50 protein-coding genes (1 of these 50 running past the window's edge) are annotated in these 57,671 nt (G+C 34.6%); 4 read left to right on the forward strand and 46 right to left on the reverse strand.

The window, feature by feature from the left end; all coding sequences use genetic code 11:
• Together OEV82_RS00890 and OEV82_RS00895 are read left to right on the forward strand one after the other, a co-directional pair.
• Positions 1-216, forward strand: a 216-nt coding sequence (locus tag OEV82_RS00890) for a hypothetical protein (protein ID WP_263060712.1), incomplete at its 5' end; no start/stop codon positions are given.
• 96 nt (positions 217-312) lie between these two features.
• The gene (locus tag OEV82_RS00895) at positions 313-1,077 is read left to right on the forward strand and encodes an acyl-[acyl-carrier-protein] thioesterase (RefSeq protein ID WP_173661508.1); all 765 of its coding nucleotides are present in this window, start codon (positions 313-315) and stop codon (positions 1,075-1,077) included.
• A 41-nt stretch (positions 1,078-1,118) separates the two neighbouring features.
• Here the strand turns inward: OEV82_RS00895 and OEV82_RS00900 are convergent, their stop codons facing one another.
• From OEV82_RS00900 to glgB, 8 genes are all read right to left on the reverse strand, one after another.
• The gene (locus OEV82_RS00900) at positions 1,119-1,394 is read right to left on the reverse strand and encodes a YqhV family protein (protein ID WP_173661506.1); all 276 of its coding nucleotides are present in this window, start codon (positions 1,392-1,394) and stop codon (positions 1,119-1,121) included.
• A gap of 99 nt (positions 1,395-1,493) precedes the next feature.
• Complete coding sequence (splB, locus tag OEV82_RS00905; RefSeq protein ID WP_263060713.1) at positions 1,494-2,522, reverse strand: spore photoproduct lyase; 1,029 nt, start codon at positions 2,520-2,522, stop codon at positions 1,494-1,496.
• A gap of 29 nt (positions 2,523-2,551) precedes the next feature.
• Positions 2,552-2,851: a transcriptional regulator SplA domain-containing protein gene (locus OEV82_RS00910; RefSeq protein ID WP_377701692.1), complete on the reverse strand. Its 300-nt coding sequence runs from the start codon at positions 2,849-2,851 to the stop codon at positions 2,552-2,554.
• A 148-nt stretch (positions 2,852-2,999) separates the two neighbouring features.
• A complete protein-coding gene (locus OEV82_RS00915; RefSeq protein WP_263060714.1) occupies positions 3,000-5,432 on the reverse strand; it encodes a glycogen/starch/alpha-glucan phosphorylase in 2,433 nt (810 codons plus the stop codon).
• A 12-nt stretch (positions 5,433-5,444) separates the two neighbouring features.
• The gene (gene glgA, locus OEV82_RS00920) at positions 5,445-6,875 is read right to left on the reverse strand and encodes a glycogen synthase GlgA (RefSeq protein ID WP_173661499.1); all 1,431 of its coding nucleotides are present in this window, start codon (positions 6,873-6,875) and stop codon (positions 5,445-5,447) included.
• Between the two features lie 38 nt (positions 6,876-6,913).
• Positions 6,914-8,020 (reverse strand): glucose-1-phosphate adenylyltransferase subunit GlgD, encoded by a 1,107-nt coding sequence (gene glgD, locus OEV82_RS00925; protein WP_263060715.1) that lies wholly within the window; start codon positions 8,018-8,020, stop codon positions 6,914-6,916.
• Positions 8,017-9,177 (reverse strand): glucose-1-phosphate adenylyltransferase, encoded by a 1,161-nt coding sequence (locus OEV82_RS00930; protein WP_263060716.1) that lies wholly within the window; start codon positions 9,175-9,177, stop codon positions 8,017-8,019. Before OEV82_RS00930 ends, glgD begins: the two co-directional genes overlap by 4 nt.
• Positions 9,174-11,084 carry a 1,4-alpha-glucan branching protein GlgB gene (gene glgB, locus OEV82_RS00935; protein ID WP_263060717.1) on the reverse strand — a complete coding sequence of 637 codons (1,911 nt, stop codon included), beginning with the start codon at positions 11,082-11,084 and terminating at the stop codon, positions 9,174-9,176. Before glgB ends, OEV82_RS00930 begins: the two co-directional genes overlap by 4 nt.
• 255 nt (positions 11,085-11,339) lie before the next feature.
• On the opposite strand from glgB, the gene pulA reads away from it, so the two are divergent.
• Complete coding sequence (gene pulA / locus OEV82_RS00940) at positions 11,340-13,457, forward strand: type I pullulanase (protein ID WP_263060718.1); 2,118 nt, start codon at positions 11,340-11,342, stop codon at positions 13,455-13,457.
• Between the two features lie 160 nt (positions 13,458-13,617).
• Positions 13,618-14,478, forward strand: coding sequence for a CAP domain-containing protein (locus OEV82_RS00945; RefSeq protein ID WP_407672713.1), 861 nt, complete (start codon positions 13,618-13,620; stop codon positions 14,476-14,478).
• Positions 14,479-14,527: 49 nt separating this feature from the next.
• Here the strand turns inward: OEV82_RS00945 and OEV82_RS00950 are convergent, their stop codons facing one another.
• The 38 genes from OEV82_RS00950 to OEV82_RS01135 form a co-directional block, all read right to left on the reverse strand.
• The gene (locus OEV82_RS00950; protein ID WP_173661489.1) at positions 14,528-14,989 is read right to left on the reverse strand and encodes a YaiI/YqxD family protein; all 462 of its coding nucleotides are present in this window, start codon (positions 14,987-14,989) and stop codon (positions 14,528-14,530) included.
• 39 nt (positions 14,990-15,028) lie between these two features.
• Entirely contained in the window at positions 15,029-17,593 is a 2,565-nt protein-coding gene (locus tag OEV82_RS00955; RefSeq protein WP_263060719.1) for a helicase-related protein, read from the reverse strand.
• 130 nt (positions 17,594-17,723) lie between these two features.
• Complete coding sequence (locus tag OEV82_RS00960; RefSeq protein ID WP_263060721.1) at positions 17,724-18,977, reverse strand: competence/damage-inducible protein A; 1,254 nt, start codon at positions 18,975-18,977, stop codon at positions 17,724-17,726.
• 29 nt (positions 18,978-19,006) lie between these two features.
• Complete coding sequence (pgsA, locus tag OEV82_RS00965; protein ID WP_173661484.1) at positions 19,007-19,585, reverse strand: CDP-diacylglycerol--glycerol-3-phosphate 3-phosphatidyltransferase; 579 nt, start codon at positions 19,583-19,585, stop codon at positions 19,007-19,009.
• A 119-nt stretch (positions 19,586-19,704) separates the two neighbouring features.
• Positions 19,705-20,619, reverse strand: coding sequence for a helix-turn-helix domain-containing protein (locus OEV82_RS00970; RefSeq protein ID WP_263060722.1), 915 nt, complete (start codon positions 20,617-20,619; stop codon positions 19,705-19,707).
• Between the two features lie 18 nt (positions 20,620-20,637).
• The gene (locus OEV82_RS00975) at positions 20,638-21,417 is read right to left on the reverse strand and encodes a YmfK family protein (protein WP_377701698.1); all 780 of its coding nucleotides are present in this window, start codon (positions 21,415-21,417) and stop codon (positions 20,638-20,640) included.
• A gap of 158 nt (positions 21,418-21,575) precedes the next feature.
• The gene (locus OEV82_RS00980) at positions 21,576-21,833 is read right to left on the reverse strand and encodes a DUF3243 domain-containing protein (RefSeq protein WP_161919299.1); all 258 of its coding nucleotides are present in this window, start codon (positions 21,831-21,833) and stop codon (positions 21,576-21,578) included.
• A gap of 99 nt (positions 21,834-21,932) precedes the next feature.
• Positions 21,933-22,664, reverse strand: coding sequence for an elongation factor P 5-aminopentanone reductase (gene ymfI, locus OEV82_RS00985; protein WP_173661478.1), 732 nt, complete (start codon positions 22,662-22,664; stop codon positions 21,933-21,935).
• A 134-nt stretch (positions 22,665-22,798) separates the two neighbouring features.
• Complete coding sequence (yfmH, locus tag OEV82_RS00990) at positions 22,799-24,091, reverse strand: EF-P 5-aminopentanol modification-associated protein YfmH (protein ID WP_263060723.1); 1,293 nt, start codon at positions 24,089-24,091, stop codon at positions 22,799-22,801.
• 2 nt (positions 24,092-24,093) lie between these two features.
• Complete coding sequence (gene yfmF / locus OEV82_RS00995) at positions 24,094-25,359, reverse strand: EF-P 5-aminopentanol modification-associated protein YfmF (protein WP_263060724.1); 1,266 nt, start codon at positions 25,357-25,359, stop codon at positions 24,094-24,096.
• A 299-nt stretch (positions 25,360-25,658) separates the two neighbouring features.
• A complete protein-coding gene (locus OEV82_RS01000) occupies positions 25,659-26,630 on the reverse strand; it encodes an ABC transporter permease (RefSeq protein WP_263060725.1) in 972 nt (323 codons plus the stop codon).
• A gap of 1 nt (position 26,631) precedes the next feature.
• Positions 26,632-27,681, reverse strand: a complete 1,050-nt coding sequence (locus OEV82_RS01005) for an ABC transporter permease (RefSeq protein ID WP_317630468.1) — start codon at positions 27,679-27,681, stop codon at positions 26,632-26,634.
• Positions 27,674-29,251: an ABC transporter ATP-binding protein gene (locus OEV82_RS01010; protein ID WP_263060726.1), complete on the reverse strand. Its 1,578-nt coding sequence runs from the start codon at positions 29,249-29,251 to the stop codon at positions 27,674-27,676. The genes OEV82_RS01005 and OEV82_RS01010 overlap by 8 nt, the downstream gene beginning before the upstream one ends.
• 210 nt (positions 29,252-29,461) lie before the next feature.
• Entirely contained in the window at positions 29,462-30,550 is a 1,089-nt protein-coding gene (locus OEV82_RS01015) for a BMP family lipoprotein (RefSeq protein WP_317630469.1), read from the reverse strand.
• 452 nt (positions 30,551-31,002) lie between these two features.
• The gene (locus tag OEV82_RS01020) at positions 31,003-33,309 is read right to left on the reverse strand and encodes an FtsK/SpoIIIE family DNA translocase (protein WP_263060727.1); all 2,307 of its coding nucleotides are present in this window, start codon (positions 33,307-33,309) and stop codon (positions 31,003-31,005) included.
• 141 nt (positions 33,310-33,450) lie between these two features.
• Positions 33,451-33,663, reverse strand: a complete 213-nt coding sequence (locus OEV82_RS01025) for a YlzJ-like family protein (protein WP_173661465.1) — start codon at positions 33,661-33,663, stop codon at positions 33,451-33,453.
• Complete coding sequence (locus OEV82_RS01030) at positions 33,660-34,370, reverse strand: ClpP family protease (protein WP_263060795.1); 711 nt, start codon at positions 34,368-34,370, stop codon at positions 33,660-33,662. The genes OEV82_RS01025 and OEV82_RS01030 overlap by 4 nt, the downstream gene beginning before the upstream one ends.
• A gap of 111 nt (positions 34,371-34,481) precedes the next feature.
• Complete coding sequence (locus OEV82_RS01035; RefSeq protein WP_173661461.1) at positions 34,482-36,155, reverse strand: ribonuclease J; 1,674 nt, start codon at positions 36,153-36,155, stop codon at positions 34,482-34,484.
• Between the two features lie 362 nt (positions 36,156-36,517).
• On the reverse strand, positions 36,518-37,393 hold the full coding sequence (dapA, locus tag OEV82_RS01040) for a 4-hydroxy-tetrahydrodipicolinate synthase (protein ID WP_263060728.1): 876 nt from the start codon (positions 37,391-37,393) through the stop codon (positions 36,518-36,520).
• 12 nt (positions 37,394-37,405) lie between these two features.
• A complete protein-coding gene (dapG, locus tag OEV82_RS01045; protein WP_173662311.1) occupies positions 37,406-38,674 on the reverse strand; it encodes an aspartate kinase in 1,269 nt (422 codons plus the stop codon).
• Positions 38,675-38,728: 54 nt separating this feature from the next.
• Positions 38,729-39,778, reverse strand: coding sequence for an aspartate-semialdehyde dehydrogenase (asd, locus tag OEV82_RS01050; protein WP_263060729.1), 1,050 nt, complete (start codon positions 39,776-39,778; stop codon positions 38,729-38,731).
• Between the two features lie 190 nt (positions 39,779-39,968).
• Positions 39,969-40,562 carry a dipicolinate synthase subunit B gene (dpaB, locus tag OEV82_RS01055; RefSeq protein WP_173662313.1) on the reverse strand — a complete coding sequence of 198 codons (594 nt, stop codon included), beginning with the start codon at positions 40,560-40,562 and terminating at the stop codon, positions 39,969-39,971.
• A gap of 3 nt (positions 40,563-40,565) precedes the next feature.
• On the reverse strand, positions 40,566-41,465 hold the full coding sequence (gene dpaA / locus OEV82_RS01060) for a dipicolinic acid synthetase subunit A (protein WP_173662316.1): 900 nt from the start codon (positions 41,463-41,465) through the stop codon (positions 40,566-40,568).
• A gap of 199 nt (positions 41,466-41,664) precedes the next feature.
• The gene (locus tag OEV82_RS01065; RefSeq protein ID WP_173662314.1) at positions 41,665-41,916 is read right to left on the reverse strand and encodes a YlmC/YmxH family sporulation protein; all 252 of its coding nucleotides are present in this window, start codon (positions 41,914-41,916) and stop codon (positions 41,665-41,667) included.
• Positions 41,917-42,033: 117 nt separating this feature from the next.
• On the reverse strand, positions 42,034-43,272 hold the full coding sequence (locus tag OEV82_RS01070) for a M16 family metallopeptidase (RefSeq protein ID WP_263060730.1): 1,239 nt from the start codon (positions 43,270-43,272) through the stop codon (positions 42,034-42,036).
• A gap of 42 nt (positions 43,273-43,314) precedes the next feature.
• Positions 43,315-44,277, reverse strand: coding sequence for a polysaccharide deacetylase family protein (locus OEV82_RS01075; protein ID WP_173658231.1), 963 nt, complete (start codon positions 44,275-44,277; stop codon positions 43,315-43,317).
• 211 nt (positions 44,278-44,488) lie between these two features.
• Positions 44,489-46,597 carry a polyribonucleotide nucleotidyltransferase gene (gene pnp, locus OEV82_RS01080; RefSeq protein ID WP_173658230.1) on the reverse strand — a complete coding sequence of 703 codons (2,109 nt, stop codon included), beginning with the start codon at positions 46,595-46,597 and terminating at the stop codon, positions 44,489-44,491.
• Between the two features lie 195 nt (positions 46,598-46,792).
• Positions 46,793-47,062: a 30S ribosomal protein S15 gene (gene rpsO, locus OEV82_RS01085; RefSeq protein WP_173658229.1), complete on the reverse strand. Its 270-nt coding sequence runs from the start codon at positions 47,060-47,062 to the stop codon at positions 46,793-46,795.
• A gap of 184 nt (positions 47,063-47,246) precedes the next feature.
• A complete protein-coding gene (locus tag OEV82_RS01090) occupies positions 47,247-48,194 on the reverse strand; it encodes a bifunctional riboflavin kinase/FAD synthetase (RefSeq protein ID WP_263060731.1) in 948 nt (315 codons plus the stop codon).
• 18 nt (positions 48,195-48,212) lie between these two features.
• Positions 48,213-49,142 (reverse strand): tRNA pseudouridine(55) synthase TruB, encoded by a 930-nt coding sequence (truB, locus tag OEV82_RS01095; RefSeq protein WP_173658234.1) that lies wholly within the window; start codon positions 49,140-49,142, stop codon positions 48,213-48,215.
• A gap of 60 nt (positions 49,143-49,202) precedes the next feature.
• On the reverse strand, positions 49,203-49,568 hold the full coding sequence (gene rbfA / locus OEV82_RS01100; protein WP_377701707.1) for a 30S ribosome-binding factor RbfA: 366 nt from the start codon (positions 49,566-49,568) through the stop codon (positions 49,203-49,205).
• Between the two features lie 10 nt (positions 49,569-49,578).
• Positions 49,579-49,857 (reverse strand): DUF503 domain-containing protein, encoded by a 279-nt coding sequence (locus tag OEV82_RS01105; RefSeq protein ID WP_263060732.1) that lies wholly within the window; start codon positions 49,855-49,857, stop codon positions 49,579-49,581.
• Positions 49,854-52,166: a translation initiation factor IF-2 gene (gene infB / locus OEV82_RS01110; RefSeq protein WP_263060733.1), complete on the reverse strand. Its 2,313-nt coding sequence runs from the start codon at positions 52,164-52,166 to the stop codon at positions 49,854-49,856. The genes OEV82_RS01105 and infB overlap by 4 nt, the downstream gene beginning before the upstream one ends.
• Before the next feature lie 19 nt (positions 52,167-52,185).
• The gene (locus OEV82_RS01115; RefSeq protein WP_173658224.1) at positions 52,186-52,488 is read right to left on the reverse strand and encodes a YlxQ family RNA-binding protein; all 303 of its coding nucleotides are present in this window, start codon (positions 52,486-52,488) and stop codon (positions 52,186-52,188) included.
• Positions 52,488-52,769: an RNase P modulator RnpM gene (gene rnpM, locus OEV82_RS01120; protein WP_173658223.1), complete on the reverse strand. Its 282-nt coding sequence runs from the start codon at positions 52,767-52,769 to the stop codon at positions 52,488-52,490. Before rnpM ends, OEV82_RS01115 begins: the two co-directional genes overlap by 1 nt.
• Before the next feature lie 13 nt (positions 52,770-52,782).
• The gene (nusA, locus tag OEV82_RS01125) at positions 52,783-53,949 is read right to left on the reverse strand and encodes a transcription termination factor NusA (RefSeq protein ID WP_263060734.1); all 1,167 of its coding nucleotides are present in this window, start codon (positions 53,947-53,949) and stop codon (positions 52,783-52,785) included.
• A gap of 52 nt (positions 53,950-54,001) precedes the next feature.
• On the reverse strand, positions 54,002-54,472 hold the full coding sequence (gene rimP, locus OEV82_RS01130; protein ID WP_263060736.1) for a ribosome maturation factor RimP: 471 nt from the start codon (positions 54,470-54,472) through the stop codon (positions 54,002-54,004).
• Positions 54,473-54,762: 290 nt separating this feature from the next.
• A protein-coding gene (locus OEV82_RS01135; RefSeq protein ID WP_263060737.1) for a PolC-type DNA polymerase III crosses the window boundary here: on the reverse strand, positions 54,763-57,671 show its 3' portion. It continues 1,414 nt past the right edge of the window; only the last 2,909 of its 4,323 coding nucleotides appear in the window; its start codon lies off the right edge, out of view; the stop codon is at positions 54,763-54,765.

Below are 57,671 nucleotides of genomic sequence, written 5' to 3' on the forward strand. Positions count from 1 at the left end.
AAACTGGACATGGAAAAGACCATGTCCAGCCTAAATAAGATAAGAATCTTAGAAAATGATGAGCAAAAAAAGACAAATCCCAACTCAAATGAAGCATTTGAGTTGGGGTTTGTCGACAGTCTGAAACGCCTTAATATAAGGCGTTTTTTATATTTTCTTACATTTATCTTAAAAAAATTACTGCTTCTTCTGTGGAAAGACTTCATTAAACTTTAGATGACAAACGAAAGAAGAAAATAGAAAATGAGTTCTATTTCTGATAGATTATTGTTAAAGTATAAATTTCTAAGTGCATTAGAGAGGAAGTAGACAATGAGTACAGTAAAAGAAAGTATTTTCCGTACAAAAAGTCATGTTGATTTAAGAGATGTAGATTTTACTAGGCATTTGAAACTTAGTTCACTATTCAGTTATTTTCAAGATGTGGCTAGTCTTGCGGCAGATCATTTAGGTTATGGGATTGAACGATTAGCGAAGGAGTTCGGAGTAGCATGGATTCTTTTGAGAATTCGCGTTGATATTGAACGAATGCCAAAATGGGATGAAGAAATGACCATCGAAACATGGCCAATTGAACCAAATCGAGTTGAGTTCCAAAGAGATTTTCTTGTTAGGGATAAAAATGGCAATATTATAATCCGTGCTGTATCTGTATGGGTTATTATGGATCTTAAAGAAAGACGGTTAAAACGAGCAGAAACAATCGGCTTACAATATCCAGAAAAGATCAAAGAACGTGCTATTGATGTGAGACTTGGTAAATTAAAGGGGTTTGGACAGTTAAAAGAAGTCTATAAAAAAGTGATAGGGTATAGTGATATTGATTTTAATGGCCATTTAAATAATTCAAAATATGTAGATTTCATTATGGATTGTTTTTCAATCGACGAACATAAACAAAATCAAATTCAATCAATAGAAATGCATTTTATTAATGAAGCATTACCAGGGGATACCATTACAATTTATAAAGAACACTCCAATAGCAACACTGGTTTGTTCTTCATAGAAGGAATGAATGAGATGGATAATAAAACGGTTTTTAAAGCACTTGTCCATCTATCAAGAAAATCGTAATATTAGAGATTGTATTCCAGATGTTAAATGAAAGGTTTTACCTATTTACTATTGACTCCATAGAGAATAAAGCAAATGCCAATAACAATCCAAAAGATTTTAGTAAGGGATATTTTGTCCGCAAGTCCAATTAAACCAATAGATGTTGTTAAAATTAAAATGATTGGTCCTACAATAGCTAACATACTATTGATCATTAATGCTTTTTCAACATGATTTAATTTTAATATGACCAACGCAACAATAATTTCAATCGTTCCTGATAATAAACGTAAAATTGACATGCCTAAAATGGCTTTGTCAAACAAATGAAACATCGCTTGTCCTCCCCCTCAAATTCTAATATATGACAGAAGAGGGGAAAGAAGGACAAGATTTTAATTAAAAAGAGAACAGATTTCGTTGACATAATAAAATTATGTGAAATATTCTAATTTTGCATGAGGGAAAAATTTATGCATATATTCTTGTAAATGGGATTTGATATCCTCTTGTTGCTCAGTACGATAAACATACTTCCCTATACCGTATCTCCCCCATTTATATTTTCTTTTTTCTTCATCTAGTTCTAATTTTGTCATTGGATAGTTTTTTTGTATCACTCGTTTCGCTGGTTTTGTAAATCGATGTTGTATAAATTCAAATGTGATATCTTTTCTAGCTTCTTGAGGAAGTTCCGCATCTAATTTTTCAAACATTTGATAATATCCTTCTTCCCAACCTTCATGTAAGTAGATTGGTGCAACAATAAAACCTAAAGGGTACCCTGCCTTAGCAACTTTTGCAGCTGCTTCAATTCTTTTATCAAGCCGTGATGTTCCTGGTTCAAAATAGCGTATTACATAATCAGCATTAATACTGAAACGGAATCTTGTTTTCCCATTATGTTTTGCATCAAGTAAATGGTCGACATGTTCAAATTTAGTAACAAACCTAAGCTGACCAAGATCTGACTGTCCGAAATGTTCAATGGCCCTCTTTAATGTATGGGTTAAATGATCAATGCCGACAATATCTGAAGTACATGCTGCCTCAAATCTTGTAATTTCTGGGGCACGTTCTTCCATATATTTATCAGCCTGCTCTAAAATTTCCTCAACATTAACATATGTCCGTATATATGGTTTTGAGCCCATGGTTGTTTGTAAGTAACAATAATGACAATGTCCCATACAGCCCGTAGCAAGCGGTATGGCATATTCTGCAGACGGTTTGGAAGTATCGAACTTTAAAGTCTTTCTAATGCCGACAACTAATGTCGATTTGGCAACACGATATTTTTGGAAATCATTTTCACCTGGTAAATTCCGGATTTGATTATGTGATGTAGTATATCGAATTTCAATATTCATGTTTTTAAATTTTTCAAATAATTGCTGCCCTAATGGATAGTCCAGTGCTTTTGGCTCAAAATATACTAATTTTGGAATAAATGGTTTAACCATACACATCCCTTTCCTTTTATTGAAATAAATTATCCGAAAAACGATTCTTGTTCTTCATCACCAAAATAGTATTCATAGGCTGCTTGCGCTTCCGTTTCCGTTTTAAAAACAGCAATTTCATCTGTAAGTGGATAATAGGTTTCATATAAAAAAAGTGCTAATTCATTTTCGTTTTCTGGGTGGCGTACAACCGCCGCTTCTTGTATATTGGCAACGTTTTGTGTATGTGGATTTCTATAAATGACATAGACAATATCTCCAGGCATATAATGATCATTTGATTGAAACAGCACCATTTTTTCACCTACCTTATTTTGATGATCAATCATAATTTACCTTTAACTACATTCTGTCTAGTAACATAAAGTTTATGATTGTTTGTTTATGGAATTTTTATAAAAATAAAGGTATAGTAAGCAATCCGTTTCCAAGCCTAAATAGGCTTGCGACAGATTGTTACTATACCCTTATAATCTTTTAAAGTTTTTTAATTTTCCAAATATCATTCACATATTCTTGGATCGTTTGATCGCTGGAAAATTTCCCTGAATGGGCAATATTCACAGCACTTTTATGGGTCCAAGTGTACTTATCGCGATATGTTTGATCAATTAATTCATGGGCTTCCAAATAAGATTCAAAATCTTTAAGGACAAAGTAAGGATCATTATGATACAAAATATGATAATAAATATCCTTAAATTCAATACTTTGCTTACCGAATTCCCCGTCATTTAATAAATCCATTATACGTCGAATTCGGTCATCGGTATTATAAATATCCCTTGCATCATAGCCCCCTTGTTCATAAAAAGCGATCACTTCTTCAGCTTTAAGACCAAAAATAAACATGTTTTCTTTACCAACGAGTTCACAAATTTCTACATTTGCACCATCCAACGTTCCAATGGTTAATGCACCATTCATCATTAACTTCATATTCCCGGTCCCAGATGCTTCTTTACTAGCTGTCGAAATTTGCTCACTCACATCAGCAGCAGGTATAATTTTCTCAGCTAGACTAACATTATAATTTTCTAAAAAGATAACTTTTAGTTTGTCCTTTACATCTGGATCATTATTTACTTTTGTTGCCACACTATTAATTAATTTAATGATTTCTTTTGCAATATGATAACCTGGTGCTGCTTTTGCTCCAAAGATAAATGTCCGAGGCGTAATATCTAAATTCGGATTATCCTTCAATTCATGATATAAATAAATGATATGAAAAACATTTAACAATTGACGTTTATATTCATGGAGTCGTTTAATATGTACATCAAAAATCGAACTTGTATCCACTTTTATGCCTGTTTGTTCATAAATATAATTGGCTAATGTTTGTTTATTTTTGTTTTTAACCCTATCGAATTTTTCAAGGATTGTCCTATCCTTGGAATACTTTAATAAATGGATCATCTGTTTTGGTCGGAGAATCCATTGCGGTCCGATTAATTCCGTTATTAAATTACCAAGCTTCGGATTAATTTGTAATAGCCAGCGTCTATGCGTAATTCCATTCGTTTTATTGTTAAATTTATGCGGTTCAATAGTGTAAAAATCATTCATGACTTTTTCTTTTAAAATTTTGGTATGAAGTTTGGCGACACCATTGACTGAAAAGCTGCCGACCATAGCAAGTCGGGCCATGTGGATTTTTCCATATGCGATGATCGCCATATTCGGGATTCTTTCACGCATTTCCGGATAATCAAACCAAAGTCTTTTACAAAATCGTTCATTGATTTCATGAACAATCATATATATTCTTGGTAAGAGATTTTTAAACAAATCAATTGGCCAAGTTTCCAATGCTTCTTCCATAATTGTATGATTCGTGTATGCAAAAACGTTCGTGGTAATTTCCCAGGCTTCGTCCCATCCGAATCTCTCCTCATCCATTAATATTCTCATTAATTCTGGTATGGCAAGGGTTGGATGAGTATCATTAATTTGAATAACAACTTTTTCATGTAGCCTTGTTAAAGGGAGTCTGTAATTGTTTTTAAATTGTTTAATAATATGTTGGATTGTTGCCGAAGTTAGAAAGTATTGTTGCTTTAATCGTAATTCTTTTCCTTCTAAACTAGAATCATCAGGGTAAAGAAATCCAGAAATTTGTTCGATCGAATGTTGATGGTTTAAATCCCTGAAAAACATATCGTCCAAACTATCGACCTTATCGTAATAAATTGGTTCTGCACTCCAAAGCCGTAATGTATTTACCGTATCATTTTGATAACCAACTATAGGTACATCATACGGTATCGCCAAAACTTTATCTGTATTTTCATATTTAAATTCTAACGAACCGTCATTTCGCTTAAACATGTGGACATTGCCATGAAATTGGACAATAATGGCCTCATCTTCTTTCCTCGTTTCCCAAGGATATGGTTCTGTAAGCCAATTATCCGGCAATTCTACTTGATTACCATGTATAATTCTTTGTTCAAATAAACCATATCGATAGCGGATCCCAAATCCGTGACCAGGATATTTTAATGAAGCAAGAGAATCAAGAAAACAGGCAGCTAGTCTACCCAATCCCCCATTCCCTAACCCTGCATCTTCCTCTTCTTCTAATATAGCGTCTAATTGAAATCCTAATTCTTCCATCACTTTTTCAGTAACTTGCAATAACCCACAATTTAATAAGTTATTTCTTAATAACCGACCAATTAAAAACTCCATTGATAAATAATAAAGCTGCTTATGACCATTCTCGTTATATTTTTTATTCGTATTTTGCCACTTTTCGCGAATTTCACTGTTTACAACATTAGCTAGGGCGAAATACATATCTTTTTTTGAAGCTTCTTTAACTGATTTTCCAAATTGTTTTGAAATCACTTCGATAACACGTTTCTTTAGCCATTCCGTAGTGTATACTGATCCTGTACTCAACCAAGTACCTCCTTAAATGGTGATCGTTGTCGGTAATAGAGTTTTATATAAATGAGCATATTCCTTTGCAGAATCTTTCCAGCTAAATTGACTTTTATTCACATTTTTTAACAATTGTTGAAAATGCTCAGGTCGGTAGTAAATATCTAAAGAATAACGTAAAACATGTAGAAAATCATGGGCATTATAGTTTGAAAAACTAAACCCATTCCCTTCTCCTGTTATTTCATTATACGGTTGTATCGTATCTCTTAAACCACCTGTTTCTCTTACAATTGGTACTGTTTTATATTGCAAGGCAATTAGTTGAGATAGTCCACAAGGTTCAAATTTAGATGGCATGAGAAAGAAGTCTGCAGCCGCATACATTTTCCTTGCATAGGATTCACTAAAGGTAATTAAGGACCGAACTTTATCAGGATACTGATCATTGACATATTTAAAAAAGTTTTCAAACTGTGCTTCTCCTGTACCAAGAACAATAAACTGAACATCACTTTGGATAAATTCATCAAAAATATGCATTAACAAATGAATACCTTTTTGTTCGACTAATCGAGAAATTAAAATATAAAGTGGTTTTTCACGATCAATCGGCAATCCTAATTCTTCTTGCAGATACACTTTATTGTCTTTCTTTTTACTACGAGCAGAACGATAATTTACCGGGATAAAAGGGTCTGTTAAAGGGTTATACACTTTCGTATCGATCCCATTTATAATACCTTGCAAACTTTGGGCTTTTTGTTTCAAGATTGGATGGAGCCCTTCACTATAATATGGATATTGAATTTCTTCTGCATACGATGGACTAACGGTTGTCACTTTATCAGCATGAAATATGCCCGCTTTTAAACAATTTAACATGCTGTTCCATTCCATCCCACTTACATGTTCCCTTGGTAATAAGAAAAAGTCATCAAACATGTCCAATGGCATAATGCCTTGATATTTTATATTATGAATTGTTAAGACAGTTTTTAAATTTGGAGTCGGCTGCAATATTTTTGCTAATGCAACAGCGATTCCTGCTTGCCAGTCGTGACCGTGTAAAATATCTGGTTGGAAATCCAAGACTTTAAGGCTTTCGATAACGGCATGGGAGAAAAAGACAAATCTTTCGCCATCATCATAATAGCCATATATACCTTTCCTCGTAAAATAATAGTCGTTGGCAATGAAATAATAAATAATGTGATTGTATTTCAACCAATATATGGTAGCTTCTTGATTGCGCCAACCTAGTTTTACATTCAATGTTGTCAAATACTCAACTTTCCTTTTCCATTCTTCACTCATTTCATCATAAAATGGTAAAATGACACGAACATCGATATTTTCATGTTCTTTTAAACTTTGAGGAAGAGAGCCAACAACATCCCCTAAGCCCCCAGTTTTTATAAATGGTGCACATTCCGATGCTACAAAAAGTACTTTTTCCAATTTTTCTCTCTCCTCCCTACTAAAATAATTTATATAATCTAAATGACTTGTCGTTTCGCAACAACAAAAGGTTTATCTGGAGAACCAATTAATCGTTGGCCTTTCGTAATTTGAACATCTTTATCAAGAATGACATTTTCTAAATAAACATCTTCTTCAATTGTGCATCGTTGCATGATAATTGAATTTTTTATTGAAGAACCTTTATGAACTTCGACTCCTCTAAATAATATGCTTCCTTCAATTTTCCCATTGATGACACATCCATTTGCCAATATAGAACGATTTACTTGCGCATGCTTTTTATATTGTACAGATGGATTATTCGAAATTTTCGTCCGCACTAAATGTTTCTGATAAAATAATTTCTCGTAGTCTTCTAAGCATAATAATTTCATATTTTGTCGATAATAACTTTCTATAGAATTGATAAATGCACTATAACCACGGTACCGATAATTTTGAATTTTAAGTTGATTGATTTTTTCCGCAACACCGTGTACAAAAAAGTGATCTTTATGATAAGCAATACATTCATCAACGAGTTTCATTAACAGTTCCTTGTTTATGATATAAATACCGGTAAAAATTAATGGATTATGTTTATCATTCGTTATGTTTTTAACCCATCCCAAATCGTCTGCCTCTACTTTGAAAAAACGTTCGTGTTCGGGTAGAAGCTTTTCCACTTGTGTCGAAATTAAGGTTACATCAGCACCACGATCTAAATGAAATTGAAAGGCTTCTTTATAATCAGTGTTGGTAATAAACTGACTTCCACTGATTAAAACATACTCGGCATTACTACGATGAAAATAATCACGATTATTATGGAAAAATTGTAAATCTCCCTTTGATTTATCGGAAGGATCATGCCAGTCCGGAGGTAGGATAAATAAACCACCGTTTCTTCGGTTCAAATCCCAATTTTCTCCTGTGCCTAGATGATCAAGTAATGATCGATATTTGTTCCGAACAAAGATGGCTACTTCTTCTATTCCAGTATTCACGATATTTGACAATGTAAAATCGATTAGTCTGTATCTTCCGGCAAAAGGAATTGATGCACTATTGCGAAAGTACGTTAATTCATTAAATAAATGATGTTCATGATCTAAATTAATAAGTCCCATTAATCGTTTCATCGATTTTCACCGCCAATGACATATGTTTTTTGTTCCAATATTTCTTGATTGATAACCACTGGATCATCACTAGATGCTGCAACAATATGTGTACCATCTGGTATAATTGTGTTTTCCATAACGATTACTTTCTCTAATACGCACTTTCTTCCTACTTTTACACCAGAATGTAGAATCGATTGGGTGACAACCGCATCTTTTTGAATTTCTACATCACGAAATAGAATCGACTTCTCAATGCCCCCACCTAAAATTTTACATCCATCATTGACAATTGAATTTTTTACCGTTGCACTTCCACAAATAAATTGAGGAGGGAAATGTGAATTATTTGTATAAATACGCCATTTTTTATTGTCTAAATCTAACTCACTATCTTCTTTTAACAAATCCATATTTGCTTCCCAATAACTTTGGATTGTTCCAACATCTTTCCAATATCCTTGGAATTTAAAAGCGTATAATTTTAATCCGTCATGTAGCATTGCCGGAATGATATCTTTACCAAAATCATGGCTTGAAGTGCTTAACTGTGCATCTTTAATTAAATATCTTTTTAAAACTTCCCATGTAAACACATATATTCCCATTGATGCCAAATTATTTTTCGGCTGTTTTGGTTTCTCTTCAAATTCATAGATTTTTAACTTTTCATTTGTATTTAAAATGCCAAAGCGAGATGCTTCTTCCCATGGAACTTCAATCACTGAAATTGTTGCATCTGCCTTCATTTCTTTATGCTGTTTTAATAGTTGTTGGTAATCCATTTGATAAATATGATCACCAGACATAACAAGGACATATTTTGGATTATATTGTTCGATAAAATGGATATTTTGGTAAATGGCATCGGCAGTACCAGAATACCAGTCTCCACCATGTTTTGCTGTATAAGGAGATAAAACCGTAATCCCACCGTCACTGCGATTCATTTCCCACGGCTGACCATTGCCAATATGTTTTGTAAGTTCTAAAGGTGAATATTGTGTAAGTACACCGACCGTAAAGATGCTAGAATTTGTACAATTACTTAAAGTAAAATCAATAATACGATATTTACCTCCAAAGGGTACTGCAGGTTTTGCTAAATCATGGGTTAACAATCCAAGTCTTTTCCCTTCCCCACCAGCCAATAACATTCCGACACATTCTTTCAAGAGATCTCCTCCTCTTTTTCTTCTTTTATTTTTTTATATATTGCAATTGCCAATGGTGGAATTTTTACTTTGATATGTTGACCAAAACCATGCCATTTTTTAGGTATACTAAAATGTTCACTTTCACTGGTCTGACCAGATCCACCATATTGAACTGCATCTGAATTAAAAATTTCAACATAAGTTCCTGGTTGTGGAACTCCGATTTTATAATCGTAGTACACAACAGGTGTAAAATTACAAATGACAATTAATTCTTCATTTGCTTTATTGCGACGAATAAAGGCGATTATGCTTTGTTCGATATTATGCGGATCAATCCACTCAAACCCTTGTGAATCGTGGTCTAATTCATAAAGTTCTGAATGTTTTCGATAAAAATGGTTTAAAGTTTTAAAATAATGGTACATTTGATTATGTAACGGATACTCAAATAAATGCCAATCTAATTGCTCTTTATCTTTCCATTCTGCATATTGACCAAACTCTCCTCCCATAAACAATAATTTCTTTCCTGGGTGAGTAAACATATACCCATAGAGCAAACGGAGATTGGCAAATTGTTGCCATTGGTCACCCGGCATTTTATCAAGAAGTGATTTTTTCCCATGGACAACCTCATCATGTGATAAGGGTAGCAAAAAATTTTCAGAAAAAGCATACATATAAGAAAATGTAATTAACTGATGATGCCATTTACGATAGACTGGATCCTTTTTCATATATTTCAACATATCGTTCATCCAGCCCATATTCCATTTATAATTAAAGCCTAATCCACCTAGATAGGTTGGAGCAGTAACTAATGGGTAATCAGAACTATCTTCCGCCATCATTAAAAAGTTTGGTTCCTTTTCAAAAACAACCTTATTCAACTTCCGAATAAACGCTAATGCTTCTAAATTTATTTCATCACCAAAGGAGTTATATATTTTTTCCTCCCATTCGGGTCGATCAAAATTCAGATACATCATACTCGCAACCGCATCAACACGTAAACCGTCAATGTGAAACTCTTCAATCCAATAGATCGCATTAGATATTAAAAAACTTTGTACTTCAGGTCTTCCAAAATCAAAAGCAAGTGTCCCCCATCCATGTTTTTCAGCTTTTTTTGGATCTTGATATTCGTATAAAGGCTGACCATCAAACTTTCTTAATCCATGTGCATCTTTACAAAAATGTCCAGGCACCCAATCCATGATGACACCTATATTATGATTATGACACTCATTAACGAAATATTTAAATTCCTCTGGGGTTCCATAACGTGAAGTTACAGAATAATAACCGGTAATTTGATATCCCCATGATAAATCAAAGGGATGTTCTGACAATGGAAGTAATTCAATATGTGTAAAACCTAATTTTTTCACATATGGTATTAGCTCATGCGCTAGTTCTCGATATGTATAAAATTTACCCTCTTTTTTCTTCCACGTTCCCAGATGAACTTCATAGATAGAAATAGGAGAAGAATAGGGATTGAACTTTTTTCTTTGTTGCCTCCACTTCTTATCTGTCCAATGGAAACGTGATGCTTTTGTTGTAATCGATGCTGTATTGGGCCGTAATTCAGAATAAAAAGCATATGGATCAGCTTTTAGAATTTCCTGACCATCTGCAGTAATAATCGCATATTTATAATTTACTGCTTCCGGAACATCGGTAAAAAAACCGATCCAGAGCCCTTCATTATTAACTTTATGTAATTGGTGACGATTTGGATTCCAGTTGTTAAAATCACCAACAACGGAAACCTTTTTTGCATGGGGTGCCCATGTTGAAAAGCGAAACCCTAGTTGACCTTTCCATAATATATGATGGCAACCTAACATTTTATAAGAATAATAATTTGTACCTTGATGAAATAGATAGATATCTGTTTCCGAAATATTATAGTACAAATTATCCCTCCTTTCTTAAAGAAAAAAAATTCGTTCTTTTATTTTTATAATTAATGCTAATTATATATATTTTCTTTATTATTTCAATAGTTATCATTCGACAAATTATTCAAAAATAAAAATCTTTGTGAAAGGTTTCATTTATTTTTCTTTCTGTTAAAATTATATAAATTGGGTTTGAAGTGAATATAAATGGTTTGTTAATTTATCTTAAGATAACAAAGTGTGAAAACGTATACAAATGAGGTGCTAATAGTGGAACAACCTATCGCATGGATTGATGATATTCATATGCTTACAGTCAATTTTGATGCGTGCGCCTTAAATGTTCATGAAATGAACTTGCCTGTAGTGTATTGGAAAGATAAAGATCAATCTATACCAATCACTGGAAAACAGCTTGTCAATGACCAAACCGTGCATTTCTTTTATGAAAAAGAACTTCCTTTAGGTGAAACGTTATTTTTACAATGGAAGGAATTGGAAATCCCTATTTATGCAGGAAAAATAGTCCGTACGCCATGGTTCGAAAAACATTATACTGCTCCAGATGCACAACTAGGTGCCATTTGTTCCAAGCACTCGACAACGTTTACTGTTTGGGCACCAACTGCAACTAAAGTGCAAGTGATTATCAATACGACAAAATACCCAATGAATCGAAAGGAAAAAGGCATATGGACCATTACAATTCCAGGTGATTGGCATGGGTATATGTATGAATTTGAAGTAGCTGTAAATGGGAAGGTCCATCAGGTCATTGATCCGTATGCGAAATCAAGTTTAGCAAACACGAAAAGTGGAGTCATTGTTGATTTTTCACGTACTTTTAGAAAAATAGAAAATCGACCTTTTAAAGGGAATTTACAAGATGCTATCATTTATGAACTTTCTGTCAGAGATGCCACAATAAACAATGACAGTGGGATATCAAATAAAGGAAAATTTCTCGGTTTAACAGAAAAAAATACAAAAACAAAAAACGGCTATTCCACAGGCTTAGATTATTTGATTGAATTAGGAGTTACCCATGTTGAACTACTGCCAATTAATGATTTTGCAAGGGTTGATGAACTAAATCCGAAAATGAATTACAATTGGGGATATGATCCACTTCTTTATCAAGTTCCTGAAGGAAGTTACGCAACTTGTACAAATGACCCGATTAAACGTATCGATGAATGTAAAAGGATGATCCATGCATTTCATGAAGTTGGTATAGCAATTATTATCGATGTCGTCTTTAATCATGTTTTTATAAAAGAAACAATTGAAGAGACAAATTTTGAAAAATTAGTTCCTGGATATTATTTCCGTTTTCATGAAAATGGTATGCTTGCTAATAGTAGTGGTTGTGGAAATGACTTTGCTTCCGAACGAATCATGGCAAGAAAATTTATATTAGATACCGTTGATTTTTGGCTGACAGAATATAAAGTTGATGGCTTTCGCTTTGATTTAATGGGGATTCTCGATATCGACACAATGATTGAAATAAGGAACAGATGTTTACAAGAAAAAACACCAATCATGCTACTAGGTGAAGGTTGGGATATGCCGACACCGCTATCTCCAGAAAAAAAAGCGACAATGAACAACTCACATAATTTAAAAGGAATCCGGTTTTTTAATGACTACTTTAGAGATACGTTAAAAGGTGGATTATTCAATGCCTTTGAACGAGGATATGCCAATGGATATGGTACATTTTTTGAAAGATTACCTGCCCTAATATCCGGATGCTGTTTGGAAAAATTTGGAAACCCTGTTGTTTCAGAACCCACACAAACGGTCAATTATGTCGAATGTCATGATAATCATACATTATGGGACCGTTTAGCATTGACAAACAATGATGAACCCGCACATATTAGGAAAAAAATGCATCAAATTGCAACAGGGATTACCATTCTAGCTCAAGGTGTTCCTTTTATTCATGGTGGTCAAGAATGGTTTCGAACAAAAAGCGGTGTTGAAAATAGTTATAATGCTGGTGATCATATAAATGAGCTAAACTGGTTAAAACGGGAAGAAGAACTAGCTAACATTGAATATGTCAAAGCTCTTATTAAGTTAAGAAAAAATTATAAACATTTTCGTCTACAAACGAAGGAAGACATCTTGTGGTGTCTGTATATTTTAAATACGCCTCCTCCTATTTTTGGTTACATCCTTTTAGGAAATGAAGAAGATTTCGTGATATATATCAATCCTACGAATCAAAAGTATCAAATTCATCTTCCTACCTCAAGTAGATGGCAAATTATGGTGTCAAATCAAATGGAGATATACAATGAGAGATATTTTGATGGTGAGTTTATGGAAATACATCCCTTTGAATTTATTGTTTTGTTGAAACCAGTGATCATTTAAGATTCAAAATCATTATTGGAATTAACATAACCATGGATAAATTCATCCACATCAATATTTTTTAAAAGCGTCCTCTCTTATCTATAATTTCCATTTATATTTTTTCATAAAAGATGAAAGCTAAAAATGTCCCATATAATAAAGATAGGAGAGGATGAAGTTGAACAAATATTTACAAAAATTATTTATTATAGCGACAACAGCTTTTTTATTAACAGCATGTAATGGGATAGATAATACAAGGAACAATGATAATGATGTAACGAATACAAGATATCCAGAAAATGTAAATGAAAATCCATATAAGTATGTGACAAATAAAAATCGTATGTATGGTAATAACCTGAATAAATATCAAAACAAACATGATGACGATAATATTTCTGCATTAAATACGAATCAAAATAGTGAAAATTATCCACATACGAAAGCCATTGTTATTCAAGAAGCAAAATACGATTTCGTAAAAGTAGATGAGGAAAAGAAAAAACAACTGATCAATAAAATAAAGGAATATGCCAATAATATTGAAGCAAAGAAAAATGCCGCTGAAAAACAGCAACAACCTCCTACCGAGCCACAAGAAACTCAAAAGCAACAAACAGCTGAGCGTAATCAACAAGCTCAACAGCCGACCGCAGGAATTAGCGAGTTTGCTCAACAAGTGATCGACTTGACGAACCAACATAGACAAAAGAATGGATTAAAACCATTAATTGCTGACGCGGCATTAAGTAACGTGGCGCAAAAAAAATCTGAGGATATGCAACAAAACAATTATTTCTCACATACGAGTCCAACTTATGGATCACCATTTGATATGATAAGGGACTTTGGTATCTCATACAATTCTGCTGGAGAAAATATCGCCCAAGGGCAACGTACACCAGAAGAAGTAGTCAATGCTTGGATGAATAGTGAAGGTCACCGTGCGAATATCCTAAATCCAAACTTTACACATATCGGTGTTGGTTTTGAAGAAACTGGTTATCACTGGACACAGATGTTTATTGGAAAATAATTAAGTGGGGCTGACAAGATTCAGCCCCATCATTTAAATGACAACACGTTTACATAACATTATTATCATTATTACATACATTTTCACATAACCGGGTGAAGCTATGTGCAAATTTATAATCATCTTCTATTGACCTCTTTTTTGGCCCCTTCACTCGATTCCCGGATCTTCTTGCCTTTTTGGAAATATGTCGTATATGTAAGAGCCGATCAATATTATCCATAGTATAAACCAAACCGTTTTGATTTATCGCATAACCTTTTTTCGCTAACACCATTGCAGCTAAACCGTAATCTTGCGTAACCACGATATCTCCTTTTTCAACCCGATTCACTAAAACAAAATCAACTGCATCGTTACCTTTATCAACTAGGACCGTTACAGCCCCCTCCCGTTCTATCCGATGAGATGTATCACAAATTAAAATAACATGCAAATTATAATCCTTTGCTATTTCAATTGTTAAATCGATAACCGGGCAACCATCAGCATCAACTAATACTTTTGGCACAAATATACACTCCATCCATTTTTGTATGTTATCACAATTTTATTTGTGATTTTTTTCGTGATAAAATCTTCTATTGTAACATCGATCACAAATCGCGTAAGGATGATCGAAAGATAATTTTTTACCGCAACGTTTGCACTGTTTTTTATGCGTATCAAGGGCTTTCTTTAAAAAGTCGTTTGCCTCATCACTAATTTCCTGGCGCAATCGTTCCCAGTAACTCGCTTCCGTTTTTTTACCTAATTTATATAAAAATAATAAATGTAAACCAATGGCTTTATACGTTAGTTCAATTTGTTCAAGGTTACCTCTTTTCACTGGTGGTTCTGGTAATTCATCATTGTTTACAATTGCCTGCATTGTTTCCAGCCAAAGTTCTGTTAAAGCTTTTTCCCCTGATGAAAACGGTAAATGTAAAAAGCCATACAAATCTACAATAGAGAAACGAGCTTCAATTTCGGTATCTTTAATTAACTCATATAATTCCTGTTCTTGCGTGAGCGGGGCTTTCACAGTTCCTTTTGGATTTTTAAATTTTTTCCATAATTCAAAAAAGTCTCCTAAATGATGACTATACTTTTGAAATCGTTCCAACATCGCATTCGTTGGCGCAATTGTAAAGGTTTTTAAAGGAACATCTTCTTTAAATAATAGCTCTTCCATTTTTTTATAATCGTAAACAAAAGCAACTTTTCCGACATTATAAATTCCTTTTCTACCTGCTCGACCTGCAATTTGTTTTACTTCCTGCGATGTTAAACGGCGTTTCCGTATGCCATCAAATTTTTCATTTTCTAAAAATACAATTCGCTTAATCGGTAAGTTTAATCCCATTCCAATGGCATCCGTTGAAACAACAACATGGGTTTCACCTTTAATAAACCTTTCGATTTGTTTTTTCCTTGTTTCCGGTGGCATACTTCCATAAATCATGCTCACCTTTTTTCTTCGTCTTTGAAGTAAACTAGCCGTTTCTAACACCCGTTTTCGAGAAAAACAAATTAATGCGTCGCCCTTTTTTGTATGGTCAATTGAAAAATTCTTATGTTCAACACGTAACGGAATTTCTCGCTCATATTCATAAAGAGTAATATCAGATCCTTCCAATAACTGAAGAAGCATTTCTTTACTATTTTTACTACCGATTATATGAACTTCATTTGCATTAGCACTTGTTATGGCCCGATACCAGGCAAATCCTCTCTCTTGATCAGCAATCATTTGCGCCTCATCTATAACAATACAATTGAAATCATCTTTTTCATAAAACATCTCGACAGTACTAGCAACATGTTTGGCCCCATCTGTTTCTTTCTCTTCTTCACCCGTTTTTAAATTACATGGTATCCCATCTGCATTTAACTTTTCATATACTTCTAACGCTAGTAAGCGCAAGGGGGCTAAATAACATCCAGATGATGCTTGTTTTAGACTCTCTAATGCACGGAATGTTTTTCCCGTATTCGTTTCACCGATATGTAGAATATAATGGACAGATTTGTCTCCCTTTGGACGGGTTGCTTGACCAAAAACATCGGCCATCATCCGTCGTTCTTTTTCTTGTTTTCGTTTTCTTTCAATTTCCTCTTGTATCCTTCGCTCTTCTTGACGTTTTTGATGTTCACTTAATAATTGTAAGTGCGGAAGAACATCATAAGGGATTTCTGCCGTTTCTAACAAATCGGATACATATTCGTAAGCAATTAGTTTGTAAAATTCATCAGCCAGTTTTTCGACTTGATCAGATATTATTTTTATAAATCGTTTTTGTTTAAGAGACTTTCCCGTTTCCCGCTCATATATTGTGTAAACGTGGGAAAAGTTTGCAGCAAATTCATCCGTGAAAATATCATATGTATAATCTGTTATGTAATGGAAATATCGGTCACCGTAGGTTTCGAAGTCCCAATAAAGTTTTCCAAAATCATATCCTTCAACGTATCCACCAGTAAATTCCTCAAAAAATTGGTTGACTTGCTTATAAACTTCCGGTTGTATATATCCATTTTTCACTAACCGTTCATTTTCCCAATTTCTTCCTACTAATTTATAGCGAATCGTTCCGTTCATATCTTTTTTTAGTTGGACTGCAGCACGATAACGAACATACGTATAAAATTGATGAAAAAACTCGTCGATTCGTTTTCTTATTAATTTATGAATTTCTGCTTCAACCGTTTGTCGAGTTTGCTCAAATAGACGTTGTTTTTCAATTTCCATTCTCTTTTGTTTTGTTTCTTCAAACAATTGATTCCAAAGTTCTTCTGTTATATTTTGTTTTATCCATTCCATCACAGGAAATGGATGATGTTCTATAATCGTGTTAATAAATAATTTTTTTACTAGTTTCTTATTTGTTTCATCAAACGCAATACCTTTTTCAATTAAATATTTTTTTCGCTCTTTTACTGAGAAAGCACTTTGAGCTTTATTTGACCAAATATTATTCCATATATGTTGAATAAATTGATTTCGTTTTTGTAAATATTCAGTAAGACTCGGCTTTTGTTCATGCCATTCCATAAAACGTTCAATATCTTCAATTATTTTTTCCTTTGTTCTTTCTACAGCCTGATTGTATATTGCATTTAATTTTTCTATCATTTAAAATCCCCTACTTAGTAAAATTGTCTCCTAATTTTAGTATTTCACCGATAAATAATATCATGCTTTTATATAATGAAGGCATAGTCTATAAAAATAGAAAACAGTGGGAGTGAAAATCCCACTGACATTACATTTTGCCTATTTCACGAAGTTCGTTGTAAACTAACCAAGCACCATGTTTTACGGAACGTACCCGTACCACTTCTCGATTACCAAAAAAATTCATATAATAACTTTTCGTTGGTTTCTCTTTAAAGGACAAACCGATATAAACGGTTCCAGGCTCTTTTCCTTCGAGGGGACCAGGTCCCGCAACACCTGTAAAACTTATGCCGATATTTGAATCCATTAGTTTCCGAATGTTTTCAGCCATTTCTCGGGCGCATTGCTCACTCACAACCCCATACTTATCAACGGTTTCCTTCTTCACACCTAGACTGTTTATTTTTACTTCTTTCGCGTATGAAACTATGCCACCTTTAAACCATTTGCTACAACCTGCTATTGAAGTTACTTCTTCTTGAAACAGTCCTCCTGTTAAGCTCTCGGCAACAGCAATTGTTGCATTGTTTTCCTTAAGCAGCTTCCCCATTTCATTTAGTAATGTCGTTTCCCCATATCCATATAAATACTGTCCAACTCGAGCTAAAATTTGCTCTTCCATTTGATCAAGTAATAATTTTCTTTCATCATCGGACACATGTTTAGCAGTCATTCGTACCGTTACTTCTCCATCTACAGCAAGCGGTGCTAGTGTTGGGTTTGTTTGTGCATCAATAAGATCTTCAAGTTCCACTTCCAGTTGTGACTCACCAATTCCATAAAAACGTAGCACTCTGGATTCAATTTGTTCTACCTTTTCAATCCTTTTTAGAATTTCCGGTATAGCATATGTAGTGAACATTGGTTCCATTTCACTTGGTGGTCCTGGTAAGAGGATATAAGTCCGATTATTTTTAATGAAAAACATACCAGGTGCCATTCCGTTATCATTCGGTAGGCAATGTGCACCTGAAAATATCAGGGCTTGTTTTTTATTATTTTCTGTCATTACACGGTTTCTTTTTTGAAAAAAGTTTTCTATTGAGCGTAAAGCTTGATCATCGTATTTTAGTTTAACACCTAAATGATTGGCCAATGTTTCTTTCGTTAGATCATCTTTCGTGGGACCTAAGCCACCGGTAAATATGATCATATCAGCCCTTGATTCAGCAACTTTTACAGCGTTTAGTAAACGCTTTGGATTATCACCAACCACCGTATGAAAATAGACGTTGATTCCTAATTTCGCTAAATGTTCTGAAATAAATTTTGCATTTGTATTTGTGATTTGACCAAGTAAAATTTCGGAACCGACAGCAATGATTTCGGCATTTTTCATCCATTCCCCTCCTAAGTGTCGTCAATCGATTATTTTGACTGAGAAAAAACTTGCTTATTTTTCATAAAATAATCAAGTCCAGACCATAACGTAAAGAATAGTGCTATATACAACATAATATCAGCAAACGGAAAATCAATGTATGAGAAAGGCACATTTTCTAGTAATAAAGCAATAATGGCAATGATTTGAGTCCATGTTTTTATTTTCCCTAGCATATTTGCTGCTACAACTTCGCCTCCCCCAGCTAATATGAGTCGTAGGCCTGTTACAGCAAATTCTCGACTAATGATTAATATGACGACCCATGAAGGTGCCAGTCCATATTCCACCAAAATAATAAATGCACTTGATACTAATAGTTTATCTGCCAATGGATCTAAAAATTTTCCTAAATTGGTAACGAGATTGTATTTTCTAGCATAATAACCATCAATCCAGTCAGTTGTTGACGCAATGATAAAAATAAGTGTTGCAAGCAGTTGTGCAACAGTTAATGTGACGTCCCCAAACTGTACTTCTCCCCAAGGAAAATCCAAAACCATAAAAATAACAAATAAAGGGATCATACATACACGTGCTAACGTAATTCGATTTGGTATATTCACTTTTTAAACCTCCAAAATATTCAATGATGTAAATACTACATGACCATTTTATAACGAAAATAATCTATTGGCAAAAAGTGGTTAAAAAACAGAAGAAAATAGTCATCAATCAAGCATGACTATTCTTCATCGTTGTTATATTGAATAATAATATTTTGAACGGTTGCCTCTGTGGCATATTCCAATTTTTCTCCATTAACATAGATTTCCGTTACACCTGTTGCACCTATTCTTAATCGTGCACCATTTTCTTCAGAAAAATCATATGACTGTGGGTTTTCTTCTGTTAACATTTCTTTAAAAAACTGCTTACTTTTATCTGTGTTGTACACTTCTACCCAAGATTGACCTCCTGGCGTTACCTTTACTTCTAACTTAAACGTATCTGCGTTTGTTAATTCGTATGTAGTTGTCGTCCCTTCTGTTTGAATGGCTTTTAATTGTTGAGTTTTCGAATCAGGTTCTTGTTCTTCCTCTAACGCTTCATTTTTTTGATCATTATCATTCGCCTTTTCTGTTTCAGAATCATCGTCGGCAATGTCCGTCTTATCATTTTCAGAAGGCTCGCCAACTTCATCGTAACTAACTGATGGAGTTTGAACGTCTTCTCCGGCATTTGCTACATCATCGTTATTCCCCATTGCTTTTGTAAAAAAATACCAACCAATGACGACAATAGCAATTATGATAAGAGCCGTTACCAATTTTGGCAAATTGTCCAAAAATCTAGAAGTTTCCTTAGCAACATTCGTCCTTGTTTGTGTTCTTGATAATTGTTCAGTTATATTTTGGTCATGTACGGACGGTATTTCATTTCGAAACTCTTCAAAAAGTGATTCAGGATCTAAGTCTACCGCTTCAGCATATTGTTTAATAAAGGCACGTACATAAAACTTTCCCGGAATCACATCAAAGTTTCCTTCTTCGATGCCTGCTAAATATCTTTTTTGAATTTTTGTTATTTCTTGTAAATCATCTAAAGTTAATCCTTTGGTTTCACGAGCTTCTTTTAATCTATTTCCTAATTCTGTCAATGGTAACACCTTCCATTTTTAAAAATCAAATTCAAATAATGTATTTTGTTTGTTTACCATTTCGTATGTGATTTCTTCTTCTTGATTATTTCTCAATTCAATAATATAATCGAAATCTTGTAAAGAATATTCTCCTTTTTGTACAAACAAATCTGGATGCTCTATCACTTTTACAGCTGGTAATTGCATTATCTCACGTATAAGACTCCAATGACGATCATTTCCTCTTTTTAAAGAAACCGCACCATCAATCAAATAGACATTGTCACCGTCATATTCACCTTCAATAAGTTTATCGCGAATGGTTTGTTTTAACAATGTAGAAGATATAAATATCCACCTTTTATTTGCTGATACACTTGCAGCTACGAGCGATTCTGTTTTACCTACACGTGGCATGCCACGAATACCGATTAATTTATGTCCCTCTTCTTTAAAAATTTCACTCATAAAATCAACTAATAAACCGATCTCATCACGAACAAAGCGAAACGTTCGTTTGTCTTCTTCATCTCGTTGAATATAACGTCCATGACGAACTGCAAGGCGGTCCCGTAAAGTAGGTTCTCTTAACTTGATCAATCGAATTGTCTCCATCGTTTGTAAAATCGGTTCTAAACGTTGAATATGTTCTTTACTAGATAAAATAAGTAAACCTCTTCTGCCCCGGTCAATTCCATTAATCGTAATAATATTTATGGATAACATTCCTAATAATGACGAAATATCACCAAGAAGCCCAGGTCTATTTATAATAATTTCATATTCTAAATACCATACTAACTTCTTTTCCACCATCGTCACCCGATTCTAAAGACATTTTCACTATATTAAATAATAAATGATTTTTGGTGGTTAGGAAAGATTTAACAATCATTTTCTAGTATTTGTAATAAAAATATCATTGAATAGCAATAATTCAGAATCTAATCAATGAAAAAGAGAGGTTTCCCTCTCTATTTTGAACCGTTATTTTGGACAAGTTTAACCATCACATTTGCAATCGCCTGTTGCTCTTCTTCGTTTGCGACTGACCATAAATCAGAAAGGACCCGTTGTTGTTCATTTTTCGGATCAACGTTACTTGCTAAATAATCGCCGACTTCCTGGGCTAGATTATTAATGACTTCCTGATCCAATCCTGCTTTTTGTGCTTGATGTAACTTGTCACCTAAAAAATCTTTCCATTGTTCCCAGTTATTTAAAACTCCCATTCGTATTGAACCTCCTTTTAAGTGTTCAATACTATTTTGCTTAGGAGGAGAAAAATTATACTTTTGGAAAAAATAGTTTATGTAAAGATTTTTTATCAATTAAACATACCATCCACCATTTACACTGATCACTTGGCCAGTGATATAAGAAGCTTTGTCAGATAATAAATATTCTACTGCATCTGCAACTTCATCCGGTTTACCTAGTCTTTCAAGAGGAATTTCATTTTTTATAATTTCTAAATCTTCTTCATTTAAATTATTTAACATATCTGTTTGAATTGCCCCTGGAGCGACACAGTTTACTCGAATTCCACTCGGAGCAACTTCCTTACTTAACGCCTTCGCAAAACTTATTTGTCCTCCTTTTACAGCTGAGTATACTGTCTCACAAGAAGCACCCGTTAGTCCCCAAATCGAAGAAACGAAACAAATAGCTCCATGTTTTTGACGAATTAACTTTGGTAACAAACTTCTCGTAATTAATATAGGTGCCGTTAAATGTAACGATATTAAATCATGGATCTCTTCGGTTAACATGGTCGTTAATACTTTGTTAACCGCGATCCCACTATTATGCACAATCGCTTGTATTTGATAAATTTCATGAGTTAATTGTTGACAACCTTCTTCGGTTCGTAAATCCGCTTGAATCGGGATATATTCACCATCTTTATTGAGCTCACGTAATTCTTTCATTAAATCTAAAATGGCCTCAAGGTTTGTATAATAATGTAAATAAAGAGAATGACCATTTTTTGCAAGTTTTTTAGCTATCGATTGACCGATACCACCACTTGCCCCGGTAATTAAAACAAAGGATTTTTCCAACATAACTCCCCCATATGATTATAATTCATTTTTTTAAAATGTTCTATTTTAAATTAACTTTATAAAAAAGAATTTAGAAAATGTAAAAAGAAAGAGACAATTTTAGATAAGATTGCCTCTTTCAAGATAACTGATTATTCATTTTTCGGCAAGATTTTACATACTGTTAAACGATCTTCTGAAATCAATGATGAAGCAACATTCTTCACATCATCAAATGTGATTTCTTCTAAAATAGGAACGACTCGAAATAAATCCATCTCATTAAACGCATAACGGGTGAATTGGTTTGCAATAAATTCCGGGGAGTTTAACGCACGTAAAAAAGAACCAATCTTATTCTTTTTCATTCTTTCTAAAGCTTGTTCAGAAAGATTTTCATGTGTTTTTGCTTTTAATAAAACTTTTTTAATTACACTTTCTAATTGATCAGGATCGGTTGTATCACCACCAACTAAAGCAAAGCTGAATGTTTCTTCTTGTGTATAATCGTAGGAAAATGTGTCATCGATTAATCCTTGATCATAGAGATCCCGGTAGTTATTAGAACTACGGCTAAAAAGTAAATCTAAAAGAAGTTGAACAGCTAACTCTGTTTTTAGCATTTCATCCCCTTGTTGATTAATGAAGTTGCCTTTCATTCCTACCATACATTTTGGTGTTTGTACATTCATCTTTAGTATTTTTCCATTTTCACGAACATTTTCAGGTTCATCATCGAACCGTCTTTGAATTTCCGGTAGATCTTTAAATGGCCGTGCAGCTTGATCCTTTCGAATCATATCAATAATAGCTTTTGGATCTACAGGACCGACGACAAATAATAACATATTACTTGGATGATAAAATGTATGGTAACATTCATATAATAACTCACTTGTAATATCAGCAATAGATTCTATTGTGCCTGCAATATCAATTTTTACAGGATGATTATGATACATATTTTCAATCGTACCAAAATAGAGTCGCCAGTCAGGATTATCATTGTACATTTGAATTTCTTGACCGATGATCCCCTTTTCTTTTTCAACGGTTTGCTCTGTAAAATACGGAACTTGGACCATATCGATTAATGTTTTTAAATTTTCATAAATGTTATTCGTAGCGGAAAATAAGTATGCAGTCCTTGTAAAAGATGTAAAAGCATTTGCTGAGGCACCTTGTTTTGTAAAAGTTTGAAACACATCTCCATCTTCTTTTTCAAACATTTTATGTTCAAGGAAATGGGCGATGCCGTCGGGAACTTGTATAAACGCATTACTGCCTAATGGCATAAAGTGATTGTCAACAGATCCATATTTTGTTGTAAACGTAATAAAAGTTTTATTAAATCCTCTTTTCGGCAAACAATATACATCTAAACCGTTATCTAGTTTTTCAAAATATAATTCTTCATCAAGTTGTTTAAATTCAATTCTTTTCATGCTCAAGCCTCCATTCCTGACAAAAAGTAAACCGTATCGAGCTGAATTTTTTCTCCAACTTTAATCACATCTTCTTTTTTCACTTCATTAATTTTTTCTTTCCATAGCTCTTCTGTGAAATTGGATTGACTTATGACATTATGATATAACACTTCAATATAACCACGAGACGTGTCTATTGTTTCCATCATTTGGTTTTGGATCATAGCTTTCGTTTGAGCTAATTCATCCTCAGTAAAATGACCAAGTTTCATTTCTTTTAGCTGCTCTTTAATAATAGTTAAAGCTCTATCATAGTTTTTGGTTTCTATCCCCGTCATTACCATCATTAATCCTTTATGGCTTTCTAGACGACTTGCAGCATAATAAGCTAAACTGGCCTTTTCTCTTACATTAATAAATAGTTTTGAATGTGGAAAACCACCAAATAGTCCATTAAATACTTGCAAGGCAAAATAATCATTATCACCATATCTAATATTTGTACGCAAACCAATATTTAATTTTCCTTGGGCTAAGTCCTGTTTTTCTATAACGACATTTTCTTTATCCACTTTGTGTGAAATAGCTTTCGATACATATTTTGGATTTCGCTCCGTAAACGATAATTTTTCCCTCACAAGGGCTTCTACTTCGTTTTCATCAAAATCACCGACAATAAATAAGTCGAGTTCATCTTCCGCTATCGACTTTTCATAATAGCTGTATAAATTTTGTGCTGTAATTTCATCTACATCTTCCAGATAGCCGTTTACAGGAACAGAATAAGGCTCGTTCTTACACATTTCTTGTATTAATCGCAAATTTGCATAACGCATTTTATCATCAAAAGCCGCTTGAATACGTTGTTTTAAGATTCGTTTTTCTTTTTCAACGATTTGCTGATCAAAGCTGTTGTTGTTTTCCGTTTTCGGGTTTAATAATAGTTCAGCTAAAAATGTGATGCCTTTTTCTAATAATGGTTCATCACTTTTTAGAAACTTTTCATTCGCTAACTCCATCGTTATGGAAATTACGTGATATTCACCTTTCTTTTGAAGGTCTACATATAAAACTGCCCCATATAACTCTTCTAAATACGATCGTATTTCCGTTATGCTAGGATATGTATTTGTACCACTTTGCAATACATGTGGTAATAGTGCGCGAATTGTAGCGTTCTCTTTTGTAAGCGGTGTTTTCATTTTAAAAACGATCGTATTTGTTTTATATTTCTCTGTTTTTAATAAATGTAACTTTAGTCCACCGTTTTCAATTATTTTTTTCATCTTTATCCTCCTGTCAACACAATTCTTAAGTCGGCTTTAAACAGCAATATTAGGTTTAGAGAACTAGTAATATAGATACATAATATAGCTATAGTTCAATTATGTATCAATTAACTTCCTAATAAACATTGTATATCCGTTTATTTGAAAACATTAATTAGAACAAAAGGTTTATAATTTCACTATACATGGGTCTGTTTCTTAATTGCAAGTTTTGACTTAATTTTAAGTAAAGAATAAAAAATCTGATCCCTCATTTTATCGCTAAAATGAGAAATCAGATTTTAAATCATTTGATATTATCTTTGTCCTTTAATATATGGCGTATTTAAAGCTTTTGGTGCTACTGATCTTCCGATGAAACCTGCAATGGCAAGTATTGTTAATACGTAAGGTAGAATATATAAATATACTGTTGGGATATCTTGAATAAATGGTATGTTGGTGCCTACCACACTCAAACTTTGCGCAAAGCCGAAAAAAATGGCAGCGCCCATCATCCCTAATGGATTCCATTTACCAAAGATCATCGCAGCAATGGCCATAAATCCTTGTCCACTAATTGTAGCAGCACTGTAATCTAATGTAATGGTTTGGGAAAAGATGGCACCTCCAATTCCCCCCAATGCACCAGATATCATGACTCCAATATAACGCATACGATTTACTTTTATCCCCATCGTATCTGCTGCAGTTGGATGTTCACCAACAGAACGAAGTCTTAATCCAAATGGTGTCTTAAATAAGATGAACCAACCGACGATCGCAGCTAACACCGCTAAATACGATGTTATATATACGTTTTGAAAAAAAAGAGGTCCTAATACTGGAATATTTTCTAATACTGGAATATCAAATCGTGTTATTGTTTCTTGAATATAAGGTGTTTGTCCTTTACCATCGTAGATTTTTTTCACTAAAAACACAGTGGCACCCGCTGCTAACATATTTAATGCAGTACCAGAAATAATTTGATCTGCTCGAAATGTTACAGAAGATATAGCTAAAAATAATGAGAATAAACTACCAATCACCATTGCGATTAATATGGCTATCCAAGGTGTTAGGCCTCTAAACATTTCAGCAAGCAGCAAGTTAGATATGATACCTATAAATGCTCCAACCTGCATAATTCCCTCTAGTCCAATATTTACTACACCAGATCGTTCAGAAAATACTGCACCCAAACCAGTAAAAATAAGTGGTGCTGCATATGATAAGGAAGTATAAAATACGAAGGCGATAATGCCAATTAGTCCTAGTTCCTCCATATTATTTCACTCCTTTCTTTTTAGAAAACTTTTCATATAGCCATTGGAATAGATAACCACTTGCAACAAAAAAGATAATTATGGCAATTATAACTGTGATCATTTCTGATGGGATTTGAGCTGGCGGGTTTGGCATATTTAATGAACCATATTTTAATCCACCAAAAAGAATAGCACCGAAAACAACACCGATTGGATGGTTCGCACCCAAAACAGCTACAGCAATACCATCAAATCCAATCCCCGTTGTTCCTGTTTTTGTTGCTGCATATTCAAATGTTCCGAGACCTTCCATTGCCCCAGCTAAACCTGCTAAAAATCCTGAGATAACCATCGAGATGACAATGTTTCGTGATACATTCATCCCTGCATATTTTGAAGCATCCTGATTAAATCCAACCGATTTTAATTCATAGCCAAGTTTGGTTTTTTGTAAAATAAAATAAATAATAATAACAGCTATAATGGCAATAAAAATACCACCGTGCATCCTGGAATACATCGTGATTTCTTCAAAGAAAGGAATACGTAATGAAGCCGTTTCAGCAATCCGATCTGTCGTGTCCTTTCCAGCAATCCCACGTATTAGTGCATTTGTCACATGTAATGCTACATAGTTTAACATAATTGTGACAACAACTTCATTCACACCTAATCTTGCTTTTAAAATACCAGGTATAAATGCCCAAAGAGAGCCTGCGATTCCGGCAGCAAGTACAGCAAGCGGTATATGTATGACTGCTGGTAATTCAAAGGATAATCCAACCCAAACCGCAGCAAACCATCCGACGATTAATTGACCTTCAACTCCAATATTAAATAACCCCGTCTTAAAAGCAAAGGCTACCGCTAATCCAGATAAAATGTATGGTGTAATTTGTCGTACTGTCTCTCCAATAACATATGGGTCCCCAAAAATCCCTTCCCACAATTGTGTATAACCAACAATGGGATCATAACCACTTATGATCATAATAATAGCTCCAACAATTAGACCTAGTAAAATAGCTAGTACGGGTATAAAAAAAGTAACAAATCGTTTTTTATTCAATTTTCTCACCTTCTTTCACAGTTGGAGATTGTTTTTCTCCTGCTTTCGTCTTGTGTTTCCGCTGGATCTTTTGTCCTGCCATTAGCAATCCGAGTTCTTCTTCATTTGTTTCTTTCGGGTCAACAATATCAATGATTTGACCTTCAAATATCACAGCAATTCTATCGCTTACATTCATCACTTCATCTAGTTCAAAGCTAACAAGTAATACTGCTTTTCCGTTATCTCTTTGTTCAATTAAACGTTTATGAATAAACTCAATTGCACCAACATCTAGTCCACGGGTAGGCTGAGCAGCGATTAATAAATCAGGATCCCTTTCAATTTCCCTACCGATAATGATTTTTTGTTGGTTACCACCAGATAGTGCTCGTGCTGGTGTGTATTCACTTTGCGTACGAATATCATATTGCTTGATGAGTTCTCGTGCTTTTGAATATATTGCTTTATGGTTTAAAATCCCCATCTTTGAGAATGGTTTTTTATAGTAGGTTTGTAATGCGACATTTTCACCAACAGTAAAGTTAAGAACAAGACCATGACGATGACGATCTTGAGGAATATGTCCTAATCCTGATTCCGTTACTTTACGCGGTTTCAAATTCGTAATATTCTTACCATTCAGTTCAATTGTACCACTCTCTGCTTTGCGGAGACCGGTAATCGCTTCAATTAATTCTGTTTGACCATTCCCATCTACACCGGCAATTCCTAATATTTCACCACGATGAATTTCTAAATTTAATCGATTCACCTTTTCAGTACCACGGTAATCTTTAACTACCAAATTTTTCACTTTTAAAACCGGCTCTTTTGGTTCCGCTGGTTTTTTCTCCATCGAAAATATGACGTCTCGACCAACCATTAAACTCGCTAATTCAGTTGGATTTGTATCGGAAACATTTAATGTTTTTAATCCCTTTCCACGGCGGATAACGGTTACTCGATCAGCCACTTCCATAATTTCTTTTAATTTATGGGTAATTAGTATGATCGATTTGCCTTCTTTTACTAATCGTTTCATAATTTCCATTAATTCTGTTATTTCTTGTGGCGTTAATGCGGCAGTGGGTTCATCAAAAATTAAAATTTCAGCACCACGATATAAAGTTTTTAAAATTTCAACCCGCTGTTGCATACCAACGGAGATATCTTCTACCATGGCATACGGATCAACATCTAAACCGTACAAATTGGAAAGTCGCTTAATTTCTTTAGCAGCTTCTTTAATATTTACTTTTCCACCACGTGTTGGTTCCTTTCCTAGTATAATGTTTTCGGTAACGTTAAAAGTGTCAACTAACATAAAATGTTGATGAACCATTCCGATCCCTAAATCATTGGCTACATTTGGGTCGGTTATTTTAACTTTTTTACCTTTAACTTTTATTTCCCCACCATCTGGTTGATAAAGTCCAAATAACACGTTCATTAAAGTGGACTTCCCAGCACCATTTTCACCTAATAGCGCATGTATTTCACCTTTTTTTAATTGCAAGGTGATATTATCATTAGCGATGAAATTGCCGAACACTTTCGTTATATTCAGCATCTCAATTACATAATCCACATTAGTACCCCCATTCTTTTCCCATATTGAGCTATGTGTCATCTGATAAATGAATGCCTTATGATGAAAATAAAGCTTAAGCTTTTATTTGTGTGGCAAAGACACACATAAAAAAATAAATGTGATACATTTATTTTTTTATGCGTCCCTTTTCATAGGATAGGGATACAGCAATTACGCCGTATCCCTGGCATTATTTTTTAAATGCAATTACTGGTTTAAATATTCTGTCAATTCATCTTTATTTCCAGGTGGTGTTATTTCTCCATTACGAATTTTATCTTCATATTCTTTTACAGTATTTAATGTTTCTTCAGACATATGGTCACCTGTTGTCGATAAACTAACACCATTTTCAGCAAGTCCATACGTTAATACTTTTCCACCCGGGAAGTCTCCGTCTTTAGATTTTTCAATTACGTCTTGAACTGCAACATCAACGCGTTTCATTGCAGATGTTAAAGTAATATTGTATTCACCAACTTGTCCTTCTTCAAATTGGTCACTGTCAACACCAATTACCCAAATATTGGCATTAGGGTTACTCTCTTTTCTTTCTTTCGCTTCAGTAAAAACTCCATTACCAGATCCACCAGCTGCATGGAAGATGATGTCAACACCAGATGTATACATTTGGTTAGCAATTTGTTTCGCTTTATTTGCATCATTAAAGGAACCTACATATTTCACTTCAACATTGATGTCAGGATTTACAGCATGTACACCTGCTCTAAACCCATTTTCGAAACGATCAATAACATCACTTTCCATTCCGCCAACAAATCCAATTTTGTTCGTTTTCGTTTCTTTCGCAGCTGCAACCCCAGCTAAGAAAGCAGCTTCTTGTTCTTTAAACAAAACACTTACGACATTGTCTGATTCTACAACGGAGTCGACAATACCAAAATGTGCATCAGGATGTTGTTTAGCAATCTCATCAATTGGTTCTTGTAGTAAAAATCCAATTCCAAATATTAAATCGAAATTACGCCGAACTAGTGTATTTAAGTTTGGCATATAGTCGGCATCACCTTGGGATTCAAGATAATCAAAACCATTATCCCCTTTTTCTAAGCCATATTTTTCTCCATATGCTTGCAAACCTTCCCAAGCTGATTGGTTAAATGATTTATCGTCTACACCACCCATATCCGTTACCATAGCGACAGAGAAATTGTCTGTGCCGTTATCTTCTTTTTTTCCTTCATCAGACTTGTCATCTCCGCCACCACACGCTGCAAGAATCATACCAGCAACTAGGACAACGATGATCAAAAATGAAAGTTTACCTTTCTTCAAAAGAAAAACCCCCTAAAAATTTTTTAGTAGAAACATTATCATTTTCTGTAGTTTCTCGTTTTTCTTACATTTTAGTGAAAAACGATTACATTCCAGATCATGTTCTACTGCCAAGAATTACTATATCACGAAAAATAAAAATATGAAATACGAACTTTTAAGATTTTTTGTCAATATTTTTATGAAAATGTTTACAAACCTTTAATAACAACATATTTCTTGGCAATTTTTTTAGGAGGTTTTTTATTTTTTTTGCTATATACGAACAATCATCGAAAATCATCAATAATGTTTCGTTTTTTAGGTAAGAAAATAGTTTTCTAATAAAATATATTCTATGACGTTGTTCAATGAATAAGCTTGAAAAACTAGTATTTTAATTTAACAACACATTCATTAAAGTTCTTATTGTTATATCAAAAAAATAACGGACTGTTTTAAGCACAAATATTTTACATGCTCTTCATTTCATCATCTTCAGGTTTCGGTATTAATACGTGCCGTGGTTTACTGCCTTCATATGGACCGACAACCCCACGTTTTTCCATTTCATCGATTAGTCTCGCCGCCCGAGTGTAACCGATCCGAAATCTTCGTTGTAACATGGATACAGATGCAGTTTGTAATTCTGCAACTAATTGAACAGCCTCATCATATAATTCATCTTCAACATCATCATTTGTTTCTTGTGTTTCATCTGGTATCATATCCTCTTGATATTGTGCTTGTTGTTGTTGCGTGACAAAATTTACGACTTCTTCAACTTCTTCATCCGATAAAAAAGCACCTTGTATTCGTACTGGTTTCGATTTACCTGCTGGAAGGAAAAGCATGTCACCGCGACCTAGTAATTTTTCCGCCCCTCCCATATCAAGAATCGTCCTTGAATCAGTTTGTGAACTTACAGCAAAGGCAATGCGAGAAGGAATGTTCGCTTTAATGACGCCTGTAATGACATCAACTGATGGCCTTTGGGTTGCTATAATCAGATGAATCCCAGCTGCACGAGCCATTTGTGCAAGTCTTGTTATGGCATCTTCAACATCAGAAGGGGCAACCATCATAAGGTCAGCTAATTCATCAACAATCACAATGATAAATGGTAATAGTGGCTGCTTTTCTCCTGTTTCTGCATTATGTTTGCGAATATGTTCATTATATCCTTCAATATTTCTTGTACCTGATGCTGAAAATAATTCATAACGTCGTTCCATTTCATTAACAACTTTTTTCAGTGCCTGTGATGCTTTTTTTGGATTTGTGACAACCGGTGCTAATAAATGTGGTACACCATTGTACACATTCAGTTCCACCATCTTTGGATCAATCATCATCATTTTTACTTCATGTGGCTTCGTTCTCATTAATATACTGGTAATAATACCATTAATACAAACGCTTTTACCTGAGCCTGTCGCACCCGCAATGAGTAAATGGGGCATTTTATTTAACTCAGCTAAAACGACATCTCCTGTAATATCTCGTCCTAAACCGATTAAAAGCTTTTTATCAAGACGGTCAAAACTTCCTTCTAACACTTCCCGCAAAGTTACAACGGCAATTTCTGAATTAGGTACTTCAATACCAATCGCCGACTTACCAGGAATCGGTGCTTCCATTCGTATATCTTTAGCAGCTAACGCTAAAGCAATATCATCCTGAAGACTAACAATCTTACTTACTTTTACACCTACATCTGGATGGACTTCATACTTTGTTACTGCTGGGCCGATGTGAACTTGGGTTACACGTGCTTTTACACCAAAACTTTGAAATGTTCGTTCTAGTTTCGCAGCATTGGCATGAACTAATTCGTATTCACCACTTTGGTCTGTTTGCTTTGGATATTTTAATAGCGAAATAGGTGGTAATTGATAATCTACATTTTCCACCTCAGAAAAATTCATCGGCATTGGTTCATCGCCGTCATCACGTTCCCTTTCATTTTCATTTACCCTTTCTGTTTCTTCTACTTCACGTATTGTTCGTTCAGCAAAGTTTGAAATAATTGGCTCCTCTATTACTTCTTTTTCCATTTCCTCACTATTTTCTTCTAATTCTGTTTGCTTCTGTCGTTTACTTCTTTCATTTACTGCTTCTGCTTGACGTTCTTCACGTTTTACCTTCCATTTTTGTACATCACCTTTGATTTCATCCGTTGTTTTAATCAGGAAGGCTTTTATTCGTAGGTATGCATGATGTAAAAATTCACTGAAAGATTTTCCTGTCAATAATAATAAACCGACAATAATGGAAACATAAGCAATCATTTTTGCACCGGTCGATTCGAACAACACAAAAAGCAGTGCAAAAAAAACCGCACCGATTAATCCTCCGCCTAAATCAACGGTTGAACTTTCATTCAATAAGTCATCCCAAAACAATTCCCATGTATTTTTTATGACACTCGGGCTTTGTATAATCCCTTGTTTAGTCAAAGGGTCAAATAAAGCAATGTGTGTTAATAATAATATTGCAATAAATATAATATAAATACCGACAAGCCTACGATTGGAAAACTTCGGCCATTCACGCTTCCATATTAAATATATACTTAATACGATAAGCCCTAACGGTAAAATGATATACCATTCACCAGCAATGAAACGGAAGAAATGAACAAGCCCCCTACCTACTAAACCTAAATTCAGAATGGAAATAATAGATAAAGCTAGTAATATAAGTGAGCCTGCTTCAAATTTAATTGTTTGTTTTAATTTTGTTTGACTTTTTCTCCTTCTTTTTTTTCTTTTCGCCATATGTATCACCTAGTCTTTCTACTCAAAAAGATGAGGCTGTCTACAGCTCTTCTTGATTAGACTCTGTTGGACAGCCTCTTTTCGTTATTATATCATAATCGACTTTTTTAGAAATATTTAACATATGCTAGTTAAAAAAATTTACCAGATTCGCATTGTAGCTCCAGGATAAATTTGCTCATGTAAATAATGTTCAGGATCGGTACTCATGACTTTTGTTATTTTCCATTCCATGTTATTCAAAGGTTGTGCAGCAACTGGTATCCCTTGATAGATAAACAATTGTTCGGTATTTTCTTCCATTTCCGTTGATTGTAATAAAAGTTCTGGTGGTACGATTGTATGTATGATCATTGGACAATCCCATCCTCACTATTCTTTTTTAATTCAATTAACTCATTTAATTTTTTCATCGCTTGTCCAATGCCACCAACTTCATTAATCAATCCATATTTAACCGCATCTGTCCCAACGACATTCGTTCCGATATCTCTTGTCAAATTACCTTTAGCAAACATTAAATCTTTAAAGGTCTCTTCCTGTATTTTCGAATGTTTTGTTACAAAGGAAATGACACGATCTTGCATTTTGTCCATATATTCAAAGGTTTGAGGTACACCAATGACAAGACCGGTTAAGCGGATGGGATGGATCGTCATGGTTGCAGTCTCCGCTATAAAACTATAATCACAACTTACAGCAATTGGAACACCGATTGAATGTCCACCACCAAGAACAATCGACACGGTTGGTTTAGAAAGAGAAGCTAACATTTCAGCGATTGCAAGCCCTGCCTCTACATCGCCTCCAACCGTATTTAATATCACGAGCAATCCTTCAATTTTCGGGTTTTGTTCAATAGCTACAATTTGCGGTATAACATGTTCATATTTTGTCGTTTTATTTTGCGGCGGTAACTGCATATGACCTTCAATTTGACCGATTATTGTTAAACAATGAATATTCGAGTCCTTCGTCATTTGTGGCGTGTTCGTTTGACCGAGTTGCTGGATTTTTTCAATCAAAGGATTTGACGGTTTTTGTTCTTCTTTTTGTGGCATTTCTTGATTATTTTTATTTTCACTCATTACTGAAAAACTCCTTCCAAACATGATATTTTTAGTATGAGCGAGTTTTAAAGATTTCATGCTTTGGAAGGAGTAACGGTTTATTTAAATTTCCATAATAATTGGGATAATCATTGGACGACGTTTCGTCTTATTAAATAAATAGCCATTTAATGAATCACGAATTTCCTGTTTAACATTAGACCATTCAAAAAATTGACCTCTTAAATTTTTCTCTACAATTTCTTTCACGAGTTTGGTCGCTTGTCCCATTAGTTCTTCAGATTCACGAACATATACAAATCCACGGGATATGATTTCTGGACCAGAAGCAATTTTCTTTTCATCACGATTAATGGTTACGACAACGATAAAAATTCCATCTTGTGATAGCATTTTTCGATCGCGTAATACGATATTTCCTACATCTCCAACTCCGCTACCATCGATTAATATATTCCCTGCAGTAACACGCCCATTGGCACGAATCTTGCCATGCTTAATTTCAATCACATCTCCCTTTTCAGGAATAAAAATATTTTCACTCGGAATTCCCATATGTTCAGCAATCTGAGCGTGACTAACCAACATTTTATATTCGCCATGAATAGGAACAAAAAATTTCGGTTTCATTAAATTTATCATTAACTTTAACTCTTCTCGTCTTCCATGACCACTAACATGTACTCGTTTACCACTGATAACATTTGCACCGGCACGATATAACATATCAACCGTTCGAATTAAAAATTGTTCTCCACCACGATGAGGAGAGGCAGCAATAATGACGGTATCACCTTTTTGAATCTGGATCTGATTATAAGATCTTTTCACCATCATTTGCAATGCTTCTAAGGGTTCACCTTGGTTCCCAGACATTAATACAACTACTTTATTATCAGGATATTCACCTAAATTGTTTGGGACTATAATTAAATTTTCAGGTACATATAAATATCCGTTTTTTGCAGCCATCTGAAAGATATGATGCAAAGCACGTCCAACGATGGCTACTTTTCGTTCTGATTTATAAGCAGCATTGATTAGTCTTTGAATGGCATTAATTTGCGAAGCATAACAAGCAAAGATAATTCTACTCTTAGCACGTTTAAATACATCATCGAGTTCCTTTGCAACTGTAATTTCGGACGGTGTATAACCTTCTTTCTCGGATTCTGTACTATCTGATAATAAACATAAGACACCACGATCTCCTATCTTTGTCATCTTACTAATATGGGCACGGTATAATGGATCTGCACTCTGATCAAATTTAAAATCTCCGGTATACACAATATTTCCTTCACTCGTTTCAATACAAATTCCAACGGCATCTGGGATACTGTGGTTCACATGGAAAAATGTGATTTTTGCGTGTTCAAAGGTTAATTGTGTATTTTCTTTAACCTCTCGAAAATCAATTTTCAACGATAATCCATGTTCTTTAAGTTTAATCTTCGTCAAGGCTAATGTTAACCTTGTCCCGTATACAGGAACATCAATTTGTCTCAATATATAAGGTATCGCTCCAATATGATCTTCATGTCCGTGTGATAAAAAGATACCTCGAATCCGATTTTTATTCTCAACTAAATATGAATAATCTGGAATGACAATATCAATACCGAACATCTCATCTTCTGGAAACATAAGTCCTGCATCAATGACAAATAAGTCATCATGGACTTCTACAACATACATATTTTTTCCAAGTTCTCCCACTCCCCCTAAACAAAGGATTTTAATGGACTTTGCGAATTCATTAACCAAGAAAAACATCCTCCTGTAAAGTTATAAATTTATCTTGCTTCAACGGGCAACGTCGATTCATCTGTACTTTAGCCCGATTCGCTACGAGTAATTATGTAATCTCTATTTTCGTTACTTCCATATTTACCGCAATCATAAAAAGTGAATGTTCTCATATTTCCAAAAGTGCCTACAGATATATTAAAAACATTTCTTATATTATACTATAACGATTTCAACTTTTCGTAACTTAATTATATATGATTATATATTAAGCCTTTTACTCAAGGGTTTGTCAACTTTCTTTCTGAAAATGTTCTCATTTTACATAAATAAAAAAAGCCATTCCGTAAATACGAATGGAGTCATTTTTACGGAACAGCCTATAATTTTTACTCTATTGTTTGGAGTAGTTTAGTAAGTTCGCTTCTTTCATCTTCCGCTAAAGGGACAAGGGGCAGACGAACACTACCAACATTTATTCCTTTAATTTGAAGTGCAGTTTTCACCGGCACAGGACTTGGTGCTTTGAAAAGCCCTTTCATCAACGGTAATAATTTTTGATGTAATTTTGCTGCTTTTCTATGATCACCTGCTAAAAATGCTTGAATCATTTGTTTCATCTCATTCCCTATGATGTGGGAAGCAACAGAAACAACACCAGCTCCACCAATAGCCAATACCGGTAGGGTGAATCCATCATCTCCACTATACAGTTCAAAGTCATCCGGCGTGTTGGCAATTATTTCTGTCATTTGATCTAAATTACCGCCCGCTTCTTTTATCGCTTTTATGTTTGGAATCTCACTCAAACGAATAACAGTTTCTGGTTCAATATTAACGACAGAGCGGCCAGGTATATTGTACAACATAATCGGTAAATCAGTATTTTCAGCAATCGTTTTAAAATGTTCATATAAACCTGCTTGATTCGGTTTATTGTAATACGGAGCAACAAGTAAAATGCCATCTACTCCAATTTTTTCTGCCTTTTTCGTTAATTCAACAGATTCTCTCGTATTGTAGCTGCCTGTACCGGCAATAACGGGAACACGTTTGTCTACTACTTTTACAGTATGTTCAAACAACGCGATTTTTTCTTCTTTCGATAATGTTGGTGATTCACCCGTTGTACCAGATACAACTAATGCATCTGTACCATTGTTAATTAAGTACTCAATTAATCGTGTTGTTTTATGAAAGTCAATATTTCCTTTTGCATCGAAAGGTGTCACCATAGCAGTGGCTATTCGACCAAAATTAGCCATTTAAATCACTCCTCAAGTCGTTTTAAAAGAACTATGTTCGTCAATAGAAAAAGCATCTTTTTCAACGTCTTCTAATTGAAAAGCATCATGTAATGCATTGACAGCTTTTTCTAAATCATCTTTTTTAATTAGCACCCAAATGGTTGTATAACTATCAGCTGATTGTAATATACGAATACCTTGCTCTGAAAGTGCTGAAACGATTTTGGAAGCAACACCTGGAACACCAGTAATACCAGCTCCGACAACAGAGACTTTGGCACAATTTCTTTCAAGTACTGGATTATAGCCTTTATCCAACAAAATTTTCTCAGCTTTTTCCGCTAATTGATCTTTTACTGTGTAAACTACATTATTTGGTGAAATATTAATAAAGTCAACAGAAATCTGTTCATTCGCCATTGCACGGAATACTTCTTCTTGCATATTCATTTGCCCCTGTTTTGCCTCAACGTTTATTTGTGTCACATCAGAAACATGGGCAATTCCTGTTACTAATCGCTCTTTAATGTCCATGCCTTGTTGGATCCGAGATAATTTCGTAACTAGTGTACCTGGTGCATCTGAGTAGGTTGACCGTACATGAATTGGTACATCCGCCTGCATTGCAATTTCGACTGCACGAGGATGAATGACTTTTGCACCTTGGTAGGCTAGATTACTAATCTCATTATACGTTACGACAGAAAGTGGACGGGCTTTATTTGTTACCCGTGGATCAGCAGTCATCACACCTTCAACATCGGTAAATATATCAATCCACTCCGCTTTTAATGCGGCACCTAGCGCAGCAGCTGTCGTATCACTACCACCTCTACCAAGCGTTGTGATATCTCCTTTTACCGTAGCACCTTGAAATCCTGCAACAACAACCGCATCCAGATTTTCTAATTCTTTTAATATACGATTTGGATCGATTTCTAAAATTTTTGCATTTGTAAAATCATCATTCGTTATAAATCCTGCCTGTGCACCAGTAAATGCTGCTGCCTTGATATCGTTATGGAGTAACATGTTCGTAAATACGACTGATGAGATAATTTCTCCACAGGACATTAATAAATCTTGTTCCCGCTTATCGATCTTTGTCTTTTCGCCATCAACTAAACTGAGAAGTGTATCGGTTGCATAAGGGTCTCCCATTCTACCCATTGCTGATACAACAATAACCGTTTTATAACCAGAACTTATTGCTTTTTTTATGTGTTGTAAAGCATGTTTTCTATTTTCTTCCGTTCGGACAGACGTTCCACCAAACTTTTGGACAATTATTTTATTCATAAAACACCTCTGGAAATCATACTCTTGTTTGAAGTTGATATGTCTTCTATTACATCATTTGCGAACTAAACCTAGTTTAATTAAGCTCTCAGCTATTTGAACTGAATTTAAAGCTGCACCTTTTAATAAGTTATCGGAAACAACCCACATATGAAATCCTTTATCTTCATCTAGATCTTTCCGTATTCTGCCAACAAAAACACCATCTTGACCAACTGCTGTGGTAGCTAACGGATAAAGTTGTTCACGAGTATCATCCTGTAATACAACACCAGGAGAAGTTGAAAGTAGTTGTTTTATCTCAGTAACTTCTACATTTTCTTTTTCAACTTCAAAATATACCGATTCAGAATGACCAGTCTCAACCGGAATACGAACACATGTTGCTGAAACTTGTAAATTTGGTAAATGCATAATTTTTTTCGTTTCATTTATCATTTTCATTTCCTCAAAAGTAAATCCGTTTTCTTGGAATACATCAATTTGAGGGACGGCATTAAAAGCGATTTGATAGTGCTTTTTATCACTTTTTACAGGTAAAATTTCCGGTCGTACTTCATTACCTTCTAAAACATCCTTTGTTTGGCGATACAATTCATCAACGGCTTGTGCTCCAGCCCCGCTGACTGCTTGGTAAGTAGAAACGATGACTCGATTTAAACCGTATTTTTGGCGAATTGGTTCTAACGCAACAACCATTTGAATTGTTGAACAGTTTGGATTTGAGATAATTCCTTTATGATTTTTCAAATCTTCTTCATTTACTTCCGGAACCACTAATGGTACATCTGGGTCCATTCGAAATGCACTTGTATTATCAATAACAACAGCACCACGTTTAACTGCTTCATGGGCGAGTTGTTTTGAAACACTTCCTCCTGCTGAAAATAAGGCAATATCAACACCTTCAAAACTTTCAGGCTTGGCCTCTTGAACGACGATCGTTTCTTCCTTAAATTGAATTTTTTTTCCCGCAGAACGAGAAGAAGAAAGCAACGTTAATTGTTTAATAGGAAAATCACGGTCTTGTAAAACTTTGATCATTTGTGTACCTACCGCTCCAGTTGCTCCAACTACTGCAACATAAAATCCAAATTTCGTCATTGTCTTAACCCCTTCCGCTAATGTTAATCTCTTGTTAAAAAAGAGGAAATCGGATATATTTTTCCGATCCTCTTAATTTCCAAATTTACCATAACTTTGAATTTAACTTTTATTTTACCACACTCTATCAAAATATAAATATACTTTCTAAAAAACATTCTTATTAGCGGTATAAGTTTAGGGAAGTATTTTATTTATTATAACGTTCGATTAATACTGGTTGTAATTGTTTATGCTCTAAAGCAGCTTCGACAGCTGGGATTAGCTGGTCCATATCAGCTACCATAGACTTTGGTTTTTTTAACGGATCATCTTGCCCGAACGGAATAAAGAAAATATCTTTTGCAGCCATGAGTCGCATTAAGTTCACACCATTTAATCCTAAAGCATCGTTTGTAGAAATTCCTAGTACAATCGGTCTATGATTTCTCATTGTAGCCTTTGCTGCCATAAGTACCGGGCTGTCTGTAATCGCATTAGCTAATTTACTCATTGAAGCTCCTGTTAGTGGCGCAATAACCATGCAATCTAAAGGGTTCCGAGGACCCAAGGGCTCTACGGCAACGATGGAATCTAATACTCTTTTGCCTGTTATCTGTTCCACTTTTGCAACCCAATCTTCCCCTCTACCAAAACGAGTCGTCGTATTTTTTACGGTTTGGGTAACAATAGGTACAACCTCAGCTCCCGCTGCAACAAGCTTTTCAATTTGGGGTACAACTTCCTCATAAGTACAATGGGAACCTGTAATTCCAAATCCAATTCTCTTTCCTTTTACTTCCATTTTTTAAGTTGACTCCTTCCTTTTCATTAAATCTTCTTTCATTAATTCAGCCAAAACATTGGCTAATATTTGGCCTGCCGTTTTTGGAGCAACAATACCTGGTAAACTTGGGGTGAGTATGGCTTTTATCCCTCGTTTTTCTGCATAACGAAAATCTGTTCCACCTGGCTTTGAGGCGATATCAATAATGAGGGTATGGTGTGGCATTTTTGAGATGACACTTGCAGTGACAATTAAATGGGGAATTGTATTGATTACGATATCAGCATCTTTAACAATTTGTTCAAGATCCTTTAAATGAAAAGACTCAAGTCCCATTTCCTCAATTCTGGCAATATGTTCCTTACGTCGAGCACCAACTCTTACTTTTGCACCTAACGAATGAAATACTCGGGATATCGTCATTCCATTTCTTCCAAAACCTAAAACTACTGTTTTCGACCCATGAATGGTAAAATCCGTATGCTGTATTACCATCATTAGTACGCCTTCAATCGTTGGGATCGAATTATATATAGCAACATCATCACGTTCAAATAATAATTCTAATTTTCGATTTGACTTTTGAATAATTTCATCTAAATAAGCATTTGAAATTCCAGAATAAATGGTGCAATGGGATGGTGTTTTCTTTAAGATTTCTTCGGTCAGCACTACTTTCTCATTAGAAAAAATCGTATCCACTTCTCCGGTTAAATTCGTTCCTGCAACAGGTAAAATAATGGCATCAATTTCTTTTAAATTTATTTCACTCAGTTTTTCTTTAACAGCACCTGTAAAGGAATGGTCTAATTGTTCAAATCCGATTAGAAATAATTTGGCATCGAGTTCGTTCAGTTTCCGAATGATTTCGATCTGTCTTGCATCTCCTCCAATAACAGCGATCTGTAAACCTGTTAACATAAATAAATTCCACCTTCTTCGATGCATTATTATCAAATTTGTCATCGTATTCTTTCCTATACTATGTTTTTGCTGAGGTTTTGTGATTGTATAATTTAGATGAAAATATAACATTTGCTAAAAATATGAAAGTCTGACCCCTACAACCGCTTCTTCTAAGTCGGTGTAAAAGTCAGACTAAAATATTTTTCATTATATTTTAATTATCTAACTCTTCATCTGGAAAATCGATGATAATCATATCCGTTCCAATTTTTTTAATGTATTTCCATGGGACGCGTATTTCTCCACTAGACTTACGGAATTGAAACCATTTACCAGTTGGAATGATTAAAGCAACAATTTGACCTGTTTGTTCATTAATTTCTAAGTCGGTTTGCCCTAACACACCTAATCGTTCTGCTTTTTTTATATCGACAATTTCTTTACCACCTAATTCACTTAACCGCATTTCGCTCACCCTTTCCTGTCCTTCTTTTTATAATGTATTATGCAAGTTTGCATTTTAGAATTAGTTGGACAAGGAAAAATGCAGACTGTATCTAGTCTGCATGTGTTTATGTTTATTTTATTGTAATGCTTTTGGAAGTTTGCCATCAGGGCTAATTAAGGCGACAGAGAACTCTTTTGTAAAGATTCTTTTCGCCATCCGATTAACATCCTCTTTTGTAATCGAATCTATCAATTCAATCATTTGATCTGGTGTTCGATGTTCACCTAATAATAATTCATTTTTACCGTTTCGACTCATCCGACTATTCGTTCCTTCAAGACCTAGCATTAAATTCCCTTTTAATTGTTCTTTTGTATTTATCAGTTCTTTTTCAGTAATTCCATCGTGAACAAATGTATCAAGTGTGTATTGAATAGTATCAAATAGTAGATCTAATTGGTCAGCACCTGTTCCACCATAAATCGCAACAATACCGCTATCTTCAAAAGATGAATGATAAGAAAAAATTGAGTAAGCAAGTCCCTTTTGTTCACGAACTTCTTGGAATAATCGACTACTCATGCTTCCACCTAAAATATTGTTAGCAATAATTAAATGGTAAATATCATCACTACCAATTGGTAACCCCTCAAACCCTAAGCATAGGTGAACTTGCTCTGTATCCTTTTTCCTAGTAAGACAGTTTTTATTGAATACCGGCTTCATTTTCTTATCCTCTGATGTACCGGCTTCATATGAGCCAAATATTTCTTCAATTTCTTGAATAAATGAGTCCGTTATATTTCCAGCTACAGAGATAACAACATTCTCAGGTGTATATGTACTGTGAATATATTGTTTTAACATATCATTGGTAAAAGATTGTAATGTTTCTTCCGTTCCTAAAATTGGATAACCTAAAGGATGATTTTCATAAATCGCTTTACTAAGTAAATCATGGACGATATCATCTGGTGTATCTTCATACATTTTTATTTCTTCAAGTACAACTTTTCTTTCTTTTTCCAATTCTTTTTCATCGAAAACTGAATTAAAGAACATGTCTGAAAGTACTTCTAACGCATAAGATGCATGGGTATCTAATACTTTCGCATAAAAACATGTGTATTCCTTAGATGTAAAGGCATTCACTTGCCCACCGATACGATCAAAGCTTTCCGCAATTTCTTTAGCAGAACGTGACTTCGTCCCTTTGAAAAACATATGTTCAATAAAATGAGAAATTCCATTTATTTCCGGGCTTTCATTGCGTGAACCAGTCTTTACCCAGATTCCAATCGCTACAGATCGTAATATCGGCATTTCTTCTAGTATGATGCGAACACCATTTTTGCAAGTATATTTTTTTATCAAGTATATTTCCTCCTAATGTTGTTTTTTTAAACTTCGAACAAATTAATTCATAATTCTCTTTTCATCTAACAAGTTAGAAATGGTTCCTAAACGATATCCTTCATCTTTTATTTTTGTTAATAATGTATCCAGTGCTTTAGAAGTTGATTCAGTTGGGTGTGCAAGAATAATTGCACCATTGTGAAGTTGTTTTGTCACACGTTGTATTAATGTTTGTGGAGGAGGATCTTTCCAATCAATCGTATCAATTGACCACATAATCGTTTCCATATTCATATCATGAGCAATCTTGACAACCTGATCATTGTAACTACCGCTAGGAGGTGCAAATAAGGTTGGTGTTTTCCCAATCGTTGCTTTAATAATTTCATTTGTATCATGCAATTGTTTTTTTATTTTTTCTGCACTCAACTGTTTCATATCTGGATGAGAATATGAATGATTACCTATTTCGTGCCCACCTTCGTAGATCATACGAACAAAATTCGGATTTTCTTTCGCCCATCTGCCCTCGATAAAAAAAGTAGCATACACACTATGCTTTTTCAATGTAGCTAAAATTGATGAAAGATATTCATTACCCCACGCAACATTAAATGTAATGGCTATCATTGGCTTTTCTGGGTGTCCTTTAAAAATAGGAGATGCTGGTAAATCTTTAAGGTGAACTTTTGGTTTAATTTGTTCAAATACTAATTCTTCTTCTACGAAAACGCCATCATCTCTCATATTTTCAAAGGATGCGTTAATATTAACTGCAATTCCATTATAACCTGGAATTTTTTTCCACACCTTATCAATTTTAGCATCTTGAGGTGGAATTTCATACTCAGACGCTTTCTTTTCAATTTCGGAATATAGACTATCTTTACTAGCTGAAACATCTATTACATCTGATCTTAACTTTTTAACGTATTTAGTAGTAAACGGATTTTGAACAATAAAAAAAGCAATAATTGGAATAAGTAATAGAAGTACGATGCGCATTATCGGAAATTTTTTCATAAACATTCCTCCCTAAATCATAATATGTACAAATGGGACAAGATAGAACGTTTATGAAAAAAACAGATTTTTATTGTTCAACAATTCACATAATAATTTATAATATTAAAAACGGACCTTACTCTAAATGAGAAAGTCCTGTCATTATGGATTTTATGGGGTGATCCAAAAGGATTTCCCCATTCATTCTATTGATTTTATTCTCGCAAAATTATTGATTGTTCTTCTTTTGTTCCCGTAATACAGCTTTACGAGATAAATTTATACGCCCTTGTTTATCAATATCCGTTACTTTAACTAATATCTCATCACCGATCGATACAACATCTTCCACTTTTCCAACACGTTCCTCTGCAAGTTCGGAAATATGAACAAGTCCATCTTTACCACTAAATATTTCAACAAAGGCACCGAATTTTTCAATTCGTTTTACTTTACCAAGATAAATTTGACCCACTTCAACTTCACGAACGATATTTTCAATAATTTTTCTTGCTTTATCGTTTGCAGATTGATCAACCGATGAAATATACACTGTACCATCTTGTTCAATATCGATTTTAACACCAGTTTCTTCAATAATTTTTTTCACATTTTTCCCACTTGGTCCTATGACATCACCAATTTTTTCTGGATTAATATGCATTGAAGTAATTTTCGGTGCATAAATTGATAATTGTTTCCGAGGTTCGCGAATGGTCGATAACATGTGTTCAAGTATTTCCGCACGACCTTTTTTCGCTTGTTCCAATGCTTCTTTAATAATTTCCCTTGTTATACCTTCAATTTTTATATCCATTTGTAATGCTGTAATACCTTTAGACGTACCAGCAACTTTAAAGTCCATATCACCTAAGTGGTCTTCCATCCCTTGAATATCAGATAAAATGGTGTAATGTTCACCAGACATAACAAGTCCCATTGCAATTCCTGATACTGGAGCTTTAATCGGAACACCTGCATCCATTAAAGCAAGGGTCGAACCACAAATGCTAGCTTGTGATGAAGATCCATTCGACTCTAAAACTTCAGATACAAGACGGATCGTGTATGGAAAGTCCTTTTCAGACGGGATAATTGGTTCTAATGCACGTTCCCCTAATGCACCATGACCGATTTCTCTTCTACCTGGAGATCCCATGCGACCAGTTTCACCAACTGAAAATGGTGGGAAGTTGTAATGATGCATAAACCGTTTCGATTCTTCTAGTCCGATTCCGTCCAAGATTTGAACATCACCAAGCGCACCTAGTGTACATACACTTAAAGCTTGCGTTTGTCCTCGCGTAAATAAACCGGAACCATGAGCCCGTGGTAAAATCCCGACAGCAGAAGAAAGTGGTCGTATCTCATCAACTTTTCGACCGTCTGGGCGAATCTTTTCAACTGTAATTAAACGACGTACTTCTTCTTTTACAATTTTATCTAACACATGATGAACTTGTTTAATCGTTTCTTCATCCGCTTCTTGTTCTTCATACTTTGTCAAAACTTTTTCTTTGACTGCATTAATTGCATCTTCCCGCGCATGTTTTTCTTGTACTTGAATTGCTTCAATCATTTCTTTTTCGCAAAGTCCACGAACTGCTGATTCAATTTCAGAATCAATTTCAAATAAGGTAACTTCCATCTTTTCTTTACTGCACGCTTTAACAATTTCTTCTTGGAAGGCAATCAGACGTTTAATTTCTTCATGGGCAAACATAATGGCATCTAACATTGTTTCTTCTGATACTTCATTTGCACCAGCCTCAACCATGTTTATGGCATCTTTTGTACCAGCAACGGTTAAATGCATTTCACTTCTTTCCGCCTGTTCAACAGTTGGGTTTATCACGAATTCACCATCCACTAATCCTACAACAACGCCTGCAATAGGACCTGAAAACGGAATATCTGAAATGGATAAAGAAACGGAAGCACCGAGCATAGCAGCCATTTCCGGTGAACAATCTTGATCCACACTCATGACCATTGCTACAACTTGTACTTCATTACGGAATCCATCTGGAAATAACGGACGGATTGGTCGGTCAATTAAACGAGATGAAAGTGTAGCATGTTCACTTGGTCTACCTTCCCGTTTTATAAAACCACCAGGTATTTTACCTACAGCATATAATCTTTCTTCATAATTCACTGTTAGTGGAAAGAAGTCAACGGCTTTCGCTTCTTTTGAAGCGGTTGCTGTAACAAGTACAGCACTTTCTCCGTAACGAATTAGACAAGAACCATTTGCTTGTTTAGCAAGTTGTCCAATTTCAACAACAAGTGGACGTCCTGCCCATTCGAAGGAAAATGTTTGTTTTTCACTCTCCATAAAAATAATATCTCCTTTCTTAATCATACAAAAACATTTAAGATCTTATTATGTATTGTAAGCAATACAGGATTTCTCAAACGATAAGTTTTTGGTATATATATATTTTGACATATTTACTCGTATTTTTAATTATGTAATTTAAGTAATTTAAAAATTTGCTAACAAAAAAGCGGGAAAATTCCCGCTTTTGTTTTATCTGCGTAGTCCTAGTTTGTTAATTAACTCACGGTAACGTTGTACGTCTTTATTACGCAAATAAGCTAATAGATTACGACGTTTACCAACCATTTTCATTAAACCACGACGAGAATGGTGGTCTTTTTTATGAGTTTTTAAATGCTCATTTAAAAGGTTGATCTTTTCTGTTAGGATAGCAATTTGAACTTCTGGAGAACCAGTATCTCCTTCATGAGTTCTGTATTGCGCAATAATCTCATTTTTACGTTCTTGTGTCAAAGCCATTGATGTTCACCTCCTATTTATTCAACATCCCCTCAACCTAGCAAATCGTCGGAGTAGTCGAAATGCCAAGCAAAGGTTCATATCACGGTATTAAGAATACTATTTTTTTCGTTAATTTGCAAGTCTAAATTTAGAAATCAATATATCTAAATATAGTTTAACCAAACGAACACAAACTCAGACATTAAGAACTTACTTGGTTAAAATAATTTCTTGTTTCTTGTACATCTTGTTTGATTTGTTCAATCAATGCTTCAATTGAGTCAAATTTCAATTCATCACGTAAGTATTTTCGCCATTCTAAAATGACACTTTGACCATAAATATCATCATCGAAATCGAGTAAATATACTTCAACAAATCTTTTTGTTTTTTCATCGTTAAAAGTAGGATTATATCCTATACTTGCAACACCGTTAACCCAAGTACTATTGACATATAACCTTACAACATATACACCGTTTTTTGGATAAATATAACGATCATCAATTTGTAGATTGGCTGTAGGAAATCCTAATTTTCTTCCCCGCTTTTCTCCATGGATAACATAGCCTTCCATCGTATAATATCTTCCTAAATAATGTTTCGTTTCTTCCACGTTACCTTCGGAAATAAGTGACCGTATAATGGTTGAACTGATTTTATTATTATTTTTTGTTACTTTCTCAACAGTCGTAGCTTTAAAATGACCTTTGCCATGTTGTTCAATCGTTTTCATCGTACCTTTACCAAATTTACCATATGTATAATCAAACCCAGCTGTTAGATGTTTCACGTTCAACTGAATAATATAATTATCAATAAAATCTTCAGGCAAAAATGAGGCGAATTCCCTCGTAAACGGTACAATAAATAAATAGTCAATTCCGAGCTCTTCTATCCTTCTTATTTTTTCATCAAGTAGTGTGATATATTTTACGTTTTCTGGATGTTTACTAAGTACTTCTTTTGGTGAAGGATCAAAGGTCATAACGGCACTTTTCCAATTGTTCTCGTCAGCGATTTTTTTAGCTGTTAAAATCACTTGTTGATGCCCAATATGTACACCATCAAAAAAACCGATGGCAAGAGAGAGTGGTGGTAGATCTTTACTCGTTAATTTATTTGGTATTTCTAATCTTATGACTTTCACTGTTTTACGCACCTTTCATTATTCGAAGACTAAAACTCGATCAGGCTTCATCATTCCAACTTTTGTTGGATGTTGCTTATATATAGCAATAACTTTTCCTTGATAGATTATGGCTATAGGGCCTTCGTAATTTTCGAATGGTTCCGGAATGGGAAGTACCGCTCCATTTCTTACTCTACTAGCTAATGTATCATGAATTTCTAATTTCGGCAATTCATTTAGAGCGACTTCGATTGGTAACAAAAGATCATCTATATTATCCGTATCCAATTTATCTTCGATTTCGGTAAAGGTAAAACAGTCCTGTTGTCTAATACCTGCTGAAGCAATACGAACCAGATTTGACATATGAGCAGGATAACCCAGTTGCTCGCCGATCATTACCGCTAACGTTCGGATATATGTTCCTTTACTACAATTAACTTTAATTGAAAATCGAATGGTATCCCCAGTAAATATTTCCTTATCATCTAATAAGGTTAGTTCATATATTGTGACGCGCCTTTTCGGTCTTTCAACTGAAATTCCTTCTCGTGCATATTCATACAATCGTTTCCCTTTTACTTTTACCGCAGAAAACATTGGTGGAATCTGTTCAATTTCTCCTGTTAGTTGATTAAGCACTGCTAGTAATTCATCACGTTTTATAGGTTTAGCGATTTTTTTCTGTTTAACAACTTCTCCGTCCGCATCTTCAGTTGTAGTAGAAACACCAATCGTTACTTCTCCAATGTAACTTTTTCCTGCGTCTGTTAAATATTGGACTACTTTTGTAGCCTGTCCTACACAAATTGGTAAAACACCCGTTACATTTGGATCTAATGTTCCTGTATGTCCAACCTTTTTCGTTTTCAACCATTTTCTAATTTTCATGACACAGTCGTGGGATGTCATGCCAGCTGGCTTCCATAATGGAAGAATACCATTTAATTCTTTTTTCTCTTGCATAAAATTACCGATCACCTCACTTGAAAAAAAGGGCTGACTCAAAGTCAGACCCTACAAAGTTTATTCATCTTCTTTATTTTCTTCACGCTGAATTTGATTTAGTAATGTCTCAATCCGATTTCCATAATCAATCGATTCGTCAAATTCAAAAAAGATTTCAGGTGTTTTACGAAGTCTGATCCGCTTCCCTATTTCAGAACGGATAAATCCTTTCGCCTTTGATAGGCCAATTAACGTTTCTTCTTTTTTCTTATCGTCTCCTAGAACCGAGATAAAAACCGTTGCTTGTTGAAGATCTCCACTTACTTCCACATCTGTCACTGTTACAAATCCAACTCTAGGATCTTTAAGTTTGCGACTAATGATATCACTTAATTCCTTTTTCATTTGTTCGCCAACTTGTTTTGACCGAATAGACAAATTCATCACCTCTAAATTAAAGCCACTCAATATGAGTTAACGTTCTTTCTATCTCTGGAAAAGAGTCAATTAATGTTAATGTTTTTTGAAACTCTTGTTCCGCTATTACTTTCGATGAGGCTACGGTCACTATTTTGATCGTTGTCCGTTGCCAAACGTTTTGATAATCCGTTTCTGCTATGGATACATTAAATTGATTACGAATTCTCGCCATAACACGTTTTAAAACGGAACGTTTTTCTTTTAATGATTGGGCATCATATATGAAACATTCAATTTCAGCGGCCAAAATCATTTCGGTGTAACTTCCTCCATTATATATGCTTCAATGATGTCTCCTTCTTTAATATCATTAAAGTTTTTAATGGTTATACCACATTCATAACCTTGGGCCACTTCTTTTACATCATCTTTATATCGTTTTAATGTATCAATTTCTCCTTCAAAAATAACAATTCCGTCTCGAATTAAACGAACTGAACTGTCACGTGTAATTTTTCCATCTGTAACATAAGAACCAGCAATCGTACCGACTTTAGATACTTTAAATGTCTGTCTAACTTCTACCTGACCAATGACTTTTTCTTCATATTCAGGGTCAAGTAAACCTTTCATCGCTTGTTCAATTTCTTCGATAGCTTTATAAATAATCCGGTGTAAACGAATATCAACATTTTCCTGCTCAGCCATACTTTTTGCATTTGGAGTCGGACGAACATTAAATCCAATAATGATGGCATTTGAAGCAGTTGCCAAAATGATATCAGATTCAGTAATCGCTCCAACACCATTATGAATAATATTTACTTTTACACCTTCAACATCAATTTTTTGTAATGATGCTGTTAATGCTTCAACAGTTCCTTGTACATCCGCTTTTACAATGATGTTTAATTCTTTAATATCGCCTTGTTTCATTTGCTCAAACAACTTATCTAGGCTAACTCGTGCTGTCTCATTACGTGTTTCTTGTAATGCTTTTTGGGCACGAGCTTCTCCTACTTGGCGAGCTGTTTTTTCATCATCAAAAACAACAAAACGATCTCCGGCTTGCGGAACTTCATGAAGTCCAGTAATTTCAACTGGAGTCGATGGGCCAGCTTCTTTTACTCGTCTTCCGAGATCATTGACCATCGCTCGAACACGGCCAAACGTATTTCCTACTACAATCGGATCTCCAACTTTTAACGTTCCATTTTGAACAAGTAACGTAGCAACAGAACCCCTTCCTTTATCAAGTTTTGCTTCAATGACTGTACCGTAGGCATTTCGATTTGGGTTTGCTTTTAACTCTTCCATTTCACTCACAAGCAAGACCATCTCTAATAATTGATCTATTCCTTCACCTGTTAAAGCAGAAATCGGAACAAAAATAGTGTCGCCGCCCCAATCTTCAGCAATTAATCCATGTTCAGTTAGCTCTTGCATTACACGATCCGGGTTAGCTGTCGGTTTATCAATTTTATTAACAGCAACAATAATTGGTACTTCTGCTGCTTTTGCATGGTTAATTGCTTCGACTGTTTGTGGCATAACTCCATCATCAGCGGCAACAACTAATATGGTTAAATCGGTAACCTTCGCACCGCGTGCACGCATTGTAGTAAATGCAGCGTGTCCTGGAGTGTCAAGGAATGTGATTTTCTTGCCATCGGACTCAATTTGATAAGCACCAATATGTTGTGTAATTCCACCTGCTTCGCCTTGTGTAACTTTAGAATGACGAATGGAATCTAAAAGTGTTGTTTTCCCATGGTCAACGTGTCCCATAATTGTAACGACAGGTGGACGTTCCGTTAATTCTTCAGGTGAATCTTCTGTAATGAAAGCCTCTAAATCGGACACATCTAAACTTACTTTTTCTTCTACTTCTACCCCATACTCACTTGCAATGAGTTCAATGGCATCTTTATCTAAGTCTTGGTTAATCGTAGCCATTACTCCTAGCATAAATAATTTTTTAATAATCTCAGATGGTTCACGATGTAATTTTTTCGCTAATTCGCCAACAGTAAGTGAATCTGTATACGTAATTTTTTTCGGTAATTCTTTTTCTTTTTTCGGAGCAGGATTTTGCGTAACTTGTTTTTGTTGATTATTTTTCTTATTTCCTGCTTTTCCTTTACCTTTATTTTTATTACGATTAAACGCTTTTTTCTCTTTTGATTTGAATTCTTGATCGTATTTTTTTCCTTCTTTTGTTTTAGGTGCTGTTTTCACTTTTTCTTTTGTTGGTGCAACCACATCATCTAATTCATCTTGATCAGCAATCACACCTGGTTTCACTTTTTTTGGAACAGGTTTCACTTTTGCTGGTGCTTTCTTAGCTGGTTTCATTTTTTGTGCTGGTTTATGATTCGCATGTTTATTATGAGAGTTTACTTGATGATTTGATTTTTCACGCTTATCATTTGAATTTTTATTTTCTTTTTCAGTTACAGGTTTCGTATAACCGAAGGATTGATCCAATTGTCGTATCACATTTTCTTCAATTGTCGTCATATGATTGGAAACTTCGATATTTAATTGTTTTAATTTTTCAATGACATCTTTACTGGTTAAATTATTTTTTTTGGCATATTCATATACGCGCATTTTTGTCATTGTTTCACCCCCATTGAATTTAATCGAGCAATTGTTTTAACTTATCAGAGAATCCTTTATCTAAAATTCCAATTACAACTCGTGCTTCTTTACCGATCGCATTCCCTAAAGTATATCTGTCTGATACTTGTTTAACGGGAATATTATAATAGTTACATTTATTTAAAATTGTTTTCATCGTGTTTTTGGAAGCATCATTTGCAAGTAGGACGAAATGAACACGTTGTTTTTGAATTTCTTTTGTTACTAGTTCTTCTCCGGTTACTAGTTTTCTAGCTCGATTTGCAAGTCCTAGTAAGGACAACCATTTTTCTTGTTTCATTATTTTGAAATGTTCTCCTTTTCAATGAAAGCTACAATTTCATCATAAAAACTTTCATCGATATCAGCTTGTAAATGCTGCTTTAATAGATTTTTTTGTTTTGCTTTTAATACTGCCTCTTTATCTTTTAACAAGTATGCGCCTCTTCCATTTTTCTTACCCGTTGGGTCAATGGATACTTCTCCTTCTTTTGATCTTACGATTCTTAAAAGTTCTTTTTTAGGATACATCTCACCTGTTGCAATACATTTACGCATCGGAATTTTTCTTTTTTTGTTCATGCCATATCACCTCTTATTTATCTTCATCGGTAATCGATTCATGAACAGAATCCGAATCTTTCTCCCACTCTTCAGCATCAACAGTAATATCATCAAGTGTTATTTCTGGAGAAAATAACGGTTCTTCAACAGGATAGATCCCTGCTTCCCTTGCATCAGATTCACTCTTTATATCGATTTTCCAACCTGTTAGTTTTGCAGCAAGGCGCGCGTTTTGACCACGTTTACCAATTGCTAAAGAAAGTTGATAGTCTGGGACAATTACTACTGTTGATTTTTCTTCTTCATTGACAATAACTTCTAACACTTTCGAAGGACTTAAAGCATTGGCGACAAATTCAACAGGATCCTTTGAATATTTAACAATATCAATTTTTTCTCCGTTTAATTCATCTACGACAGCTTGAACTCGAGACCCCTTTGGTCCTACACAAGCACCGACTGGATCTACTTCGGGATTATCAGAATGAACAGATATTTTAGAACGGTCTCCTGCTTCTCTTGCAACCGACATAATTTCTACGGTTCCATCAAAAATTTCAGGAACTTCTAATTCAAATAACCGCTTCAATAAGTTCGGATGGGTTCTTGAAATATAGATTTGAGGCCCTTTTGTCGTTTTTTCAACTTTTGTAATATAAACTTTAATTCGATCGTTATGACTATATTGTTCATTTGGCATTTGTTCACTTGTTGGAAGTAGTGCTTCAGCTCTCCCTAATGTCACATAGGCAAATCGATTATCTTTACGTTGGACAATGCCTGTCATAATGTCATCTTCACGATCGATAAATTCTTCATAAATGATGCCACGTTCAGCTTCTCTAACACGTTGAGTAACTACTTGTTTTGCCGTTTGTGCGGCTATTCTTCCAAAATCTTTTGGTGTAACTTCAATTTCAACAATATCCCCAATATCATAATTCGGATTTATTTTCCTAGCTTCATCAAGGGAAATTTCTAAACGAGAATCAAAGACTTCATCAACAACTTCTTTTCTTGCATATACATGCATAGAGCCTGTTGTTAAATTAAAATTCGTACGTACATTTTGTGCTTGATTAAAATTTCGCTTATAAGCTGATACAAGTGCAGCTTCAATAGCTTCAATAATAATATCTCTAGAAATTCCTTTTTCTTTTTCGAGCATATCTAAAGCATCTAACAATTCACTACTCATCAGTGGCATCCCCCTTTAATTTCCTCATACTATTAAGTGCCATTTTTATGAACTATGAAAATGAAATAGCTAACCGGGCAAGTGCTATTTTATCATAAGGTATTGAAACAATTTTTTTCCTTGTTTTTATTTTAATTTCAACTACGACTGTATCTCCATCAAACTCTTTTAAAATGCCTTCGAATATCTTTTCACCATCAATTGGCTCATATGTTTTCACATGTACATTTTTTCCTATCGCTTTTGTAAAATCAGAAGTTTTTTTTAAAGGACGTTCAGCCCCTGGGGATGATACTTCTAAATAATAATTGTGTGGAATCGGGTCGATTTCATCAAGTTTTTCACTTAAACGCTCACTTACGATACCACATTCTTCAATATCAACACCATCATCTTTGTCAATATAAAGACGTAAAAACCAGTTTTGACCTTCTTTTACATATTCGATATCCACAATTTCTAAACCTAGTTCATTAACAATCGGCGTTGCCAATTGCTTAACAATTTCTGTTACTTTACTCATAAAGACCCTCCTTTCTGATTCTATTCGCATTAGAAAATACCATTTGCCCATTTTCCTTATAACGATATTATGTGTAGATTTTTAAGAATTACATCTTTACGTAATGGCAACTATGTACGTACGTTTTCCTGATTAAAAAATTTAGACAAAACTTAAAGAGTGAGGAATCCCCCACTCTTTTTTTAGTGACTATAAATTAGAATTACCAATAAAACTATACCATATCTGTTAATTTAATGCAATATCACAAGCATCCATGGGCTGTGAGTTCAAACTGACTTTAATAAATTTTAGAATAGAGATAACTGATTTTGATCTGGTAAACCTTCCAGCGCCCCGTGATTTTCTAAAAACTCCATAATGGTTTTAGATACTTTCCCTCTTTGTTGTAAGTCTTCTTTTGATAAAAATTCTCCTTCTTCACGGGCTCTTACGATATTATATGCAGCATTCGTACCTAATCCTGGAATCGCATCAAATGGTAAGATTAAAGCATCACCATCAATTTTAAACTCATGGGCATCTGATTTATAAAGATCAATCTTTTTAAAAGAATATCCACGTTCACACATTTCAAGCGCAAGTTCTAATACAGTTAATAAACTTTTTTCTTTCGGAGATGCATCTAAACCTTTTTCATAAATTTCGTTAAGCCGTTTACGTATTGCATTAGCACCACTTGTCATTACATCAATATCAAAGTCCTCTGCACGAACGGTAAAATATGTTGCGTAATATAACAGTGGGTGATGAACTTTAAACCATGCAATTCGTACGGCGTTTAAAATATATGCTGCAGCGTGAGCTTTAGGGAACATATATTTTATTTTTTTACATGAATCAATATACCAATCAGGAACATCGTGGGCTCGCATATCTGCTTCCATTTCTTCTGTTAAGCCACGACCTTTACGGACTGATTCCATAATTTTAAATGCTTTAGAAGGCTCTAACCCATAATACATTAACCCTACCATAATATCGTCACGACAACCAATAACATCTTTTAACGTACAAATGCCGTTTCGAATTAATTCTTGGGCATTCCCTAGCCAAACATCGGTCCCATGGGAAAGACCTGAGATTTGTAATAATTCCGAGAATGTCGAAGGATGAGTTTCCTCTAACATTTGACGGACAAACCGTGTTCCGAATTCAGGAATGCCGAGTGTACCGGTTTTACACATAATCTGTTCTTCAGTTACACCTAATGGCTCAGGACCACTAAAAATCCCCATTACTTCAGGGTCATCGGTTGGAATTGTTCTTGGATCTATGCCACTCAATTCTTGTAGCATCCGCAGAACCGTAGGATCATCGTGACCAAGAATGTCAAGTTTCAATACATTGGCATCAATGGAATGGAAATCAAAATGAGTAGTTCGCCACTCTGCACTTTGATCATCGGCTGGATATTGGATTGGTGTGAAATCATAAACATCCATATAATCTGGGATGACGATAATTCCTCCTGGGTGTTGACCCGTTGTTCTTTTAACCCCGGTCATGCCCATCGATAATCGTTCTCGTTCTGCGTTACGTAAATGAATATTATGATCTTCTTCAAAGCCTCTTACATATCCGTAAGCCGTTTTATCCGCAACAGTACCAATTGTTCCTGCTCGATACACATAATCTTCACCGAATAATACTTTCGTATAATTGTGAGCTCGTGGCTGATATTCTCCTGAGAAGTTTAAGTCGATGTCTGGTACCTTATCTCCATTAAAGCCAAGAAATGTTTCAAACGGTATATCCTGTCCATCTTTATTATAAAACGTTCCACATTTTGGACATTGTTTATCAGGTAAGTCAAAACCACTACCAATGGAACCGTCTGTGATAAATTCCGAATGTTTACAATTTGGACATACATAATGCGGTGGCATTGGATTTACTTCTGTAATTTCCATCATCGTTGCAACAAAGGATGAACCGACAGACCCCCGAGAACCAACTAAGTAACCATCACTTAATGATTTTTTTACAAGTTCATGGGAAATTAAATAAATAACCGCGAATCCATTTCCGATAATACTTTTCAATTCTTTTTCCAAGCGTTTTTCAATTATTTCAGGAAGAGGATCACCATAAATTTTTTTCGCCTTTTCATAGCTCATATTCGTTACTTTATCTTCTGCACCTTCAATTTTAGGTGTATATAGTTGGTCACGGATAACTTGAATCTCTTCAATTGAATCAGCAATTTTATTCGTATTATGAACAACAATTTCTTTCGCCTTTTCTTCGCCTAAAAATTGAAAAGCTTCCAACATTTCATCAGTTGTTCGGAAATGTACATCTGGTAACTTCCAACGATTGAGTTGGTTAGCACCACCTTGCGAATTTATTAAAATTTTACGATATATTTTATCTCTTGGATGCAAATAGTGTACGTTTCCTGTTGCTACAACTGGAATGTTTAATTTATCGCCGACTTGAATAATTTTCTTTATCGTTTCTTCCAGTTGTTCTTCACTTTGAACGGTGTCATTTTCAATTAAATGAGCATACACAGCCTTCGGATGAACTTCTAAAAAGTCATAGAATTTCGCCACTTCTTCGAGTTCCTCGACGGATTTTTGTTGTGCTGTTTCAAAAACTTCACCTTTATCACATGCAGAGCCAACTAATATCCCTTCACGATACTCCATTAGCACAGATCTTGGGATACGTGGTACACGATAAAAATAATTCACATGGGACTCCGAAACGAGTTTAAATATATTTTTAAGTCCTACTTGATTTTGAGCAAGTAATGTTGCATGATATGGTCTACTTCTTTTGTAACTTGTATCACTTTTACTGTATTCATTTAATTCATCGAGGCATGTAATCCCTTTTTCTTTAGCCTCTTTTAATAGTTTTATAAGTATAAAGCCTGTTGCTTCTGCGTCATATATTGCCCGATGATGCTGTGTCAGTTCTACATTTAGTTTTTTTGCTAACGTATTTAATCGATGATTTTTCATATCAGGAAAAATAAATCTTGCTAACTCTAACGTATCAATTGTCGGATCGGTGTATTTTCCTTTTCCTATTTTTTGATACCCAACATTTAAAAAGCCTGTATCGAAGGAAGCGTTATGAGCAACGATGATGGAATCGCGACTCCAATCATAAAAGCGTTGTAACACTTCTTCAGGATCAGGAGCATCTTTTACCATATCATCCGTAATGCCTGTTAATTCAATTGTAA

Source organism: Pallidibacillus thermolactis (assembly GCF_025660415.1).
In the GTDB taxonomy this organism is placed as follows: Bacteria; Bacillota; Bacilli; order Bacillales; family Caldibacillaceae; genus Pallidibacillus; species Pallidibacillus thermolactis.

What these genes read in the sequence shown, in the direction of transcription:
- OEV82_RS00955 (WP_263060719.1), bottom strand. Translation starts at nt 17,593, where the DNA reads ATGATAGAAAAATTAAATGCAATATACAATCAGGCTGTAGAAAGAACA.
- OEV82_RS01035 (WP_173661461.1), bottom strand. Translation starts at nt 36,155, where the DNA reads ATGTTTTTCTTGGTTAATGAATTCGCAAAGTCCATTAAAATCCTTTGT.
- rnpM (WP_173658223.1), bottom strand. Translation starts at nt 52,769, where the DNA reads ATGAACAAAAAAAGAAAAATTCCGATGCGTAAATGTATTGCAACAGGT.
- pnp (WP_173658230.1), bottom strand. Translation starts at nt 46,597, where the DNA reads ATGGAGAGTGAAAAACAAACATTTTCCTTCGAATGGGCAGGACGTCCA.
- OEV82_RS01000 (WP_263060725.1), bottom strand. Translation starts at nt 26,630, where the DNA reads ATGGAGGAACTAGGACTAATTGGCATTATCGCCTTCGTATTTTATACT.
- rpsO (WP_173658229.1), bottom strand. Translation starts at nt 47,062, where the DNA reads ATGGCTTTGACACAAGAACGTAAAAATGAGATTATTGCGCAATACAGA.
- nusA (WP_263060734.1), bottom strand. Translation starts at nt 53,949, where the DNA reads ATGAGTAGTGAATTGTTAGATGCTTTAGATATGCTCGAAAAAGAAAAA.
- dpaA (WP_173662316.1), bottom strand. Translation starts at nt 41,465, where the DNA reads ATGTTAACAGGTTTACAGATCGCTGTTATTGGAGGAGATGCAAGACAG.
- splB (WP_263060713.1), bottom strand. Translation starts at nt 2,522, where the DNA reads ATGGTTAAACCATTTATTCCAAAATTAGTATATTTTGAGCCAAAAGCA.
- yfmH (WP_263060723.1), bottom strand. Translation starts at nt 24,091, where the DNA reads ATGAAAAGAATTGAATTTAAACAACTTGATGAAGAATTATATTTTGAA.
- asd (WP_263060729.1), bottom strand. Translation starts at nt 39,778, where the DNA reads ATGACGAAATTTGGATTTTATGTTGCAGTAGTTGGAGCAACTGGAGCG.
- OEV82_RS01115 (WP_173658224.1), bottom strand. Translation starts at nt 52,488, where the DNA reads ATGAAACAAGAAAAATGGTTGTCCTTACTAGGACTTGCAAATCGAGCT.
- dpaB (WP_173662313.1), bottom strand. Translation starts at nt 40,562, where the DNA reads ATGGAAGTAAAAGGAAAGAGAATTGGATTTGGAATTACAGGTTCCCAT.
- OEV82_RS00960 (WP_263060721.1), bottom strand. Translation starts at nt 18,977, where the DNA reads ATGAAAAATGCCGAAATCATTGCTGTCGGTTCCGAAATTTTACTTGGT.
- rimP (WP_263060736.1), bottom strand. Translation starts at nt 54,472, where the DNA reads ATGAGTAAAGTAACAGAAATTGTTAAGCAATTGGCAACGCCGATTGTT.
- glgD (WP_263060715.1), bottom strand. Translation starts at nt 8,020, where the DNA reads ATGAAACGATTAATGGGACTTATTAATTTAGATCATGAACATCATTTA.
- dapA (WP_263060728.1), bottom strand. Translation starts at nt 37,393, where the DNA reads ATGGCTAATTTTGGTCGAATAGCCACTGCTATGGTGACACCTTTCGAT.
- rbfA (WP_377701707.1), bottom strand. Translation starts at nt 49,568, where the DNA reads ATGAATTTGTCTATTCGGTCAAAACAAGTTGGCGAACAAATGAAAAAG.
- OEV82_RS00980 (WP_161919299.1), bottom strand. Translation starts at nt 21,833, where the DNA reads ATGGGAGTTTTAAATAACTGGGAACAATGGAAAGATTTTTTAGGTGAC.
- infB (WP_263060733.1), bottom strand. Translation starts at nt 52,166, where the DNA reads ATGACAAAAATGCGCGTATATGAATATGCCAAAAAAAATAATTTAACC.
- OEV82_RS00975 (WP_377701698.1), bottom strand. Translation starts at nt 21,417, where the DNA reads ATGGTGGAAAAGAAGTTAGTATGGTATTTAGAATATGAAATTATTATA.
- OEV82_RS01065 (WP_173662314.1), bottom strand. Translation starts at nt 41,916, where the DNA reads ATGCGGTTAAGTGAATTAGGTGGTAAAGAAATTGTCGATATAAAAAAA.
- OEV82_RS00900 (WP_173661506.1), bottom strand. Translation starts at nt 1,394, where the DNA reads ATGTTTCATTTGTTTGACAAAGCCATTTTAGGCATGTCAATTTTACGT.
- OEV82_RS01020 (WP_263060727.1), bottom strand. Translation starts at nt 33,309, where the DNA reads ATGGCGAAAAGAAAAAAAAGAAGGAGAAAAAGTCAAACAAAATTAAAA.
- OEV82_RS01030 (WP_263060795.1), bottom strand. Translation starts at nt 34,370, where the DNA reads ATGCCACAAAAAGAAGAACAAAAACCGTCAAATCCTTTGATTGAAAAA.
- OEV82_RS01105 (WP_263060732.1), bottom strand. Translation starts at nt 49,857, where the DNA reads ATGATTTTGGCCGCTGAAATTGAATGTTTCATATATGATGCCCAATCA.
- OEV82_RS01075 (WP_173658231.1), bottom strand. Translation starts at nt 44,277, where the DNA reads ATGAAAAAATTTCCGATAATGCGCATCGTACTTCTATTACTTATTCCA.
- OEV82_RS01025 (WP_173661465.1), bottom strand. Translation starts at nt 33,663, where the DNA reads ATGATCATACATACAATCGTACCACCAGAACTTTTATTACAATCAACG.
- OEV82_RS00910 (WP_377701692.1), bottom strand. Translation starts at nt 2,851, where the DNA reads ATGATTGATCATCAAAATAAGGTAGGTGAAAAAATGGTGCTGTTTCAA.
- dapG (WP_173662311.1), bottom strand. Translation starts at nt 38,674, where the DNA reads ATGAATAAAATAATTGTCCAAAAGTTTGGTGGAACGTCTGTCCGAACG.
- OEV82_RS00895 (WP_173661508.1), top strand. Translation starts at nt 313, where the DNA reads ATGAGTACAGTAAAAGAAAGTATTTTCCGTACAAAAAGTCATGTTGAT.
- yfmF (WP_263060724.1), bottom strand. Translation starts at nt 25,359, where the DNA reads ATGAAAAAAATAATTGAAAACGGTGGACTAAAGTTACATTTATTAAAA.
- truB (WP_173658234.1), bottom strand. Translation starts at nt 49,142, where the DNA reads ATGCAAGAGAAAAAAGAATTAAATGGTATTCTTCCATTATGGAAGCCA.